This is a genomic window from Ureibacillus thermosphaericus (genome assembly GCF_012396605.1).
Lineage (GTDB): Bacteria > Bacillota > Bacilli > Bacillales_A > Planococcaceae > Ureibacillus > Ureibacillus thermosphaericus.
The window spans coordinates 1-51,031 of the sequence record NZ_JAAXPW010000024.1 but is presented as its reverse complement, the minus strand read 5'-3'; the positions used below and the strand labels follow the sequence as shown (position 1 = coordinate 51,031).

Genomic DNA, 51,031 nt, shown 5'->3' with positions numbered 1-51,031 from the left:
TGCCGCTCGCTTCCTTCAGATTCCGCGTCACCACGGACACCCTTGCGTTAAGCTAACTGTTACTTCTGCCTTCACAGTTCGGGACTTACACCCTATAGATTACACCCATGCCAGGCGCACTAAAAAACCCGAGCCTCCGCTTTTCGGAAGCTCGGTTCAGTTCAATTCATGTTATTTTTTCAAATTATAGAATGACTTAATGCCAAGATATTGAGCAGTTGAGCCAAGTTGATCTTCAATACGTAATAATTGGTTGTATTTTGCTACGCGATCTGTACGAGAAGGAGCACCTGTTTTAATTTGACCAGCGTTTGTCGCTACTGCAATGTCAGCAATTGTGTTATCTTCTGATTCACCAGAGCGGTGAGAGATAATTGCTGTGTAACCTGCGCGTTTTGCCATTTCAATTGCATCTAAAGTTTCTGTTAATGTACCGATTTGGTTTACTTTAATTAGAATTGCGTTACCCACGCCTTGTTCAATTCCTTGCGCTAACTTCTTCGTATTAGTTACGAATAAATCATCACCTACAAGTTGAACGCGATGGCCAATACGCTCAGTTAATAGTTTGTGGCCTTCCCAGTCGTTTTCATCTAAGCCGTCTTCAATGGAAATGATTGGGTATTTAGAAGTTAATTCTTCGTACCAATCCACCATTTCTTCAGAAGTTTTAACAACGCCTTCACCAGCTAAATGATATTTTCCATCTTCTTTGTTGTATAGCTCAGATGAAGCTACGTCTAATGCAATGCGAACTTCTTCTCCTGGTTTATAGCCAGCGCGTTCGATTGCTTCTAAAATCACTTGAATCGCTTCTTCGTTGCTATTTAAGTTTGGTGCGAAACCACCTTCGTCACCTACAGCTGTGTTGTAACCTTTTTCTTTTAATACAGCTTTTAAATTGTGGAAGATTTCTGCTCCCATGCGTAATGCGTGACGGAAAGATTCTGCTCCAACAGGCATAATCATGAATTCTTGAATATCTACGTTGTTATCTGCATGTGCCCCACCATTTAAAATGTTCATCATAGGCACTGGTAATTGTTTTGCATTCACGCCACCAAGATATTGATATAAAGGAATATCAAGATAATTTGCCGCTGCATGTGCGCAAGCAAGAGAAACACCTAAAATGGCATTGGCGCCAAGTTTTCCTTTATTTTCAGTACCGTCAAGTTCGATTAAAGCATTGTCAATTTCTACTTGATCTAATACAGAATAGTTGTTTTCTAAAGCTTCTGCAATGATTGTGTTAACATTTTCTACAGCTTTTAATACGCCTTTTCCTAGATAACGAGATTTATCGCCATCACGTAATTCAACAGCTTCATATTCACCAGTTGATGCACCAGATGGAACGATAGCACGTCCAAATGCACCTGATTCCGTAAATACTTCTACTTCAACTGTTGGGTTACCGCGAGAGTCTAAAACTTCACGAGCATATACTTGTGTAATAAATGGCATATCAATTCTCCTCTATATAAAAAATTTTAATTTAGCTGAGATTGGGTATATTTATAACAATTAAGCGAAAATCATAATCAATATTCTTACTTTTCCACTACCTCAAAAAGTGGTTGTCCTGTCATTTCTTCAGGTTGTGGTATATTTAATAATTTTAACATAGTTGGTGCTAAATCGGCTAAAATTCCATTTTCTCTCATCTCAATACCATGTTTTGTGATAATGACTGGTACTGGATTTGTTGTATGAGCCGTCATTGGTTTGCCGTCTAATGTAACCACTTCATCAGAATTTCCATGGTCTGCCGTAATGATGGCAGTGCCGCCAAGTTCTAAAATTTTATCAACAACTCGGCCTAAGCATTCATCTACTGCTTCGATTGCTTTAATTGTCGGCTCTAACATACCGCTGTGTCCTACCATGTCAGGATTTGCGTAATTTAAAATAATGGCATCGAATTTATCTGCTTCTAATTCATTAAGCAGTGCCTCTGTTACTTCATAAGCACTCATTTCAGGTTTTAAATCATATGTAGCTACTTTTGGGGATGCAATTAAGATTCTTTCCTCACCAGGAAACTTCTCTTCTCTGCCGCCGCTCATGAAATATGTAACATGAGGGTATTTTTCTGTTTCAGCAATACGTAATTGCGTTAAACCGTGTCTTGAGATTACTTCCCCTACAGTATTAATTAAATCTTCATTTTCAAACACTACATCTGCATATACTTCGTCGCTATATTCAGTAAATGTGACGAATTTTAAATTTTCAGGATGCTTATCTGATAGCTTAAATGCGATAAATTTGTCATTCGTAAATATAGTCGATAGCTGAATAGCGCGGTCAGGTCGGAAATTAAAATGAATGACTGCATCGTTTGCGTCAATGGTTGCTACTGGTTTTCCTTCTTCAGTAATGACAAATGGAATGACAAATTCATCAGTTACATCACGATTATAGGAGTTTTCTACACCTAATTTTGCACTAGCAGCAGTATGACCAATACCATCAACTAGAGCTTTGTAAGATAATTCCACTCGTTCCCAGCGTTTATCACGGTCCATTGCGTAATAACGACCATGAATCGTAGCGAATTTTCCGATTCCGATTTCATCCATTTGTCTTTCTGTTTCTTCAATATAACCAATTGCTGTTTTCGGACCTACATCGCGTCCATCTAAGAATCCGTGAACATACACTTCGTCAAGGCCATGACGTTTTGCCAATTTCAATAATGCAAATAAATGCTCATAATGGCTATGTACCCCACCATCTGACAATAGCCCCATAACGTGGAGTTTGGAATTATTGTTCTTTACATGTTCGATTGCTCCAAGCAATTTTTCGTTCTCGAAAAATTGACCTTCACGAATGGATTTATGAATTCGAGTTAAGCTTTGGTATACGATTCGGCCAGCACCAATATTTAAATGTCCGACTTCCGAATTACCCATTTGGCCTTCTGGAAGTCCAACTGCTTCTCCACATGCTGTTAGAGTTGCATGTGGATACGTTGACCAGTAACGATCAAAATTTGGTTTCTTACTTTGAGCCACTGCATTACCAAATACTTCATCGCGTAATGCAAAGCCGTCTAAAATAATTAATGCGACTGGCTTTCTAGGCATTTGCCCCCGCCTCCAATAATTTTAAATATGATTCAACTTGTAAGCTGGCACCACCAACGAGTGCGCCATCGATATGTTCTTTTGATAATAATTCTTCAATATTTTCAGGCTTGACACTTCCACCGTATTGAATGCGAATGTTTTCAGCCACATCTTTTCCAAACAATTCCTCAATTCCCTGGCGAATATGGCCACATACCGCATTTGCATCATCTGCCGTAGCCGTTTTACCTGTTCCGATTGCCCAAATTGGTTCGTAGGCGATAACTATATGCTGTACTTCTTCTGGGGATAAGTCAGCTAAAGCCTTTTTCACTTGGTTCGTTACTTTCTTTTCTGTTAGGCCAGCTTCACGTTCTTCCAATGTTTCCCCGCAGCATACGATTGGAACAATACCGTGAGCTAAAGCAGCTTTTACTTTTTTATTTACCGCTTCATCTGTTTCATTGAAATATTCACGGCGCTCAGAATGACCTAAAATAACATAGTCAACTTGAATAGCCTCTAACTGTTTTGGACTAATTTCGCCTGTAAAAGCACCTTCTTCCTCATAGTGCATGTTTTGAGCTCCAATAGCCAAGTCTGTTTCCTTAGCAATTTCCACAAGGGTTGGCAAATACAAGGCTGGGGCGCAAACAACTGCATCCACTTTATTCTCAGAAGGAATTCTGTCTTTAATTGCCTCTACAAACTCCACTGCCTCATCAAAGGTTTTATACATTTTCCAGTTAGCAGCAATAATCGGTTTACGCATTAAATTTCTCTCCTTATTTGTCGTTCAACGCGGCAATACCAGGTAAAATTTTACCTTCCATCAATTCTAGAGAAGCTCCTCCACCCGTTGAAATGTGATCCATCTTTTCAGCTAAGTTGAATTTTTCAACTGCAGCGGCAGAATCTCCACCACCAATAATAGTATACCCTTTTGTTTCGGCCATCGCTTCTGCAACTTTTTTCGTTCCGTTAGCGAATTTGTCCATTTCAAATACGCCCATAGGTCCATTCCAAATAATTAGATTGGAATTGTTAATCACTTCTGCATATTTTTCAGCTGTTTTTGGTCCAATATCTAAGCCCATGTAGTCTTCTGGAATTTGATCGATATCTACCACTTTCGCTTCTGCATCTGGTGAAAATTCTTTTGCTACAACTGCATCGATTGGCATGTAGAAGTTAACGCCTTTTTCTTTCGCTTTTTCAATGAAGCCGCGAGCTAATTCTATTTTATCTTCTTCTAATAAAGATTTTCCAATTTCATAACCTTGCGCTTTGATAAATGTAAAGGAAAGTCCGCCGCCGATAATTAAGTTGTCCACTTTATCAAGCAAGTTTTCGATGACACCGATTTTATCCTTTACTTTTGCTCCACCAATGATGGCAGTAAATGGTCTTTCAGGATTGGATAAAGCTTTTCCTAATACTTCTAATTCTTTTTCCATTAACAATCCAGAAACTGCTGGAATGTATTTTGCAATTCCTTCAGTGGAAGCATGAGCACGATGAGCAGCACCAAATGCATCATTTACGTAGATATCCGCTAACTTAGCAAATTGTTTAGCTAGCTCTTCGTCATTTTTTTCTTCACCTTTATGGAAACGGACATTTTCAAGTAACACAATGTCCCCATTTTGCATTTCATTTACCGTTTTCTCTACAAGCTCTCCAATGGATTCATCCAATTTTTTAACTGGTTTATTCATTAGTTGAGAAAGGCGCTCTCCAACAGCTGTTAAACGCATATCTTCTTTTACTTCACCTTTAGGACGACCTAAGTGGGAAGCTAAAATCACCTTTGCACCTTTTTCTGATAATTGTTGAATAGTTGGAATAGCTGCACGAATTCTTGTATCGTCAACTACTGCTTCATTTTCCATTGGCACGTTAAAGTCTACACGTACAAATACTCTTTTTCCTTGTACGTCAATATCATTCATCGTCTTTTTCGAAAACATGAAGTAACCTCCTAAGTGTTTACCGTCATTCCACATTAATATAAGACAACAGTTATTGAATTATTGTTCCAATTTGATTAGCAAAAAATAAGAAGCGATGGGTTATTCCACCACTCCTTTTACCCTCCATTATTATAAATCGTTCTTTATATTTAGGCTATACTTTTTCATTAGAAATTCACTAATATGCTACACTTTTTCAATAATGCAAAATGAATATGACACATTGATTAATAAGAGAGCCCTTGATTTGCAATGTATAGCGCTAAATCGATTAATCGTGCAGAATACCCTGCTTCATTATCATACCAAGCAACAACTTTTACCATATTATCATCCAATACCATCGTCGAAAGCCCGTCTACCGTTGCTGAATGAGGATTGCCATTGTAATCAATTGATACAAGCGGCAAATCACTATAATCTAAAATGCCCTTTAGTTCTCCAGTCGCTGCTTCTCGAAAGGCTGCATTGACTTCATCAATTGTGACATTCGAATTTAACTCTGCTACTAAATCCACACAAGAAACATTAGGCGTTGGTACGCGAATGGAAAAGCCATCTAGTTTTCCTTTCAACTGTGGCAACACTTTTGCAACAGCAATCGCTGCGCCTGTCGTTGTTGGAATCATAGATAAATTTGCTGCACGAGAACGGCGTGCATCTTTGTGAGGTAAATCAAGAAGCCGCTGATCGTTTGTGTACGAATGAATGGTTGTCATCAAACCTCGTTTCATGCCGAACTTTTCATCAAGAATTTTCGCTACTGGTGCTAAACAATTCGTTGTACATGATGCGTTGGATATAACATGATGTTGATTCGGATCATACTGTTGGTGATTAACCCCCATCACAAATGTTGGCATATCTCCTTTTCCAGGGGCGGATAAAATGACTTTTTTTGCACCAGCCGTTAAATGTTTAGAGGCATCTTCTTCCGAACGAAAAAGTCCCGTACATTCCAAAACAATATCAACATTCATTTCCTCCCATGGCAAATTTTCAGGTTCTTTTTCTGAAAATACTTGAATTCGTTTATGATTGACGATTAACGCATCTTCTTCATGTTGAACTTCCGCATCATAAATGCCATGAACGGAATCGTATTTTAACAAATGAGCTAATTGCTTTGCATCCGCTAAATCATTTACTGCAACGACTTCAAATTGTTCTTTTTTCATTGCTTCTCGAAATACTAGACGTCCAATTCGACCAAACCCATTAATCGCCAATTTTATTGACATATAGCATCCTCCATTTTGCTATTTTCCTTCATTCCATTTTTCCTCAAAACATGTATTCATAAACCTCCAAAGGAATAATCACAGCAAAGGGTTTTATATCAATATAATGATTTAATGTTCTATTTATTCAAAAAAGCTTCGTATAACGTCACATAATCTAATTGGCCATATTGAATGATTTCACCATCTTTTACAACGACCGGAATCATCAACATGTACTTTTCATGAATGTCATCATCATCTTCAATATTGATGATTTCTATTTCAAAATGAATATCGTCTTGGACTAGCTTTAAAATACTTAATCCTTCATCACATAAATGACAGTTTGGTCTGCTAAAAAATTGAACTTTCATTGACATTCCCTCTTTTCTTCAATTCCTACTTTCACTATCCCAAATCTTCAATGAATAATCAAATGATGAAGAAGCCAAAATAGTTATGTACGAGTGTACAGAAACATAAATTAAGGAGGATACATGCAATGGAAAATCAATTTACAAACCAACAACAAACTTCAGAAAATATCCCTATGTCGATGAATCACGGTGCTCACGAGGTGATGGATGTTCATGAAGTATTAAGTGCTTCCATTGGCGCATTAAACATGTTTGTCATGTTACGTCCACATGTTCAAGACCCTGAATTATTAAATATTTTAGATAGACAATATGCGTTTATGCTCGATGAATACAATATTACTGCTGAATGTTTTAAAACGGGTCAAGATCCAAGCCATCCAACTCGTAAGTACTGCATGCAAATCGGAAATGATTCAAAATACGGCTTAACACCATCTGAACCGAAAAAACCAATTACTTCAGCAAATGAAATTGATGACAGCATCATTTCAGGTTTCATGTTAAGTCAGCATAAAGCGTTGGCGACTGGTAAAACAGCCGCTGCATTAGAAGCTACAAACCCAGTAGTACGCCGCGTATTGCAAGACTCTGTTCCAAACTGCATTGAAATGGCATACGAACTTTCTCTTTACCAAAACAAAAAAGGATATTATCAAGTTCCACAACTTTCACCACAAGATATGCAAACTATGTTAAACATGTATGGTCAAGCAGATAGAGCAAAAGATATGCCTAACTAATGAAAAATCAAAAAGGACATCTCTTGATATGTGGAGATGTCCTTTTTGATTTATAAAACTTTACTTAAAAATGCTTTTGTTCGTTCGTGTTTTGGATTTCCAAAAATGTCTTCTGGTTTTCCTTCTTCCACAATAACGCCGCCATCCATAAAGATGACCCGATCCGCAACTTCACGAGCAAATCCCATTTCATGTGTAACAACGACCATCGTCATTCCTTCAAAAGCCAATTGTTTCATTACATCCAACACTTCATTTACCATTTCTGGGTCAAGAGCAGAAGTTGGTTCATCAAACAACATGACTTTCGGTTTCATCGCTAGTGCTCTTGCGATGGCTACTCGTTGTTGCTGACCTCCAGATAACTGTTGAGGATAATTGTATGCCTTTTCACGAAGACCTACTTTAGAAAGCAATTCAAGCGCCAGTTCCTCAGCTTCATGTTTATTCATTTTTCGAATGAGCATAGGAGCCATCGTAATATTATCTATCACCGTCATATGTGGGAATAGATTAAATTGTTGAAACACCATTCCTACTTCTGTACGGATTTTATTAATGTCTGTATTTCGATCATTGACTTTCGTACCGTCAATATAAATGGCGCCATCTGAAATTTCTTCTAATAAATTGATACAACGTAAAAATGTACTTTTTCCAGAACCAGAAGGACCAATCACACAAACAACTTCTTTTTCTTGAATCTCATAATCGATTCCATTTAACACATGTAACTCGCCAAAACTTTTATGAAGATTTTCGATCTTAATCATGCACCAACCCGCCCTTCATTTTTATTTTTGCGCGGATTGTATTCAATGCTGAAGCGTCTCTCAATGAGTGATACGACTTTCGAAACGATAAACGTTAGTGTTAAATAAAGCGCTGCCGCAGCAAGATATGGTTCCCAGAAACGGAAATATGCTCCTGAAACGACTTTTGCTGCATATAGAATATCGTTGGCAGCAATTACTGTTACTAAGGACGAATCTTTTAATAGAGTAATAAATTCGTTTCCAAGAGGGGGAATCATGCGGCGGAAAGCTTGCGGTAAAATAACTTTCCGCATCGCTTGGAATTGATTTAAACCAAGTGATCTTGCCGCTTCCATTTGCCCCTTATCGATGGATTGAATCCCTGCTCGGATAATTTCAGCTGTATATGCAGCACAATTTAATACAAGTGCTGTAATCCCTGAAACCATAAACCCTAGCGAATGTCCAAACAACGTTGGAATTAAAGCTAAGTGAATAATAAATATTTGAACTAGGAGAGGCGTTCCTCGGAATAAATCGATATATAATTTACAAGGGAAATAAAGCCATTTCTTTTTCGAATTTTTCCCTAATCCGAGTAAAACTCCTAATATGAATCCGCCTATAAATCCACAAATTGTTAAGATTAACGTTACCCAAATACCACGTATGAAGCTTTCACGGTAGTTCCAGATTATATCCCAGCGAAAATCCAGGAATTCCATCTGAAACACCCCCTACTCTGTTATTCAATTTCTTGTCCAGTAATTTCTGCTAATTTGCCGTTTTCTTTAATTTTTTGTAATCCTTCATTTAATAAATTTAAAAGCTCAGTGTTTCCTTTTTTCACCATAAAGCCGTAATATTCTTTATCGAATGCATCGTCTTCAATAACTTTTAATTTTACATTTGGATTATTTTTAATATATTCATACACTACCGCGTTATCACCAATTGCCGCTGCTGTTGTTCCATTGATTACTTCTTGAATCGCTAACGGAAGGTTTTCATACGCTAAAATATCTGGGCTTGTTTCTCCTAAAAGTTTTTTCGCTGCTTGGTGTCCAGTTGAGTTGATTTGTACAGATACTTTTTTCCCTTTCAAATCTTCAGCTGATTCAATTTCTGAATCTTCAGTAACTACAATCACTTGTGTAGCCTCGAAATATGGGTTAGTGAAGTCGAAAGTTTGTTTACGCTCATCAGTGATTGTGATACCAGAAGCCCCCATGTCCAATTCGCCGTTTTGCACTTGTTGGAACACTGGATCCCAACCAACATGGCGAATTTCATATTCCATGCCTAATTCTTCGAAAATTGCATCTAAAATATCTACGTCGATTCCAATGATATTTCCTTTATCGTCCATATATTCAAATGGAGCGAATGTCGCTTCTGTTCCGACTAAGATTTTTTTGTCTTTTAATCCTGAATTTTCACCTGTGGCATCTCCTGTATTCTCGCCAGCATCTCCTGTTGTGTTCTTTTCACCACCCGCTCCACAAGCAGTTAACATTAATAGTAGTGTTAAAAGTAACATCATAAATAAACTGCGATTTTTTTTCACCACTTGCAATATCCTCCTTTAGTCATTAACTTGTTCATCAGCAATAGATAAAAATTTGTGACACTGATATGTTTAATTATATAAATCAAGAAATATTTATACAACATTTAATTTTTCATATTATTAAAAAAGTTATATTTTATTACATTATTTTTGTGAAATATCTTAGTTTTCGATGTTATTGATATAACATTTCGAAAAGATAGATTTTTCAATCTCTTGTATAAAAATACCCTACACACCCAAAAAACCCCTCCATACCTAAGCGAAATCGCTAGATGATGAAGGGGGAATCTTATTGAATGAATATTAAATTTTATGAAAAAAGTTATTTAAAAAAATTGATTAAAAAAATGAATAAGGGATAAAATGAAATGTTCACTTTCGATTTTATTCCACACATCTGTCTTTAGGCTGTTAAACTAAAGAGTACAACTTATTTACTTGCTAGTAAGTAAAATGGCACCCTCGAAGGAATAATAACCATGCACCTAAACGTATCGATATTTCAATGTTTTTCAGTTGTTAAATTTATGTCTGTACATAATTATTTTCAGTGCGTAAATCCATGAAGGCGGAGGTCTCTCCGCCTTCTTTTTGCACAATAAGCTTACTTAAAAAGTAGGCTTATTGTCCTGTTCGTTTGGAACAACATCTATATTTATGTTTTATCAAATGTAATGTCATGCCCAATTTCATCCTCAAAATTGTTTTAACTTTTTCATCATCAGTAGTATTTTCTGTTGAATCTACCATAGTTTTTAATCTGGCCGCTTTTGTTGTTCAACATCGCCAACTACACATTCCATATAATATAAAGTTAAAAGAATCAAAGTCTTCAGAAGTAAGAGCATCTCCACTAATGGAAAATAAAGAAATCTCCTTAAAAAGTTTCATTTTATTTTGTTGCAGTTTCACTTGTCTTAAATCGCTTAATCATATCTTGAAGGTTGTCAGCCAATAGTTTTAGATCTGAATTTTGTTGTTTTAAGTAATCAATTGTGTTGTTTTGTTGAACAGCAGAAGCAGAAATTTCTTGAGTTGCAGCCACTCCCTGTTCTGAAATTGCAGAAATTTCTTGAACGGACGTTAAGATTTTATCGGATGCTTGATCCAGATCTTCCGTGCTTTTAACAATCGTTTCAATTCCATCTGCCAATTGCTCTACTGACTCAAAAATAGAATTGAATAATCGCCCATTATCCTCGACAATCTCAACACCTTTTACAATGTCTTCATAATCTTGTTGGTTCAGATTTAGCACGATATTAGCCTGTTCATTGATTTCATCTATCGCTTCAGAAATTGTTTTGATTGATCCATCTGTTTGATTTGCAAGTTTCTGAACTTCTTGGGCAACAACCGAAAATCCTTTACCCGCCTCTCCAGCACGTGCTGCTTCAATGGATGCGTTTAAAGACAGAAGATGAATTTGGGATGAAATTTCTTGGATAATCTTAATGATTTCATTAATATGTTCTAATTTTTTACCTAGATTAGACAAGTTCTCTTTACTTACCATGCCATTTTGTTTTATTTTGTTCATTTGTTCAGTAATCATTTGAACTTGAACATTTCCTTGTTCAGCTTGCTGACTTGTTTGATCAGTAAGGTCTTTTATTAATTTAGTTTGCTCATCCACATTGGATATCGAAGTTGATATTTCAGATACCATATTTGAAATTCGTTCAATATGGTTGGCTCTTTCTTCGGCACCTTTTGCCTCTTCATCTGTACTCGTCGCAATCTGTTTAGAAGCCTGAGCTAATTCTTCAAAGGATTCGAAAAGAGTTTGGCTAGTATGATGAATTCCTACCGATTTCTCTTTTACATTATCAATGATGTGACTTAAATTTTTTCTCATATCTTCAAAGCTGTTTGCTAAGATTCCGATCTCATCTTTCCGCTCAATATTTACCGATTTGCTAAGATCTCCAGTAGAAAAGATTTGCGCATATTGTACCAAACTATTAAGAGGTTTAGAAATTCTATTTCCAATAAATAAAGCCAACAAGATTCCAATAACAATCATAACAACTGTTACAATAAGCGAAACAATCAATATCCGATTCTCTAAATCGTCTATAAATTTAGCGCTCATATCAATTCCAAAAATGGCTTCCACACCATCTTCTTCTAAAGGAAGGAAAAACGATTTATGTACACCCCAATTATCTCTATAAATAGGACTCAGAACAGTCTGTTTTTGTTCATATGATAATTTTTGATTATCTGTAAACGGAGACTCAACCATAAATTCGTCACTACCATTTAAAGCGACAATAACATCTTTTCCATTTTGTCTGGACAATACATATACATATTCGATTCCTTTTTTTCCTTCAAAAAATGAATCTAATTTCTGCTTCAGTTCCGTCCCATATATCTCTGGGGAATCCATTGTATTCTTAATTAAATCTGTATCAATCGACTTTGCTAGTAATTGCCCATTTTCTTTTAACCGTTCGTCAAACTGTGGGATTACATGTTCATGAATAATGTAATCTGATACATATCGAACAAATCCAAAAAGAATTAGTGAAAATATAAGAAAAGGAAATAAAAAACTAACAATTAATTGGGTTTTTATCGATTTTTTCAGAGTTATTTCTCTCATTCCTTATCTCTCCCTCGAATGTTCCATTTCCTTTAATGCAATAAATGGCCGTATATCCATTTGCAGTAATTGATAAAGTTCTTCCATTGTTTCGTTTTTGAAAAACACAACAGCAAACGTTCTATCATTTGTTGCTTGTATTTCTCGATATTCCAAAATTTGGTTAAACTGTTCTTTGAATGATTGATGATCAATGTGCTTTATAAGATTTTGTGAAATGTCCATAGGGATTTCCGCGCAGAAGAAACCGTAAATACCTTGGTCCATCTGGCGAAGAACTTCTTCCCAGTTAGGGCTAGTTCCTTCAAAATAATGCTTATACACATTACAGCCATAAGCATGAAATCCGAGATCTGTCGTTCCCGCCCCAGCAAATCTGAGCGGATTCATTTCAATTGGAATAATGCCGTGATTATTTTTTCTCACTTCAAAGTGAACTGGAAAATTTTTCAACGGAACAACTTCTCTAAACTTATGCATAAAAGCCAATATGTCATCGTAGATTTCATGAATCACTTGTTTTGATGTATAGTAGATTCGATCTGATGTATCATATTCGTCTTTAAACAAATGTTTAAAAATATTTAAAATCACAGGATTACCATTATGATCGTAATAACAGTCAACAGCATATTCTTCTCCAAATACCCATTGCTCGATTAAAATGCTCTCTCCGTTAATCACTTCATTGTCGTACATGTTTTTTATAACAAGTAAATCTACACTTAACTTATGTATTGCATCTTGCCATTCATCTGCACTTTTTACTTTATACACTCCAACGCTTGAATATCCTTTGCTTGGCTTAATTACAACGGGAAAAGGAATATCCTCCACCGGAATTTTAAAAAGCTCATCCAGGTTTACTACCTTATAAAAATAATCAGGGTACATTTTAGAAAGGATTTGACGGAACATTCCTTTATCTTTTAATTGTTTTGACCAACGATTTTGAACACTATTAGGAGCATAAGATTCAAGCAATGCTAAGCAGCTTTCAGAGTTTGTCAATATCTTTTGATGTTCGTTAATAATAGAAAAAAAATCTCCATCTGGCATTTCCGAACTGTTACCTTGTTTAATAACAGGTACATTAAGTTGTTGCAACGATTTGACCAGAATTGGAGAAATAATTTGATCATTTATGAGAATCATTTTGAATCCCCTTTCTTAAAACAGAGTTTCTGTTTCTTTCCATAAAGTTAAAATGTTTCAAACGCAAAAATAAGATAAACTAGACAGATGGCTCTTTTACCTCTCGTTCTGCATACATTAATATGGCATCTAATCAATCCAATTGCTGAACAAAATAAAACGAATTGAGACCTACTTCCTATGATGGAAAAGTTGCGATGAATGGGCCATTTTTCTTATCGTCAAAATAATAAGAAGTTTTAACTTTTTAGGTAAATTTATTATTCATTGTTAAATAAATGAGCTTATTAAGTTTCACAGCATAATTTTTTACTATAATATACTCCGACTCTTATTGCTAAGTAAGTAGCGAATTATATACCAAATTTCATAAATGAAATCAGTAAAAATTACTCAACTGGAACGCATTGAGGACGGAATCATTACTTGAGATCATATAAAGTGATAATCAAGGGGGGAGGTGGATACAAAATAGAAGGAATTAAAGCACCTAAACGTTGATGGGGTTAAGAAATTGGTAATTCTATCGGATATTTTCAGATATCCAAAAAATAAAAAAGACTGCAAACGCAGTCGTATCATCGGATGTTTGTAGCGCCCTCGGAGGGAATCGAACCCCCAGTGCAAGAACCGGAATCTTGAGTGTTATCCATTACACCACGAGGGCACATATCAAATAAAAGGTCTTCCCAAAATTTGCATATTTTATTACTATTTTTCATATAATAATAAATATGCATTGTGTTGTAAATAATCTGTTTCGTCTATGAATATTAACGACTTTATCATTATACACAGGTCTTCATAACAATTCAACCATTTAGCAAGAAGAAAGTTATTCTATTATAGATGATTAGGAATTTGTGTATATTCAATAAATTGCCCTTACTTTATATTTGACCATTCTTGACTAATATGTGTATGATAAACATACAAGCTGAAACAATTTCCGTTTCGGTACGTAGAAATATAAAGAAAATCAATTATTGGTTTAAGGAGGACGTAATAATGAATTTAGTTCCTACAGTTATTGAGCAAACAAGTCGTGGTGAGCGTGCTTACGATATTTATTCTCGCCTATTAAAAGACCGAATTATATTACTTGGAAGCCCAATTGATGATAATGTAGCAAACTCTATTGTAGCACAATTGTTATTCTTAGCTGCAGAAGATCCAGAAAAAGATATTTCGTTATACATTAACTCACCAGGTGGTTCAATTACTGCAGGTATGGCAATCTACGATACAATGCAATATATTAAACCAGATGTACAAACAATTTGTATCGGTATGGCAGCTTCCATGGGTGCTTTCCTCCTATCTGCAGGTGCAAAAGGAAAACGTTATGCATTGCCTAACGCAGAAGTGATGATTCACCAACCACTTGGCGGTGCTCAAGGGCAAGCTACTGAAATTGAAATTGCAGCTAAGCGCATTCTATTCTTACGTGATAAATTAAATAGACTATTGGCTGATCATACTGGTCAACCAATTGAAAAAATTGCGCAAGATACAGACCGTGATAACTTCATGACAGCTGAACAAGCTAAAGAATACGGTTTAATTGACCACATTATTTCTTCAAGTGAGGAAAAATAATCACGTAAATAAAAATTGTCACCCAATTATTATTGGGTGATAATTTTTTATTTTATCGATTTTCTTTCGCTGGATTCCAAGGCCAAACTCGAGGCCCTCGCCCTTTTTCAACCCTAGGTTTTGTCATTAATAAATTGCGACAAAGCGTATGCGACAAGTTTACTTGCCGTCTTTACTCAAATCGACATATCAAATATTCATCATAATTTATACTAATATATCGTTTCGTTCAAACCCTATTCTTTGTTATATTCCCCACTTGAAAATTTGTTTGAATATTTAAAAATAAAAAAACTCACAATTCTCGAAATGATTCGAAAAATTGCGAGCGTTTTCAATTTTTTCATAAATCAAACTTCTTTTTGGATGAAGGAAGATAATCCTTCAATTGCCTCATTTTCATCATTACCCTCAGCGATTAATTTTACTGTTGTACCTCTTGCAATGGCTAAGCTCATAATTCCCATTATAGATTTTGCATTTACTTTTTTATCATCTTTTTGCAGAAAAATATCTGCCTTATAACGATTCGCCTCTTGAACAAACAACGCCGCTTGTCGAGCTTGCAAGCCGGTCTTCAGTTTAACCTCCACTGTGGTTTCAACCATTTTCATTTTCACACCCTTTCTAAAACCGTTCATCTCATTTTATATCTATCTTAACGAAATTATTTAAAAAGAACAATGTGAATTCAATTTTATTATTTTATTACTTTTTCGCCACGGCGCAGCTTTTCGGCAATTTCATCAATCTTTCTTAAACGATGATTGATTCCTGACTTGCTGACTGTTCCCGTCGACACCATTTCTCCTAATTCTTTTAACGTGACATCTTGATGTTCGATGCGTAGCCTAGCGACTTCTCGCAATTTTTCTGGCAAATTATCGATACCAATTGTTTGATCAATAAATTTTATGTTTTCTACTTGCCTTAATGCTGCACCAATGGTTTTATTTAAGTTTGCTGTTTCGCAATTCACGATTCGATTCACGCTATTACGCATATCTCGTAAAATACGAACATCTTCAAACTTTAACATCGCTTGAAATGCGCCAGTTAAGCCAAGAAAATCTGAAATTTTTTCCGCTTCTTTTAAATAAGTAATGTGCCCTTTTTTACGATCAATGGTTTTCGCATTTAATTGAAATTCATTCATCAAATTGGCTAAAGCTTCACTATGCTCTTTATACATTGAATAAATTTCTAAATGATACGATGACGTCTCTGGATTATTAACAGATCCACCAGCTAAAAAAGCTCCTCTTAAGTAGGCTCTTTTTTGCTCATCTGTTTTCAATAACGATTGGGAAATAGAATGATTTAATTGAAACTCTCCTTGTAAAATATCAAGATCTTTTAATATTTCTTGCGCACCTTCACGAATGCGACAAATGTAAACGTTATTTTTCTTTAATCTCATTTTTTTGCGAACCAGCAATTCTACATTATATGGATAAAGCTTTTTAATAATCGTATAAATTCTTCTAGCTATTGCAGCGTTTTCTGTTTGCACATCTAAACTAAGTTGTTTATTTGAAAAAGAGAGCGTCCCATTCATGCGGATAATTGCAGAGACTTCTGCTTTTAAACATTGATCGCTCTCTTCAATTTGAGTCAATTCTTTTTTCGTTTCTGAAGCAAATGACATCGAAGCCCCCCCTCTCTTATGTAAATCGTTCATACTAATTTTTTATTTTTAATGAGTAATCGAGTAACCATTCTGCAATCGCTTCACCTTCATGTCGCACAACGCCGTTTTTAATTGTAGCGATATCTTTTTTAATTATTTCTAATCCGAGCTTTTCTAATTCTTCCACATCAACTTTAACGGGTTCAGCGTTTTGTTCTTTATAATTTGCTTTTATGGGGGATGGCAAATCATTGCTGTTCACTAAAATGGCATCTAAGAACGGTTTCCCGACATGCTCATATATTGCTTTGACATGATCAGCCGCTTTATATTGATTCGTTTCCCCTTGTTGCGTCATTAAATTGCAAATGTAAATTTTTCTAGCCTTCGATTGTACAACAGTTTCACCGATTTCTTTCACTATCAAATTCGGTATGATGCTTGTATAAAGACTACCAGGACCGATTAGTATCAAATCTGCATTTTTGATTGCACTTATTGCTTCTGGAAGGGGCTTTACATCTTCTGGCACTAAAAAAACGCGCTTTATGCGTTTGTTGGATAAAGGAATTTTCGATTCACCCTTTATGATTTCTCCGTCCCACAATTCTGCATGTAAATTCACTTGTCTATTTGCTGATGGAATAACTTTTCCGTGAACTTTCAACACTTTACTCATCTCGGCAATGGCACTGGAAAAATCGCCAATGATGTCAGTCAATGCAGTAATCATTAAATTCCCTAATGAATGACCCCCAAGATCTTTTGAATTGGAAAAGCGATATTGAAACATCTGTTCCACTAAAGGCTCCGTATCAGATAAAGCGGCAATGACATTCCGAATGTCTCCAGGAGGCGGAATATCATAATCATCCCGAAGTCTTCCGGAAGAACCGCCATCATCCGTTACCGTGACAATGGCAGTAATATGAAATGGATAGAGTTTTAACCCGCGTAATACTGTTGATAAACCGGTCCCTCCTCCAATGACAACGATATTGATTTTTTCCATTAAAACAATCCTCTCTAAGATCGAATATCACGGTGTGTTATTTCCGTTTGATATTTTTCACTTAAATATTTTCCAAAATATTCAGTTAATGTTACAGAGCGATGTTGACCGCCTGTACATCCAAAGGCAATCACCAATTGCGATTTTCCTTCTTTAACATATTGAGGAATAATAAAATCAAATAAGTTTTCTAATTTTTGAATTAATAATCGTGTTTCATTTGTGCTATAAACGTAATCATAGACTTCTTTATCCAACCCTGTTTTATTGCGCAATTCCTCAACATAATAAGGGTTTTTTAAGAATCTTACATCGAATACTAAGTCCGCATCAATAGGAATTCCATTTTTATAGCCAAAAGACATCACATTGATTGAAAACTTTGGACTCGTTGATACGGCGAATTCCTCTCCAATTCGCTCACGAAGCTCTCGTGGTTTCATATTGGAGGTATTGTAAATATAATGAGCCCTGCCTTTTAGCTCTGATAGCATTTCTCTTTCTTTTTTTATTCCATCTAATGGTAATCCACCCTGTGCTAACGGATGTTGGCGTCTCGTTTCTTTATATCGACGAACGAGCGTTTCATCATCTGCGTCTAAAAATAAAACTCGCATCTTTACATTTTTCTCTTTTTCTAAAATATCAAGTGCATCAATGAGAGAGTTGAAAAATTCTCCCCCTCGCATATCCATTACTGCTGCAACTTTTGAAATTCTTTTTTTCGACTGTTTCATCAATCTTAAAAAAGTTGTTAACAATTCTGGAGGTAAATTATCTATACAATAATACCCTAGATCTTCAAAACTTTGAACAGCTACTGTTTTGCCTGCACCGGACATGCCAGTAATGATGACTAATTCATGTTCGTGATCGATTTCACCCATTTTTTTCATCCCCTTCGATTAGCTCCATCGAAGTTTGATATTTCGCCTCGATTAATTCATAATCTTTTGTATAAACACACGTACCGTATTGAATCCCTTGTTTTAGCGCTGCAAATAATAAATTTTTTCGATCTCCTTCCGCCATTGGAAGGTGGTAAAGATCTTCAATTGGACGCCACTCTAAAATTCCCTCTCGATTTTCTTTATCTGGAATTCCTTCAACACCAGTCGCTACAAATGTAAATAGCATCCATTCATCAATTACTTCATCATTTTCTTTAATAACAATTGTATTGACACCTTTTAAATGGGCATTTTTAGGAGTAACATTCGTCTCCTCTCGAAATTCCCTTACTGCTGCTTCAACAATGGATTCACCGCTTTCCATTTTCCCGCCTGGTGCGACATACCAACCTCTTCTCGGTTTTTTAAGAAGCAGAACTTGTCCATCTTGTATTGCTAATAAATTTGCAATTCTTTGCATAAACGACACCTCGAATCTTTGTTACTCCTACTACTGTTATTATACCGCGACTCTTTTCGTTCGGTACAAAAAATGCTATGGAAACAATCTATTATTTTAATTTATGATTGGAAGGCGTTCCGTAGAATATTCAAAAAAAAAGTTGTTCCCAAAATGGAAACAACAAAATATATAAATCTAAAAGGGGGGTTAAATTCTAATTTTATTATACCCCTTATCAATGGTAATAAAAGTTACAATATAGTTAATTTCTCATTACCTTTTGTTCACTAATTTTTCTTTTAGTTCTTCAACATAATGTTGCGCAGACTGGGCTGCAATACTTCCGTCTCCCGTTGCTGTAACAATTTGTCGCAACATTTTATCACGTACGTCTCCTGCTGCAAAAATACCTTTTACAGATGTTTCCATTTTTTCATTTGTCATAATATAACCATCATCGTTTAAAATACCTAAATTTTTAAACGGAGCAGTTAATGGTACCATACCGATATAAACAAAGACACCATCACATGGAACTTCCTTTTCAGAACCATCTACTGTTGAAACAAGCGTTACACTGCCGACTTTTCCGTCTTTCTCGTTAATTTCTTTCACTGTGTGGTTCCAAATGAAGTCAACTTTTTCATTAGCGAAAGCGCGGTCTTGTAAAATTTTCTGTGCACGTAATTTATCGCGGCGGTGCACGATTGTAACTTTTTCAGCAAATCGAGTTAAATATACTCCTTCTTCAACTGCTGAGTCTCCACCACCGACAACAATTAAATTCTTTCCTTTAAAGAAAGCTCCGTCACATACTGCACAATAACTAACACCACGGCCTCCTAGTTCGCTTTCACCAGGAACTCCTAATTTTTTATATTCAGCACCAGTTGCGATGATGATGGAACGAGCTTTATACTCTTTTGAACCTGCTTTGATGATTTTATATTCCTCTCCATCAATGATTTCTGTTACATCGCCATAAGCATACTCCGCACCGAATTTTTTCGCATGTTCAAACATTTTTGTTGATAATTCTGGTCCTAAAATGGATTCAAATCCTGGATAGTTTTCCACTTCTTCCGTATTTGCCATTTGCCCGCCAGGAATTCCACGTTCTAACATTAAAGTTGAAAGGTTTGCACGTGAAGTATATACCGCTGCAGTCATCCCTGCTGGACCTGCCCCGATAATAATGCAATCATAAATTTTTTCTTCAGCCATTTTTAATTCCTCCTAATTACTTCTAATGTAGTCTAACGAATTAGGAACTTCAAATAGTTTGCTTATTCCTCGTCAAAAGGTAGAAATTTTAGTAATTGGTCAACATACTTCGTTAATGTAGAAACAGTAATTTCGTGTTTTTCCGCAAATTGTTTTTTCGTCACTCGATTTGACTTAACCGTTGAAAAATACATATATTCCACTGCAGCGGCAAGAGCTTTTACATTTTTAAATTCATAGCCATTCAAAAAGGCTTTTTCAGATAGGACAAACCACATTTGATATAAGTATTGTAATTCAAGTGTTAATGCTTCCGTTTTATTATAAAGTTCTTCCGCCACTCCAATTAAACGAGTGAAATTTCTTTCCATTTTGTTTTTAAGATTAAATTGATGATTAAGTGCATAAGCTAAACAAAGTTTTTCTAAGCCGTTGTATTTTGAAAGATCTATTAATTTTGGATGAGAAATAATTTCCTGTTTAAATGCCGATTTACTGAGCAGGAAAAAGCCAAACATTCGATGTGCCGGATAATCGCTATTAATTTTCTTAATAATGTATTCTCGATTTTGATCAAGCGTTGGAATTTCTGTGATTTCTTTATTTTTAATGTGTTTCCATGGCTCCATTCCCTTTTTCGAAGGATCAATACGAATTAACATTTCCCAAGCTTTTTCAGCTTCCTTCACATGATTGGAAAAGTAAGCCGCTTGACTTAACCAAAAATAAAAACCTGAATCACTTGGTGCCATTCGTTTCGACATGCTGTGAAGCCATTTGTAGGCTAAATCATATTCTCCAATCAATGCTAATGTTGCACCAAGTTTATATCGATTATCAAAATCAAATGGATGTACTTTTTTTAATATGTCCACTAATTGTTTCAGATTTGACTCGTCTTTTTCATAATATGCAATGATGGTTAAATTACATAATGCATGCAAATTTCCAACATTTTCTCGAAGAACATGATGTAAAACTGCTTTTGATTGTTCCAAATCTCCTACATAAAAGTATGCAAGAGATAAATTGTTATAAGCAGCCCAAAGCTCAGGATATTGATCAACAAGCTCTTCTAACACTTCAATCGCTTCATTAAATTGGCTATTTTCCATTAATCGACGAGCTTTTTCTTGCTGAATGAATTGATCGTATGAATCCTCTTCCAAATCTTCCAATTCATTTTGTTCAAAATAAGCGAAATCGATTATTTCCTTAGCTTCCAATGCATAATAACCATCAGGATCAAGTTCTAAATATTTTTCTGCATATTTTTTTGCATCATTCATTAAACCTAAATAACCGGACACTTCCGCTAAATAATAAATATGTTCCGGTTCATCTGGTTCAATGCAATATGCAGTATGAATCAATTCATAAGCCTTTTCAAAATTTTGGGCGCTTAATTCTAATAGGCCATAATGCATTAATACATGAGCATCATCCGGACTCAATTCTGCAGCTCTTTTCATATATTTATACGCTCGATCCATTTGGTCCTTTTCCAACGCTTTTATTGCTTTATTGAAATAATATTCACCATCTGGAATAAACGAGACAATGTTGTTTTTACCTTTCTGTTGCTTCTTTTCCAAAATGAACCTCCGAGACAATAAATAAGGAACGTTTTAAAAACGTTCCTTTTCTAATCCATTTTATTATATCACATTTCCAACCTACGTCATGGCAAATGCTTTAAAAGAATGATGAAATTATTTTGTATTTTTTGTGCTCGCTCTCTTTTGTTGATGGCGTTCTACCAACACTTCTAGCACATCGTACACGCTAATTTTTTGTTCCTGTAATAATACAAGTAGATGATAAATCAAATCAGCTGCTTCCCATTTTACTTCTTCCGGATTTCTATTTTTCGCACCAATCACTACTTCTGTTGCTTCTTCGCCAACTTTTTTACAGATTTTATCAATGCCTTCATTGAATAAATAAGTAGTATAAGCTCCTTCTGGCATCTCTTTTTCGCGTTTCTCAATGATTTCTACTAATTCTGGGATAATACCAACGCTTCCAACTTTCCCTTTCTCCACAACTGTTTCTGTGAAGCAGGAAGTTGTTCCATTATGACAAGCAGGGCCAGCAGGGATGACTTCAACAACTAGCGCATCTTGGTCGCAATCAGTTGTTATTGAAACAACCTTTTGCGTATTTCCGCTCGTTTCTCCTTTATGCCAAAGTTCATTACGAGAACGTGAAAAAAACCACGTTTCTCCAGTTTCCACCGTTTTATGTAGCGATTCTAAATTCATATAAGCGACTGTTAATATTTCTTTCGTACGTGCATCTTGTACAACAGCAGGGATTAAACCCTTTTCATCAAATTTTAAATTTTCAATTTTCATCATCTGACACAAACTCCTTTTTCGCGCAAATAGGCTTTTACTTCTGCCACGCTTGTTTCTTTATAGTGGAAAATCGATGCTGCAAGGGCTGCGTCAGCATCAACATCTTGTAATACTTCTCGGAAATGCTCCTTATTGCCTGCACCACCGCTTGCGATAACCGGCACAGTCACCGCATCACGAATTGCTTTCGTTAACGCTAAATCAAATCCTGTTTTTTCGCCATCTCTATTCATACTTGTTAATAAAATTTCTCCTGCTCCAAGTTCCACCGCTTTTTTTGCCCATTCAACAGCAGTCCAATTCGTTTTATTTCGCCCACCATGGGTATAAACCATCCAAGTACCGTCTTCTTCAGAATAACGTGCATCAATAGCGACAACAATGCATTGCGAGCCAAAATAATCTGCACCTTCTCTAATTAATTCTGGTCTTTCGATTGCTGATGTGTTGACTGATACCTTATCCGCTCCAGCTCGTAAAATTCGTTTCATATCCTCTAACGTGCGAATTCCGCCTCCCACCGTAAATGGAATCGCAAGTTCTGTAGCCGTTTTTTTCACAACTTCAACCATCGTTTGTCTGCCTTCGAAAGAGGCTGATATATCTAAAAACACAAGTTCATCTGCACCTTGTTCATCATAATACTTTGCCAATTCTACCGGATCTCCTGCATCCCGCAGACCTACAAATTGTATACCCTTTACGACTCTTCCATCTTTTACATCTAAACAAGGTATGATCCGTTTTGTTAACATCTAATTCACCCCTTGCAGCCACTTTTTCAGTAAATAAACGCCGAATTCTCCTGATTTTTCAGGATGGAACTGCATACCGCAAACATTGCCGCTTTGAACAATGCCGGGAACATTCACACCAAAATAGTCGGCAGATGCCACCACTTGAGAGGAGGTAGTATTTGCATAATAAGAGTGAACAAAATAGACATGTTTGTCCTCTGGCATTCCTTCCCCCTCTAACCATTTTGGAATTGAGTGAAATATCAATGAGTTCCAGCCCATATGAGGAACTCGGTATTTTTCTCCCTGCTCAGAAATTCCAGAAAAACGAACGATTTTTCCTTCAAAAAATCCGAAACCTTTTGTCGGAGCAACTTCTTCACTTTCTTCAAATAACAGCTGCATTCCTAAACAAATGCCAAGAAGTGGTTTACTGTTCTTTACTTCATTTCGAATAAACTGATCAAGCCCAGTTTCTTTTAGCTTCTTCATTGCATCAGGAAAAGCGCCGACTCCGGGCAATATGAGAGCATCAGCTTCACTTAACACCTCTGTTTTGGATGAAAGAATTACTTCTGCATCTAATTTTTTTAACGCTTGTACAACGCTAAATAAATTTCCCATGCCATAATCGATTACACCAATTTTCATGTAAGTAGTCCTTTCGTTGAAGGTACTCCTTTAACTCGTGGATCGATTTGAACAGCGTCATCAATCGCGCGAGCAAGGGCTTTAAAAATCGCTTCTATAATATGATGTGTGTTATGTCCATAAGGAACGATTACATGGACATTCATTCTTGCTTCTAAAGCAAACTTCCATAAAAATTCATGTACTAATTCCGTATCGAATGTTCCTACTTTTTCCTTCAATTCAGGCGCAACACGATATTCTAAGTGAGGACGATTAGAGCAGTCTACAACCACTTGTGCCAATGCATCATCCATTGGTACAAAAGCATTTCCGTATCGACGAATGCCTCGTTTATCACCTAACGCTTCTCGAACTGCTTGTCCTAAAACGATTCCGAGATCTTCTGTTGTATGATGATCATCAATATGAGTATCACCGTTTGCAACAATCTTCCCATCAAACAATCCATGCTTCATAAACAAATCGAGCATGTGATCCATAAAAGGAACACCTGTATCAACTTCTGCTTTTCCTTCTCCATCTAAATAAAATTCTATTTTGATTTGCGTTTCTTTCGTTGTTCGTTCGATTTGAGCAAATCGTTTCTTTGTTTGTGTCATTTAGTTTTCACCTTTCTTCCAACCTCTCGATTCTACAGCTCTTGCGTGAGCTTCTAAGCCTTCCATGCGGGCAAGTCTTGCAATTTTTTGCACATTCTCTTTCCATGTTTGTTCTGTATAATAAACAATGTTTGTCTTTTTAATAAAATCATCTACATTTAATCCGCTAGCAAAGCGCGCTGTGCTATTTGTCGGCAATACGTGGTTCGGACCAGCAAAGTAATCCCCGACCGGCTCAGAGCTGTAACGGCCGATAAAGATTGCACCCGCATGGCGGATACCCTCACTCACTTTTTCCGCATTTTCAGTCACAATTTCTAAGTGTTCAGGTGCAAGCGTATTTACTGCTTCCACTGCCTGATCCATATTTTCTGCAATATAAATATGTCCAAAGTTTTCAATAGAAGCTCTTGCAATTTCTTCTCTCGGAAGTTGTTTTAATTGATTTTCCACCTGTTCGCTCACAGCTTGTGCCAACTTTTCGCTCGTTGTAATTAGAATGGCGCATGCCTGTTTGTCATGTTCCGCTTGGCTTAATAAATCTGCTGCGATTTCATCTGGATAAGCCGAATCATCTGCGATTATACAAATTTCACTTGGTCCAGCAATCATATCAATCGCTACTTCACCAAATACTTCTCTTTTTGCTAATGCAACAAAAATGTTCCCTGGACCTGTAATTTTATCGACAGGAGCAATTGATTCCGTTCCATAGGCCAACGCTGCAATCGCTTGGGCACCGCCAATTTTATAAATTTCATTCACGCCCAGAATGTTAGCTGAAACAAGAACTGCAGGGGGAAGTTTACCATCCTTTCCACAAGGAGAAGTAATGACGATGCGTTTTACCCCTGCAACTTGAGCAGGAATAACATTCATCAATACAGAGGAAGGATAAGCGGCAGACCCACCCGGCACGTATAATCCTACCGAATCTAGTGGAACAATCCGTTGAGCAAGGTACGATCCGTCAGTTAACGGCAATGTATACCCATTTCTTTTTTGCGCTTCGTGATAATTGCGAATATTGTTTGCCGCTTCTTCTAAGTCCTGCTTTAATTGAGGGTCAAAGTGTTGAAGCGCTTCATTGATTTCTTCTTCTGTCACACGTAAATCAGAAAGAACAATTCCATCCCACATTTCCGTATATTTACGAACAGCTTGATCGCCGTTTTCACGAACATCTGCCAACACTTGACGTACCGTTTTTAGCTGCTCTTCATTTCCGCTCTCAAGTTCTCTTTTTAACGAAATGTTTTTAGATAACTTAGAAATTTTCATGTTGTTTGACCTTCCCTCTATTTCACAATTTTCTTCAATCGGGATACAATTTCTTGAATTCGTGCATTTTTCATTCTGTAGCTTACTGGGTTTGCAATTAAACGAGAAGACACATCGGCAATGTGTTCATATTCCACTAGTCCATTTTCCTTTAATGTTCTTCCCGTTGAAACAATATCCACAATGCGATCAGCAAGACCAATCATCGGCGCAAGTTCAATAGACCCGTTCAATTCAATGATTTCCACTTGCTCACCAATGCCCTTATAATAATTCATTGCAATATTTGGATATTTCGTAGCTATGCGAGGTGCAATTTCATCCATTTCTGTATTTGGCAAGCCTGCTGATGCGATATGACATTTACTAATTTTTAAATCCAATAGCTCATGCACAATTCTTTGCTGTTCTAATAATACGTCCTTCCCTGCAATTCCAATATCTGCAACGCCATGCTCTACATAAACGGGAACATCCATTGGTTTCGCTAAAATAAATCGAATGTTCTCTTCTGGAATTTCAATCATTAGCTTCCGTGACATTTCCACTTCTTCCGGCAATTGAAATCCAGCATCTATTAACATTTGAAACGCTTCTTCAAAAATGCGTCCTTTCGGCATAGCAATCGTTAATTCACTATTCATTGTTCTTCCCCCTGGCTCAATTCAACGACCCGACTAAACAATTTTGTAAATGCATCTTTATTAATCAATCCTTCTTTCGCTTGTACCGTTACACGAGCACCCTGTTGTCTTAACTTATTTGCAAGTTCTAACGCCCTATTAAATTCCTCATCTTCAAATAGGATGCAAACAGTCTCTTCAACCATTTCTTCTTTAGGCAATGCCTCAAGAAGTCGATCGATGCGAATGCCAAAACCTGTTGCTCCTACATCACTACCGAATAAATTTAATAAACCATCATAACGTCCACCATTTCCTAGTGGGAAACCACTTCCTGATGCGAAAATCTCAAATAACATGCCAGTATAATAATTCATGTGGCTAGATAGTGTAAAATCGAAAGAAACATATTGTGAAAGATTGCATGCTTCAATTAATTTAGCAAGTTGTTTCATATATTCTACACCATCGTTTTTTCGTACATATTTTTCCATATCTTCGATGGCAGCTAAGTTTGTTGCTTCATTAATAAATTCGAGCAATGCATTTGCTTTTGTTACAGGCAAATCAAATTCATGCACCGCTTCTTCAAATCCCACATAGTTACGCTCAACAAGCAATCTTTGTAAAGTTTCCCGTTGATAATCGTGGTCTGTATAATCATTTAAAATATCATGCAGTACACCTGCATGCCCAATGGTTAATTTGAATGATTCAATTCCAAACTCTTTCATCAATTCGATTACTATTATCAGTACTTCCGCATCAGCGTAAACCGATTTATCTCCAATAATTTCAATGCCCATCTGACCAAATTCGGCTGGTCTTCCACCTTCCATTTGTTGCGCACGGAAAACATTTGCCGAATAAGCTAGTCGGAGTGGGATTTTTTCTTTTAATAATTTAGATGTCGCAACCCTTGTGATGGGTGTCGTCATATCAGGACGCAAGACAAGGGTATTTCCTTGGCTATCCACCAATTTAAAAAGGGATGCGTCAGAAATAGCTGATGCTTTTCCAACAGTATCGTAATATTCTAAAGTTGGTGTCTCAATAAAATCAAACCCACGAGAACGTAAAAATTGTCGACCTATTTGCCTTGTTCTTTCGATCTTTTCATATATAGGCGGGAATGTATCTCTCATTCCTAGAGGTTTTTCAAACTTTTTGATTGATGACATATTCACACATCCTGTTATTTATACTTTAACATATTAGAGTGTTAGATAATTAGAGAATTAGTATATGAAAGCATTTTATCGAACTTTCAAAGATTCGTCAATTCAAAATTGGAGGTAATAGGAAATTATATATTTTCTAAACTGTTTCTACTATTCTGATAATTTGAGTGATTATGTTATATCCTTTGAATAGAACTTTTAATTACTCCTATTTTATAAAAAAAGATGCCTAGAAAGATTCATCTTTCTAAACATCCTCTTTCCCACTCACCTGTTTTTTTCTTCTCCGCTCCGCCATTTCTTCAGCTGTGAAAATGATGCGCATGGGATTTCCACCGACCATCGCCCCAGCTGGAACATCTTTATTCACTAATGTAGCAGCCGAAACGATTGCTCCATCGCCAATTTCGACACCAGGCAAGATGGTGGAATTCGCTCCCACCATCACTTCATTTCCTATTTTCACATCGCCTAATCGATATTCATCAATTAAATATTCATGAGCTAAAATCGTTGTATTATATCCAATAATCGTGTTATCACCAATTGAAATACGCTCTGGAAACATCGTGTCAGGCATTACCATTAGTGCAAGAGAAGTTCTCTTCCCGATTTTCATTTTCAAAAAGGTGCGATAAATCCAATTTTTTAATCCCATAAACGGAGTAATTCGACCAATTTGAATAAAAATAAAACATTTTACAACCTTCCATAAAGAAACGGTTTTATATACATGCCATAAAGAGTTGGCGCCTCCTTGAACTTTGTATGTTTCAGTTCTCCGCATATTACAACCCCTTCACGATTGTTAGTAAATCGGAAATATGATGCAACATATAATCCGGTTGGAATTGTCTTAAATATTCTTCTCCTTTAATTGACCAAGCAACTCCAGCTGTTTTAATACCTGCATTTTTTCCTGCTAAAATATCGTGATAATTATCCCCAATCATCAAAGCTTTCTCTTTTGGCATTTTCAAACGCTCTAATGCTAATAAAACTGGTTCCGGATCTGGTTTTACTTTCGTAACATCTTCTAAACCTATCCAGAAATCAAAGTAATGTTCTGCTTTCATGAATTGAAGTCCTCGTTCGATCGTATCCCTTTTTTTCGTTGAGACAATTGCTAATTTATGCCCTTGCTTTTTTAATTCTTCTAAAGTTTCATTGACACCATCGAACTCTTTCACATAATGATCATGATAAGCATGATTCCATTGGCGATATTTTGCAATCATTTCATCGACTTCATTTGGCGCAATTTGTTCAAAAGTCTCTTTTAATGACGGACCAATGAAGTTGATGCAATCTTGTGGCGAATATTGCCCAGGAAATTTGTCGTTTAATACATGCATAAATGTTTGGATAATTAATTCATTTGTATTTAATAACGTTCCATCAAAGTCAAATAATAAGGCTTTCATTCTTACTGGACCACTTCCCTATTTAATGCCTTTAGTTCTGTTCTATTCCAAATAAATGCAACAATAATCGTCAGTACAAATGCTGTAATTACTCGTATAATTAATAAAGGTAAAATCGGAATTCCTAAAGGCGCAAAAATAAGCGTATCCTCAATCACCGCGTGACATGCAACTAAAAAGATAAAGCATAATGTAGCATCTTTTTTACTCACACCATCTTCTTGTACTGATTGAATCATCACACCTGCTCCATAGGCTAAACCAATTACTAATCCAGCAACTAATGTCATCGCTGCATTTGGTTTTACTCCAATTACTTTCGTCAATGGAGCCAGTAAATTTGATAATTTATCTAAGAAATGATAGTCACGTAAATATTGCACGACAATCATTAAAGGAATGACAATAATTAATAATTGCAAAATCCCTAAACTCGCTTTTTGGAGTCCAAGTAATAATATTTCTCCCCAACCGTCCGGATTAGGATTTTGTGCAGGAACTAAGCCATACTTTGCAATTTCTCCTCCACCGTTCCAAAGAAATCGAATCACTAAAGCAGATAAAATCGCTAAACCAAATCTAACAGTAAGAATTACCCATAGTTTTACTCCTACCTTTAATGCAACACCTGTTTCAATGAAAATGTTGTGGGAGAAAGATAGCATAACTGCAAGAATAAACACTTCTTTGACAGTCAACTCAACTGAAAGTATTCCAGCAATCCCTGCATATAAATTTAAAAAGTTCCCTAGCACAAGGGGAATAGCGGCTTCACCACTTAATCCTAGAATTCCCATGAATGGTTCAATCAAGTCAATGAGCCAAGGTAATATTGGTGTAAATTGTAAAATTGTCACAATAAACGTAATTGGAAAAATAACTTTACTTAAAGACCAGGCTGTTTTACCGCCTGCAATGAACCCCTTTTTCAACGTTGACATTCTCATTTTTCCTTTCTATCTATTCATCAAGATATCGAACAACAGGACGAACTTTCCATCTGCGATAAAAAATGCTGGCAAATCCGACGATGATTAACGTCACTGAAACGACTTGGGCTGAACGTAAATCTCCAATTAAATACAAGCTATCTGTTCTCATCGCTTCAATAAAGAATCGTCCTATTGAATACCAAATTAAATAAGAGAAGAAAATTTCCCCTCGTTGTAAATTGGCTTTTCTAAATAGCAATAAAATAATTAAGCCCACTAAATTCCATAATGATTCATATAAAAAAGTTGGATGAACATATGTCCCTAAATCATGAATGTACATTTGCTCAATAATCCAATCTGGCAAAAATAAACTTTCTAAAAATTCACGGGAAACGGGGCCGCCATATGCTTCTTGATTCATGAAATTTCCCCAACGACCTAAGATTTGGCCAATTAATATACTTGGAGCAGCAATATCCGCAACTTTTAAAAAGCTTACTTTTTTCACACGACAGAAAACATATGCAGTCGTAATTGCCCCAATCAATGCTCCGTGTATAGCAATACCACCGTTCCAAATCTCAATAATTTTCTCTGGATTAGCACCATAATAATCCCATTTCATGATGACATAATATAGGCGGGCACAAAGTATGGAAATCGGCACTGCCCAAAGCAACAAATCTCCAAAGAAATCTTCAGGCAATCCACGTTTTTTTCCTTCCGCTTGTGCGACAAAATAAGCAATGATGATACCAGTAACGATGATAATACCATACCATCGCACAGATAATGGACCTATGCTAAAGGCAACCGGATCGATTGCTAACAAAATATTATCCATATGAACTCCTTTCAAATTTAAAATCATCTTTCAATAATTAATATTCATCAATCTCATCATGCATTGCAATAACTTCGTCTAATCTTCTTGAGAATTCCAATGCAGGATTGATGCCAATCCTTTTTAAACGATAATTCATTGCTGCTACTTCAATAATAACGGAAACATTTCGTCCAGGGCGAACCGGAATCGTTAATTTTGTAATTTCCGTATCAATGATTTTCATTTTTTCTTCATCTAGCCCTAATCGATCGTAAGTTTTATTTGGATCCCAAGTTTCCAACTCCACGATTAATGTAATGCGTTTATATGGTCGAACTGCACTTGCACCAAATAAAGTCATAATATTGATAATGCCGATTCCGCGAATTTCTAATAAATGCTCTAGTAAAGGTGGGGGACTCCCAATCAATATATCTTCGGCTTCTTGTCGAATTTCTACACAATCATCCGCTACGAGTCGATGTCCTTTCTTAATTAATTCTAAAGCTGTCTCACTTTTCCCTACTCCACTTTTTCCAATAATTAAGACACCTATTCCATACACATCGACTAATACACCATGGATGGCTGTAGAAGGTGCTAATTTACTTTCCAAATAATTGGTAAGTCTACTTGAAAACCTTGTTGTTTTCATAGACGTAACTAATACTGGTACATTGTTTTCATTAGAAGCATCAATTAATTCTTGAGGAACATCCATATTTCTCGAAATAATAATTGCTGGTGTTTCCTGCGAACATAGTTTCATCATCCGCTCTTGCCTTAATTCCGGAGGGAGCATTTCAAAGAATGATAATTCCGTTCTTCCAATAAGTTGCACACGATTCGCAGGATAATGGGTAAAATAACCTGCCATTTCTAAGCCTGGTCTAGAAATATCGCTCGTTGTGATATGGCGACCAATCCCTTCATGACCACTTACAAGGGTTAATTTAAATTTCTCCATTACATCTTTTGTTGTTACTTGTGCCATTCTTCTCTCCCACCTTTTTTCACATATGTATTTATTTTAGCATTATAGTATACTTATCCAAAATAAAAAAGGAGACGTGCTCATAACGTCTCCCAAGACTCACTAATGTAAACGCTTTTATTTTTTAAACAAAATTATTTTTGTTGTGCCAACCATGCAGCAGCGGCTTCAGCATCTTCACCTTTCAGTAATCCGCCAGGCATTGCACCTCTACCGTTTAGAATGACATCTAAAATTTCTTCTTCAGACAATCTTGAACCAACATCTGAAAGTGCTGGAGTATTCCCCATACCTTGCAAGTTACCGCCATGGCAAGTTGTACAACTGCTCATTACAAGTTCTTCACCTTTGTTAGCTTCTGAACCGCCATCTGTTGTTTGTTCATCTGTAGTATTGTCGTTAGTTGAACCTCCGTCAGTAGCTTCGTCTCCGCCGTCACCACAAGCACCAAGAACAAGGGCGGATCCGAATAATAATGCCAACCATGCTTTTTTCATCTGAACCCCTCCAAAAAAATAATAAAAAATGTGCAATACATGTTCATTATATCAAAATTGTTGAACAAAGAAACATTTGGACAAATATCCAAAGTTTAGATAATACCGCAAAAAGCAATAATATCAACACTTCTAACATTTGTTTCAGGTTTGTGAATTATTTGTGAAAGAGTGTTCACATTCAAATAAAAAAGGAATAAATTATTTTAGTATAATTTTGAAATCCATTTACGAAGGTTCATGTAAGAATATTGTGCGCAAATAAAAAAATCCTATTCAACAATCATTGAATAGGATTTTTTCGCCATAATTTATATGGAGCTTTTCGTATATTCTAAAGCCATTCTGTATATATATCCTAAATCAGCCGTAGAAATGCCTAACTCTTTCGCTAATTGATTTGCTTTTTCCAAATCCATTTTTGTCAATGCAATGCTCAGTTGTAAATAAATAGTCATCTCCGTTTCCCTGCCACAAATCGTTTCGATGACTACTTCCGAAAACGGTAATTGTTGAACAATTAATTGAATGGGTCTTTGTAAAATTGTATCGATTAATGAAAACATCCCTACTAAATAATACTCGGAATAATTTTGTTTATTCTTTTTTCTTGCAAGCAATTCACAAATTTTGGCACGGAAAATGGATGTTCTCATTAATTCAATGTAAACATCTGATGGTTCATCCGCTAGCCCTTCATCAACTGCTAGTAAATAAAGAAATTTACGCAGTTCGATTAACCCTAACATCACGATCGCTTGTTTTACCGATCGCACTTTCGATTTTTTTCTGGAAATATTATTAATTAACTGAAGTAACTTGTAAGTTATAGATATGTTCTGTTCTATTTTTTCAGCAATTTCTTGAACGTTGGAATTTTCTTCTTTTAATAAGCTCATTACTTCAAAATACTGCAACATATTCATGGGTATATCCACTGATTTAATAATTTGAGGCTGTTCAAAAAAATATCCTTGAAATAGTGAATAATTTGCCGCTTTTGCTTCTTCAAATTGAGTACGATTTTCTACTTTTTCTGCCAACAGTTGAATGTGGGGAAAGAAATTTTTCACACGCTCTTCAATAATAGCTCTTCCGGATTTAGGAGTGCTTAAAAAATCGACTTTAATAATATCTACATTTGCAAATAACGTGTTGTAATATTCTATATTTTGTCTTAAAACAAAATCATCTAACGCAATTGTAAAACCTCGATTTCTCAATTCTACAATCCGCATAATCAATTGATCCGTAATCGGCACATCCTCTAATATTTCGATTACAAATGTAGAAGGATCAATTAAATCAATGATATTATTCGTCATTAACAAATTTTCCGTAAAATTTACGAACCCTGGTAATCCATTTGTTAATTCATTCATTCCTATAGTAAATACGGAGTTTTTCAACACTTGAATTGTTGCATTATCTGAATCAACTTGTTCAAATTGATTTGATTCATTTCTTCTGTATAAAAGTTCATAAGCAACCACTTCCTCATGTGTATTAAAGATTGGTTGCCTACCTACAAGCACTTCCATACCAATATCCCCACTTTTTCATTATGTATAATTCCAATAATATACAAATTTTACGATAAAATACAACGAAAAATAAAACGTAGAACAAAAATACGACATATGAAAATTATACAAAAAAGTATCATCCTTAAAAGATGATACTGCATAAAATTTATTCTCCTTTAAAAACAATCGACCATTCACTACGTTTTTCCAACATTTCTTTCGCCAATTGTTTGGCCCCTTCTAAACTATGATTTGCTGCCCAGCCACATTGCACTTCATTGCAAGCAGGTACTTCTGTCGCTTCCAATACATCGCGAAGCGTTTTTTCTAAAATATTCAAGACTTCTTCATAGTCATCATGGTTAATCATTGTAAGGTAAAATCCTGTTTGACATCCCATCGGACTCAAATCCACCACTTGATTTGTATGATTACGAATATGTTCAGCCATTAAATGCTCAATTGAATGAAGTGCTGCCATTTCCATATGTTCTTTATTTGGCTGTTTAAAACGAATATCATATTTTCGAACCACATCACCATTTTTTCCTGTGATTACACCAGCTAGGCGTACATATGGTGCACTAACTTTTGTATGGTCTAAATTAAAACTTTCCACATTCATTTTTTCCATTTTTCTTCCCTCTTTCTTCCATATTTCGCTATCTTTAAGGTTACACTTCATCTATTGTACTGCTTCCCCATTATTCTGTCACTTTTCGCTCAATCCGTTCTTTTAAATGGCGTTTTAAAATTTTCCCAGTAGAATTTTTCGGCAATGATTGTATAATATGAAAAGCCTCTGGAATTTTATAAGTTGCCAAATGTTTTTCACAATGTTGAAGTAACTCATCATAATAGGCTTCTTCCTTTAAAACAATAAAGGCATGTACTTCTTCTCCATAATCTTCATTAGAAAAACCTACTACAGCTGCTTCCAATACTTTAGGGTGGGTATATAATACTTCTTCCACTTCACGCGGATATACATTATATCCCCCAACAATAATTAAATCTTTTTTGCGATCAACGATATAAATATATCCTTCTTCATCTTGTCTTGCCAAATCGCCAGTATATAACCAACCATCACGAATGGCTTTATCTGTTTCCTCAGGAGACTTATAATATCCTTTCATGACATTCGGTCCTTTACATATCAATTCTCCAACTTCTCCAATCGCTACATCATTCCCCTGGTCATCTACCACTTTATTTATTACGTTCGGAATGGAGGTACCAATTGAACCGGGTTTTGGCTTTTGTGTCGGAGAATTAAAACATGTAACTGGCGCTGCTTCCGATAATCCGTACCCTTCAAAAATTGGGATGTTAAACCTTGCTTCAAAATTTTCGAGTACTTTGATTGGGAGCGGAGCACCTCCGGAAATGGCTAATCGTAAACTAGAGAAACTTGAAGGCTCTCCTTCTTTGTATTGATGAAGAAAACTATACATCGTAGGAACCCCAGCAAACACGGTCGCATGATATTCCTTTGCAAGCTGAAAAATATATTTTGGAGAAAACCTTGGGGCAATTAATATCGTTGCACCAGTGCTTAATGGAACATTCAACACGACTGTTAAAGCAAATACATGATAAAAAGGCAAGGTGGCAATCACTCGATCTTCTTCCGAAAACAAAAAATAATCTCCAACGTCTCGTGCATTAGCATATAGATTTCCGTGAGTCAACATCACACCTTTAGGATGGCCAGTCGTTCCAGATGTATATAAAATGATCGCGATATCGTCCGCTTCCAACGATACCGGCTTCATAGAATATGAATGCTTTATTAAATCAGAGTAAAAATGGTACTTGCCTTCTTGCCGATCATGAAAAAGATGTGATGAATCTTTATCACAAAGAATTGAACCTTTTATTTGTGAAAATTTATTGGACAATTGATTAATTCGCCCTATCGAATCTTCTCCAGCAATAATCCACTTTACATCTCCATTGTCAACAATGTAAGACATTTCATCCAGCGTATACATCGGATTGATGGGAATTGAAACTGCTCCAATACGCATCAATGCATAATAAGCAATTAAAAAATGGGGACAATTTTGAAAAATTAGTGCTACATGGTCCCCTTTTTGAATGCCCAGTTGATTCATCGAAAAAGCAAGACTGCTTACTTTATCTTCAAATTCACCGTAAGTTGTTGAACGACCTTCAAAAATATAAGCAATTTTTTCTGGGTGGTTTAAAGACTGTTCGCGAACTTTTTTTACTAAATTCATACTAGCATCCCCAACTTAATTTTTTACGTGAGCAATATATCTCCATCGAATTAAATAGAAATAAATCACTTGCAATAAAATGATGAAAGAAAAAGCAAAGATGATTTCTTTTACAATTGATATATTGGCAATATCCTTTAATATATTTTGCAAAGCTAAAAAGGCAAATAAACTATGAACCATCGCCACACCCCAAGGCAAGAAAAACTGAGGAAATAATTGTGTTGTCACAAGGCGTTTTATTTCACTATCTGCAATGCCCATTCGCTTTAACACATCAAACTTTCGCTTTTCTGAATCTAAATTGGTATGAATTTTAAAGTAAATAAAGCTTCCAGCAGCTAGTAAAAATACTGCTGCAACTAATAACCCTACCAGTGTAAATAATGCGTAAGTTGATAAAACAAAAGAATAATTTAAACCAGCATTTTCAAAATAAAAAGGCAATCCATACCGCTCTTTTTCATATTCTTTTTGTACCTCTTTGTAAATGGACAATCCAACATCTTGTGCTTCTAACCATTGGGGAATATCAAATGCAAACAAATGATATCCAGGTTCCACATGTGGATATCCACTATAAGGCTTTTTTAAACGTAAAAAATCTTCATCGCTAATAATAATGGCGTTTGGACTGACAATGGAACTTGGAAAAATCAACTCCGGATATACTTGATTAATCGAAATCGGTACATTATTTTCTTTCAATACCGTATGCACAGTTCTTTTCGATAGTTTTTTAATTGCCTCTTCGGAGTACGGAATAAACATTCCTTCACCAGAATCTAATCGCACCATCGGATAACCATAAGAGAACAACAGACTGTTTATATCCGATTCTCGAAATACTTCCACTTCGTAATTCGTATAAGAGGACGTCTGTTTTTTTACTTCAAATCTTGTTAAATGGTATGAAAGACCTTTCAATTCCAACTCATTCAAAATAGATCGAATATGAGCCCTTTCATAAGGGTTATCAATATGTCCCTTATATATCAAACCTAATGGATTTAGTTGATCGTATTTTGAAGTGTACGAAGACAGGGCCGCTAGCAACCCTACACATAAAAAAGCAGCAGCTGAGACCATTGTCACAACAAAAAACATTTTTCCATTGTTTTTCATGATCAATGTTTGCTCTGCAATGGATAACATTCTTGATTTTTTCCACGAAAAACTCTTCCGCTCTTTCATGTAATGAACGAAATATGAAGTAGAATCTGTAAAGAAAAAATACGTCCCAATGGTAATGAGAATTGGTATTAAAACAACGAACGGATAAAAATTCACTCGATTTGTTAATAACGCTAATACATATCCAATTGCTAAAAGAATGACTGCTAAAATTGCTCTCTTTTTTGAAAAATGATCGTTAATATTAACAAAATGATACCATTTCAATAAATCAATTATTTTTCTTTCTGGAGAAAAGTTAATGCTAATAATGGAAATGATGACGAATGCGCTAAAATAAACGGCTGCTGTTAAGACAAACGGCTCCCATTTAAAATATAAAGGCAGTTGGTCCAACATTAAAATTTCCCGAACAATCATAAAGAAAAATTTTGTGAAAGCATATCCAAAAAGGATGCCACACGCAATCGAAAGAGTTCCAATCAACGTTGTTTCCAAAAAGATAAGTCTGCTGAGCTGACGCTTTTCCATTCCTAAATGAAGCAGAATGGCAAATTCTTTAGCACGCGCTTCTAAAAATGCTTTCATCGAATAAAAAATAAAAAACCATGAAAACACGACTAAAATAATTTCAGCAAATACTAAACCGCCAATCGGCACATTCCCTAAATAACCTTCATCAATTTCGGGATGGAACATAATCATCGAGTAAATAAAAAACACAAATACGGAGAAGAAACTTGCCATAAAGAATGCTGCATATATTCGAAAATTACGGATGACGTTACGGTAAGCGAATTGATGAAAGGTCACCGACTCTTCCCCCTAACAAGCTCAACACATTCAATATTCGTTGGAAAAATGTTTGCCTACGATCATCTCGATAGATTTCGTTAAAATATTCTCCATCTTTGATAAAAAGCACTCGATCACAGAAACTAGCTGCAATCGGGTCATGAGTTACCATGATAATGGTTGCATTTCGTTCTTTATTTATTTTACTTAACAGTTCGAGCACTTCTCTTGAATTGTGGGAATCTAAATTTCCAGTTGGTTCATCTGCCAAAATAATCGCTGGCTCATGAATGAGAGCTCTTGCAATCGCTACTCTTTGTGCTTGACCACCCGATAACTCATCTGGCCTTTTCGTTAGTACTCCCATTAATCCCAACTTTTCTGCAAGCGTGTTTACTCGCTCTTCCATTAAAGAAACTGGCTGATTGTCAAGGGTAAGAGGCAGTACAATATTTTCTTCCACCGTCAACATTGGAAGCAAGTTAAAGTCTTGAAATATAAAACCAAGTTCTCGTCTTCGAAAATAAGCAAGTTCCGTTTTATTAAATAAATGAGGTTTCGTCCCATTAAAAATTATTTCGCCTGAAGTGGGTTTATCAATTGTGGAAATTAAATTTAATAACGTCGTTTTGCCGCTTCCACTAGGCCCCATGACCGCTAAAAATTCGCCTTTCTCCACTTCAAAACTCAACTGATTTAATGCTCGATTCGTTACCTTCCCTTCATACACTTTTGTTACATCGATGACTTGTAAAATTGCCATATAAGCTCCCTCTTTAAGCAAATTCTGTTTAAGATTCATTATTATTGGGAAATGTTTTAGAAATTCACCGAAATGATTGTTCCCTTACCGACTTCGGATTCAATCTTTAATTCGTGACCCAACTTCTCACAAATTTCCTTCGCCAAATATAACCCCATACCTGTAGACTCTCCCGTTTTTCGACCATTTTCTCCTGTAAAAAAGGGGTTAGTCACTCGCGATAAATCAGATTTTGGAATTCCAATTCCTTCATCTTGAACATACAACGTAACATTTGAATCGTTTTTTTTCACAAAAATTTTTACCTTTTTATTTTGCTCGAAAGTATATTTTACTGCGTTCGTAATAAACTGGTTAAGCATAAATTTTAACCATTTGGAATCTGTTGTAACTGTTATATCTTCATCAATATCAATGACCGGAAAGACATGTTTCGTAATAAATAAACGCTTATTGTCATTAATTGTTGCAGTGACAACACCTTTTAAGTTCACTTGTTCAATTTGCATATCCTCTTCAAACTTCTCAAGCCTTGCATTCATTAATACCATTTCCATGCCTCTTTTTAGTCGATCCACTTCCTCTTGGAGACTCGTTTTATCTAGGTTATTTTCCTCTTCCTGTAATAATAATTCTAAAACAGAGATAGGCGTTTTCATTTGGTGAATCCATTGATTTAAAAACTTTTCTTGTCTATTTTGGGTTGCATATAGATTTTGAACTTCATTTTGATACAGTCGATACAGTTCTTGGAAATAGGCTTCTGTTTGTAGATGCTCTGGTGTTTTTGCATTTTTTTGAAGCGCATCATCCATCGAGTTCGGCATATTGGAGATTCGTTCTAGAAAGTTTTTTCGAAACACATAACGAATGGCAAGATAGGAAAATGTAAGTAATAGGCTAATGATGACAGAATAAATTGCTGTATCTAAATTCCGAAAACCATCTAGCCAATATAGCGATAAAATGAATAAAACGACAATTAGCTCAAAGAGGATGAACGAAATATTTTCCTTTACAAATAATTTCAATCCCATGCTTACATTTCCTCCGAACTTAAAACAAATCGATAACCAGCCCCACGAACTGTTTCAATCACAGATTGAACTTCATATTCTGTTAGTTTCTTTCGTACTCGGGTCATATTGACATTCAATGTATTTTCATCGACAAAGGCTTGGTCATCCCAAAGCTCTTCCAATAATTTTTCTCGCGATACGACCTTTGGCGACTCTCTCATTAAAATATTTAAAATGGCACATTCTTTTTTCTGTAGCGGTATCTCCGTATTCTTCACATGCAATTCCATTCGTTCTAAATAAAGAGTCAATTGACCTAATTGAACAGTTCTCTCTTCTTGTCGTGAAGAATATTCACCATAAGTCCGTCTTAAATGACTTTTAATTTTTGCTAACACTATTTCATAATTGAATGGTTTTGTAATAAAATCATCCCCGCCATTCTCTAAAGCAAATATTTGATCCATCTCCCCAGAACGTGCGGAAATAAATATTATTGGGCATTTCGTATATTGTCTTAACTGTCTGCACCAATAATAGCCATCATAAGAAGGCAAGTTTATATCAAGCAAAATTAAATGTGGTGAAAATGCCATACATTCTTCCACAATTTCCTCAAAGTTTTTCACAATCTCAACTTCATATTGGTATCTTTTTAACGTATCAGCCAATAGTGAAGCAATTTTATAATCATCCTCTATTATAAAAATCCTCGAATTTTCCAAAATCATTCCCCCTTTTCTGGAATGTCTAACTCTATTTTATCAAAAAAATTATAACGTTCATTTCATAGCACATTTTGATTTTCGATTTTGGCAATTTTTTCTTACCGATTCACAAAATATTCACAAAACAGTTTTGTAAAATGGGCATTTTCCTTATTGACGAATCCAAACTGTTATAATACAATTACAAATACAAACACCTATTATAAAACAGTTAATCATAAGGAGGTCCCCCTATGTTAGAAAATATTGTTGAATTCTTCAAAAGTTTGCCAGATAAAATCTGTGTAAAATGCGGTGAAAAAATTGAAGAACAAAGTGAATGCTACACTAACACATGTGACAAATGCAGTTCACTATAATGATTGTTTATAAATAGTTGCTTACCTAATTGAATGAACTTACTATTAAATCGCTTAACAACATTGAAAATCGCTTATAAATTCGCTTATTTATTTTCAAACGTGAAGAGGCTTGAACAAATTCGCCTCTATCAATAGATAAAGATTAAATTCGCTGTTTCCTGTTATCATATATGTTTGTCGGCTTAAGTTTTCAATCAGGAGAACTTAAGCCATTTTTTTCATTTGAAAAGTCTGTCATGATGGATGTTTATTTCAAAAAAAGTAGCAGCACATCCCTTGTAAGGTCTGTACTGCTTTAAATTTCGTTTCCAGCATTGACGATTACTTGTTCTGACAATATTTCCTGACTACCTATAAGCGGTTTTGTTACATATCTAGAAGTAATGGATAGTGGTGCGATCCCTTTACCTACAATATAAGATCGAACATCTAAAACTATGATACCTGCTGTTAACACATAATTTTTCCCATCAATTCTTTTCCTCGAATCAAAATCCGTATAGAATCCATCAAGAAAATTTACAGGCTCTAGTTCAGCCATTTTATAAACAATATCATTTTGATCTTTTGAATCGACATATTTTAACGCCGTATAAATATTTTTCATTATAAAATTGTTATATGTCACGTTAATTGCATGTCTGTTACTACTAGGTTTATTATTCCATTCGAATTCAATGATGATTCTGGCTGCATCTCTCTCTTCATCTCTTGCTAAATCCATGACAATTGTATTAAACATTAAATGATTATGCTGTTTAGTAAAATCATTTTTCTCATAAATAATTTTTCGATGTTCCTCAATTATTCTATTATTATATCCATAGTGTTTAACTGTATTATTTTCAATCATGTTTACTAAAGATAAATGGTTTTGATAGTTTTTATCAAACTCTTTAATTTTCTCAATATCTACTTTCGAATATCCTTCGTTTTCTAATTGAGATTTACTTTTTGTTGAAAGCAATTCCATATTTTCATAATCATCGTAATCTAATTCTTTCTCTAGATTTAACCAAAACAATAAAATAATGAAACTAATGCCAAACAAAATAATGAAAATTTTTCTCATCATTAATAAACTAATACCTCTTTCAAAAGTGAATTATTTTTTTCACTATATATCAATAACCAAAAATTAGGAATAGACTGAAAATACTATTTTTATCAAAAATCGGAAAATATATATTTAACGAAAAAATTCTCCTTTTACTCATGTTATAAGATTTAATCATAAAAGTATCTGTTAATTCTAAAAAATATCATAGCCTGTGAAATTTTTACGAAACGTAAAATTTCACAGGCTTTCATTTCTGAAGTGTATATTATTTTTCATTATTTGAAACTAGTGATTACTTCCATGAGAATCTCCATGTCCATGCTGACTATGATCGTGTTGCATTTGTTCAGTATCCTCTTTTGAAGTATCTTCTTCTGGGATTACTTTATCCATATCCGGCTCTCCTGCCACGATTTGTTGTTTCGGCATGACATGTAAGCCGCGAGCTGTCGTATGTGCATACATATAATAAACGCCATCATGATCAAAAGTATATTCTGCTTTATAAACACCATCACCGACATGTTCCCCTGTAATCATTGTTCCATGATCGCGCAATCCTGATTCCCAAACTTCAAATTTTACTTCATCTGCATCCTCCACATTTTCATTGTTTTGTGTTACATGAGCAGCTAGTTCCACCGGTTCTCCGACTTTCACTTCTGTAGGCGTTAAAATTTCTACTTTTACTTCCAAATCGGATACATCAATTGGTTCTTCATTTGTATCAACTTCCGGTTCATTTGATGAACACCCCATCATCAACATTGGTACAGCTAATAATGTAATCAACATTTTTTTCATATTAATCTTCCTCCATTATTGGTAATGATATTTTCACAAGCGTTCCTTTTCCGAGAACACTATCTATATGCAATTTTCCATCATGTAACTTCACCAATTGCTCTACTATTGATAATCCTAATCCTGCCCCACCGTCAAATCGACTTCGCGCCTTATTGACCCGGTAGAATCTTTCGGTCACATGAGGGAGATCTTCTGCTGGAATGCCGATTCCTTCATCTTGAAACTCGATGATTGCATGATGATTAGATTGATAACAATTGATGGCGACTTTGCCATTTTCATTTGAGTAGCGTATTGCATTTTCAATCACGTTAATGAAAATTCGTTTTAATTTTTCTTCATCCCCTTGGACAATTATATTGTCGTCTAGGTTTGTTGCAATGATAATGTTCTTTTCATGAGCTTGTCCTTCCAATAGCTTAATTGACTCCCGAATGGTCTCGGATAAAACAATCGGAAACAGTTCGATTTCTTCACTATCTTTTCTAACAAGCTGAAGCAATTCGTTTGTCATGCGTTCCATGCGATTCGCTTCACGATGAATTAGCTCCATTGCCTCATCTCGTTCTTTTCCTACTAATAGTTGTTGCTGAATAGCCTCACTATAACCTTTAATATAACTAATTGGTGTACGTAATTCATGAGAAACGGTTGCTAAGAAGGATTTTTGTTTTTCGTCTTCTCGTTGAATCGCTTCTGCCATATGGTTAAATGCTTCTGACAGCATTCCGACTTCATCTTTTGAAGTCACCTTTACCCTTGCACTGTAATCCCCTTCTGACATTTGTTCTACTGCTCGTTGCAATTCATTGAGCGGACGCATGATTCGCTGTAAACTTTTATAAACAAAAATGGCAATGACGAGAGTAAAAAGCAATCCTCCCACCATCAATATAGCCACTTCATTTTTAGCTAATTCAGTAATTTTTGCCAAAGGATAATAAATATAAATAATTCCTTCCAATCTTTTTTGATCCGTGAGTGGCAATATCACCGAAACCACTTCTCGCTTGAATCGCTCTTCGTATCCGATTTTTGTAACAGTCTCTCCATTTAATAAAATCCGCCGTTCGTTCGGACCAATCAACGTATTATAATCGATTTCAAAAGGGACGCAAGCACTTAGTTCACGAGGGTTCCGGACTGCAAATATATGATAGTTCGAATGCATATTAAACGCTTCAACCATCTCCACATATTCATCGGTTACTTTACCACCTGTATACATGGATTGGATGTTTTCACCAATCTCCATCATCTCGCTTTTTGTATCTTCCACATAAAATTGTTCATAGAGAAAATCTGCAAATAGATACATAAATACGATGGTCACCATTAAGTAAGCAATGATTAATACCCAAATTTTTGTTGATAACTTTCTCATACTAGTTCGAAGCGATAGCCAATCCCCCACACTGTTTGGATGTAGTCGCTTGCCTCCTTTGAAATTTTCCCTAATTTTAATCTTAATGTTTTAATATGGGTATCGACCGTCCTCGTCCCACCATCATAATCAATCTCCCAAATCTTCTCTAATAATTGTTCGCGGGAAAAAACTGTACTTGGATTTTTCATAAATAATTGAAGCAAATCGAATTCTTTTAATGTTAATGTTACTTTTTGATTGTTGACATACACTTTTCGAGAGACTTCATCTAACTTAATAACCCCTCTTTCAAGAATCGGTTGTCTATTTAAGCCCGTCCTTCTTAAAACTGCCTGTATTCTGGCAACTAATTCGCTAGCAGTGAAAGGTTTCACGATGTAATCATCCCCACCGATTGTCAAACCTTTCACTTTGTCTTCATTGCCATCTCTTGCTGTTAAAAAGATTATTGGTACGGAAGAAATATTACGGATTTTTTGGCAGACAAGAAATCCGTCTTCATTGGGCATCATGACATCCAGAAGGACGATATCCGCTTCATTTGATTCGATTATTGGATAAGCATCTTTTCCACTTTCAACGGCGATTGTATGAAAAAAGGATTTAGAAAGCATCACTTCTATTAAATTTCTCATATCTTGTTCATCATCTATGATTAGTACTGTCGGCATCTTCAAACCTCCCTCACTAGCAGCTGGAACGGTCCATGTTCGGTGGAAACCGATTTCTGTATCTCCCCATTTTGTATAAAATAAATTTGATTGTCGTCAAAGCCAGCAACGATAATTTGATCTTTAAAAGAAGCTACAGCAAATGGGTTTGCACCTACTTCTTTTCTCCATAACACATTACCCTTCACATCACAAGCAAACAATTCATTTGAGCCATGATTCGTGATGTAGATAATATCTTCATTTCTAGTAAATCCAACAGGCATATGGGAAACTTGAATTTCTTGAATGAACTGCCCCGTTTTTAAATCATGTACTTTTACAACTTGATTTGGACGACTTCCAGCGCCGTGTCCACCTATCCAAAGGGTGTTTGTTTCTTCCACAATCATTAAACCACTAGATGATTTATCTATACTCCATTCATCAACCAATGTCATTGATTTTATATCTACAACTGAAAGTACAGGTGCCTTGTAGTTGATAATATATAATTTCCCTTGATGACTATCCATTGACATTGGATAATCCGTTAAACGAAGTTCTCCTTGTTTTTTTCCATGTTCATTAAAGGAAGTGACTGTATTATGTTTACTATTGGTAATGAACAGTAAATGTTCTTCTTGATCGTAATAGGCATTTGTTGTTCCTATCCCCGTTTCAATCGACTGAATTAATTTTCCTGTGGATAGCTCATAAATATCGATTTCATTTAGTTGATGCCCGTATAGCACAAGTCGATCGTAAGGAATTAGCGTTGCACCAGTATATGATTTATCGAATTTCCATGTTGCAATTCGTTCACCTTTCGAATCAAAAAAATCAAGGGAAGGATCTATTATATTTAGAGAAGCAACAAAGGATTGATGTTGATTTATCGATTGAAAACGCTCATCTTCACATCCTTGTAATATCCAAAAACAGAAAATGATTATGAAGGTTATCCATCTTTTCAAACAATCACCCCAAGTTCTATAGTAATGAAAAATTGTGAAGTTTGAATGAAATAAATTTGACAATCAATTCAATTTTTTTATTTATTATAGCTAAAATTTGTGTCGATACTATTTCGGCTTGTGCAGATGCAACTTCGGCTTGTGCAAATAATCCTCGCGTTTGTGTTTATGATACCCGTTCTCGTGTACTTATCCTTCAAACTTGTGCATATAACTCCTCCGCTCGTGCATTTAACCCCACACTTGTGCACTTAACCCCCAAGCTCGTGCACTTATCCTACGCACTTGTGCACTTAAACTCAAGCTCGTGCACTTATCCTACGCACTTGTGCACTTAAACTCAAGCTCGTGCACTTATCCTACGCACTCGTGCACTTAAACTCAAGCTCGTGCACTTAACCAACGCACTTGTGTATTTAACACTCAAGCTCGTGCACTTAACCAACGCACTTGTGCACATAACTTCTCCGCTCGTGCACTTAACCAACGCACTTGTGCACTTAACCCCCAAGCTCGTGCACTTATCCTACGCACTTGCACTTGACCTTTTTTCCCGTGTATTTACCTCATTTGCACGTGCATTTCATATGCATTATTAGCTTTTCCAGTTCCTACTAAAAATACGAAAAGTGCTGTTCCGAAAGTCAATGAATATTGACATTCCGGAGCAGCACTTTAACTAGTGAATGATGAGATACCATAAAACTGTTCAGCAATTTTTTTACTCTGCTACCATCACATTATTACGCTAAAATACTAGACTCTTCATGAAATAATTCCGACATGATTTCACGTGCAGCCTGTTTTCCTTGCGATACACAATCTGGAACACTGATTCCTTCATAAGAACTTCCGGCTAATTTAACATGAGGGAATTCTTTCTTCAGGATTTCTCTCATTTTCTGCAAACGTTTCTCATGGCCAACCGTATATTGTGGCATTGATTGCTTCCAGCGAGAAACTACCGTAAATTGAGGTTGTTGCTTAATGCCAAGAGATTTCTCTAAATCATGAAGAACCGTTTTTTCTATATCTGCATCCGACAATTCAACGATTGCTTCATCCCCTACACGACCAATATACGTTCGGAGTAAATCATATCCAGCTGGAGCTACATTGTCCCATTTATGATTACACCATGTACAAGTCGTAATTGAAATATCACTATTTCTCGAGAAATAAAAATTAATTGCATCTTCATAAAGCTGATTTTCTAATTTTTGAAAAGCCATCGTTACCGTTGCAATCGTTGCATAGTTCATATCGGGTATTTCATGAAAAAATCCGTAATGCTCAAACATTTTTTTCGCTTCATTTAAAGGCGTTGTCACAATCACTGCATGGCATTTTAATGGAGCAATATTATTAAAGTAGATTTGTAGTGTCCCATCTTGCAATTTATCAATCGATTCAACTTTGACTCCTTTTAAAATCGATTTAGGCGGTAAATGTTCCTCTATTTTTTCCACTAAAGTTTCCAAGCCATTTTTGAAAGTTTGAAACCCTTTCACCTGACTATGAAGTAATGAAAATTGCGTTTTTTTCATTCCATAAATTAAGCTACGATATTGTTTTTCCATTTCATATATTTCAGGAAACATTGATTGGATACTCAACCGATCAATGTCTCCTGCAAAAGTACCTGCTAGCAGCGGCTCCACTAAATTTTCAACTACTTCTTTCCCAAAACGGCGCCGGAAAAAGTCCCCAATCGGTTCATCCTTATCTTCTTTAGTTTTAGGCAATAATAAATCTCCTGCAGCACGAAATTTTCCACTTAATGAAACAATCCCAGAAGTTAATAATGAGGGGACAATAGGTGCTCCACCAAACAAAATGCTTTTCGGAATTGGATATAGGTGTTTACCTACAGCCACATAAGTTTGACCTTCTCTATTGCATACAACTTCATCTTGAATGCCTAAATGTTTGGTTATTTCAATCATGCTCTCATCATGATCAATAAAAGATTCCGGACCCCGTTCAATAATGAATCCATCTTTCCTTAACGTTTGGATTTTACCACCTAATCGTAATGAAGATTCGATTAACACCACATCTAATGGTAAGTGATTTTCCCGTGCACACTTATCTAAATAGAACGCTGCTGTTAATCCCGTTATACCGCCGCCAATTACAGCAATTTTCTTTCTAATCGTCACCCTCATCATCACTTTCTATTATTTCTCTAACTTTTTAAAAATGGCATCTACCATCGCATCGATAAATAAAGGATGGGTACTTGGCATTGGTGGGCGATAGTAATGCGCCCCCAGCTCATCACATACATCTTTACATTCAATATCGTTGTCATATAAAACTTCCAAATGCTCTGTTACGAAACCGACTGGTGCATATACGAACGAACGGTATCCTTTTTTCTCATAAAGTTCTCGAGTCAAATCTTGAACATCTGGACCAAGCCACGGTTCAGGAGTTTGTCCTGCAGATTGCCATCCAATTTCAATATTTTGAATCCCCGTTTTTTCTTGAATCAAACGAGCCGTTTCAATGAGCTGTTCCTCATATGGGTCGCCCAAATTTTTAATTTTTTCTGGCAGTGAATGGTTGGAAACAATTACACAAGCTTTTTCTCTTTCTTCCTCCGTCATTTTATCAAATTCTGCTAGGATCGCTTGTGACCAATATTCAATAAATTTCGGTTCATCATACCATGCTTCTACTGAAGTGATGTTTAGTGTACCGCCTAATTTTTCAGCAGCTTCTTTCGCTCGACCATTATATGATTTAATAGAAAACGTTGAAAAATGAGGCGCCAATACAATCGAAACGGCTTCTCGAATTCCATCTTTCACCATTTCTTCGACTGCATCTTCAATAAATGGTTCAATATGTTTTAATCCAATATAAAGTTTATATTCCACTTCGTCTTGTACTTCATTTAATCGATTGACAAGTGCTTCTGCTTGTTTTTTAGTCATTTCTGCAAGAGGAGAAATTCCGCCAATCGCCTTATAACGAGCTTTTAAATCCTCTAAATGTTCATCAGAAGGCTTTCGTCCATGACGAATATGTGTGTAATATCTTTCAATATCTTCTTCTTTATATGGCGTTCCATAAGCCATTACTAGTAGACCGTGTACTGGTTTCAATGTTTTCACCTCAAAAAAATTTTTTTCATCATTCATTATTTAGTTTTGCAATCCGTTCACGACTATAATCATGAATCAATGCTGTTAATCGTTTTAATACTTCCGGATTTACTTCTGGGAATATACCATGTCCTAAATTAAAGATATGTCCTGGCACTTCAATTCCTTGATCAATAATGTCTTTTGTTCTGCGTTCAATTACGGACCAGTCCGCTAATAAAATGGAAGGGTCTAAGTTTCCTTGAACAGCTTTCTCTACTCCTAGTTCACGAGCTTTTCGAATTGGCATGCGCCAGTCAAGTCCAATTACATCAATCGGTAAATCATTCCATTCGTTGATTAAATGACTTGCGCCCACACCAAATAAAATTAATGGTACATTTTGATTTCGTAATTCTGCAAAAATGCGAGTCATAACTGGTTTAATGAATACTCGGTAATCTTCAACGTTCAATGCGCCAACCCAAGAGTCAAACACTTGAATTGCACTAGCTCCAGCTTCCACTTGAGCTGTGATATCAGCAATAATCATATCTGCTAATTTATCCATCAATTTAAACCAAGCTTTTGGATCGGATACCATGAACGATTTTGTCTTGCTGTAATTTCGAGATGGACCGCCTTCAATCATGTAGCTAGCTAAAGTAAAAGGAGCACCTGTAAATCCAATTAACGGCACATCCAATTGCTCTTCCGTTAAAATTTTAATCGTCTCAAGCACGTATGGAGTATGTTCTTTCGGATAAAATTCCCCTAACTTTTCAACATCTTCCGCACTTCTAATAGGGTTTGAAATCACTGGTCCAACACCGGCTTGAATTTTTACATCAACCCCGATACCAGGCAAAGGCGTCACGATATCTTTATAAAGTATTGCGGCATCAACGTTATATTGTTCCACAGGTAATCTTGTTACATATGCACAAAGTTCTGGTTGTTGAGTAATTTCCTCCAGTGAATATTTTTCTTTTAATTTTCGATACTCTGGTTGAGAGCGCCCTGCTTGACGCATATACCAAACAGGAGTATATTCCGTTCGTTCTCCTCTCGCTGCTCTAATCAGTGTGTCGTTTATTTGCCTCATTTTTTCTTTACCTTCCCCTCAAAAATAATCAATTTGACGAAAAGTGCAATGAAATCGATTTCAATCTTTCACTTTTCTACAAATTTCATCGCTATATAATGCTACAATTCATAATAATAACTTTATACTTACAAATAATCTACTAATCATTGATACCCTTCAATATATACTGTTCCTTTACCATTGTATAGCTTTCTCTGACAAATGTCATAAAATTGTTCTTTAAATAGCACATTTTTCTCACTTAAATTATGACAAATTTTAGACAATAAATCGCATTTATTATTTAAGGAGGAATAAAATATGAATATTTACATGACGACAGGAACTCCACAATTTATGGAAAAATTGTATCATAAGTATGAAAACGAAAATATGTATATCTTGTATGGCATAAACGAAACGCTTTTACTACATGAAACTGAAAGAAAAACCGTCTTTCAAACACCGCGAAAATATGAAGTGGTAGATGGATTAAATGAACTACAACAAGCAGGTTTCTTTACTTTTTACCATATCCCAGTTTCTGATGAAGGACGACCTGTCTTTGAAAAAAACATTTTACAGCGATTGGGCGGAATGAAAGATCAAACTGGATTAATGGCTTATCGAATACTACGCCCAAAAAAATCTGAGACATATATAATTCTCTTCCAATGGACAAATAAACGTGCTTATGACATATGGAAAAAATACGATCCATTCGCTTATGAACTCGAACATTTTTCCGTAGGAGTAAAAAAAGACAATATTTTTAATGCTGCAACATACATTACAACTTATTCTGGCGCAAAACAAAAAAATAATGAAGAAAGCTGACTCAAGTATTGAGTCAGCTCAGCTTGTAGACAAAGTCCCTAACTAGGGGCCAAATCTACAGGCTTTTTTGTATAATAGGGATAGAATTCTTGGTTAACGGGGGAAATTTAGGATGTTATCGAAGCGTACTGACAATAATCGAAAT

50 protein-coding genes and 1 tRNA gene are annotated in these 51,031 nt (G+C 35.7%); 4 read left to right on the top strand and 47 right to left on the bottom strand.

From position 1 onward, the window contains the following. Positions 1 to 171: 171 nt before the first annotated feature. From eno to HF990_RS10230, 6 genes are all read right to left on the bottom strand, one after another. Positions 172 to 1,467 (bottom strand): phosphopyruvate hydratase, encoded by a 1,296-nt coding sequence (eno, locus tag HF990_RS10255; RefSeq protein WP_168412543.1) that lies wholly within the window; start codon positions 1,465 to 1,467, stop codon positions 172 to 174. 86 nt (positions 1,468 to 1,553) lie between these two features. Beyond that, positions 1,554 to 3,095, bottom strand: coding sequence for a 2,3-bisphosphoglycerate-independent phosphoglycerate mutase (gene gpmI / locus HF990_RS10250; protein ID WP_168412542.1), 1,542 nt, complete (start codon positions 3,093 to 3,095; stop codon positions 1,554 to 1,556). After that, a complete protein-coding gene (gene tpiA / locus HF990_RS10245; RefSeq protein WP_168412541.1) occupies positions 3,088 to 3,849 on the bottom strand; it encodes a triose-phosphate isomerase in 762 nt (253 codons plus the stop codon). Before tpiA ends, gpmI begins: the two co-directional genes overlap by 8 nt. Positions 3,850 to 3,862: 13 nt before the next feature. Continuing rightward, on the bottom strand, positions 3,863 to 5,047 hold the full coding sequence (locus HF990_RS10240) for a phosphoglycerate kinase (protein WP_168412540.1): 1,185 nt from the start codon (positions 5,045 to 5,047) through the stop codon (positions 3,863 to 3,865). Positions 5,048 to 5,277: 230 nt separating this feature from the next. Beyond that, a complete protein-coding gene (gap, locus tag HF990_RS10235) occupies positions 5,278 to 6,291 on the bottom strand; it encodes a type I glyceraldehyde-3-phosphate dehydrogenase (RefSeq protein ID WP_168412539.1) in 1,014 nt (337 codons plus the stop codon). Between the two features lie 119 nt (positions 6,292 to 6,410). Beyond that, complete coding sequence (locus HF990_RS10230) at positions 6,411 to 6,647, bottom strand: glutaredoxin family protein (RefSeq protein ID WP_016838685.1); 237 nt, start codon at positions 6,645 to 6,647, stop codon at positions 6,411 to 6,413. 128 nt (positions 6,648 to 6,775) lie between these two features. Between HF990_RS10230 and HF990_RS10225 the strand changes: the two genes are divergently transcribed. Next, a complete protein-coding gene (locus HF990_RS10225; RefSeq protein ID WP_016838686.1) occupies positions 6,776 to 7,393 on the top strand; it encodes a spore coat protein in 618 nt (205 codons plus the stop codon). A gap of 50 nt (positions 7,394 to 7,443) precedes the next feature. Here the strand turns inward: HF990_RS10225 and HF990_RS10220 are convergent, their stop codons facing one another. The 6 genes from HF990_RS10220 to HF990_RS10195 all read right to left on the bottom strand — a co-directional run bounded on the left by HF990_RS10220 (position 7,444) and on the right by HF990_RS10195 (position 14,154). Continuing rightward, positions 7,444 to 8,166, bottom strand: coding sequence for an amino acid ABC transporter ATP-binding protein (locus HF990_RS10220; protein WP_016838687.1), 723 nt, complete (start codon positions 8,164 to 8,166; stop codon positions 7,444 to 7,446). Continuing rightward, on the bottom strand, positions 8,163 to 8,873 hold the full coding sequence (locus HF990_RS10215) for an amino acid ABC transporter permease (RefSeq protein WP_016838688.1): 711 nt from the start codon (positions 8,871 to 8,873) through the stop codon (positions 8,163 to 8,165). Before HF990_RS10215 ends, HF990_RS10220 begins: the two co-directional genes overlap by 4 nt. 20 nt (positions 8,874 to 8,893) lie before the next feature. Next, a complete protein-coding gene (locus tag HF990_RS10210) occupies positions 8,894 to 9,715 on the bottom strand; it encodes a basic amino acid ABC transporter substrate-binding protein (protein WP_409373615.1) in 822 nt (273 codons plus the stop codon). 898 nt (positions 9,716 to 10,613) lie between these two features. Next, positions 10,614 to 12,332: a methyl-accepting chemotaxis protein gene (locus HF990_RS10205; RefSeq protein ID WP_168412538.1), complete on the bottom strand. Its 1,719-nt coding sequence runs from the start codon at positions 12,330 to 12,332 to the stop codon at positions 10,614 to 10,616. Between the two features lie 3 nt (positions 12,333 to 12,335). Next, positions 12,336 to 13,487 (bottom strand): ATP-grasp domain-containing protein, encoded by a 1,152-nt coding sequence (locus HF990_RS10200; RefSeq protein ID WP_168412537.1) that lies wholly within the window; start codon positions 13,485 to 13,487, stop codon positions 12,336 to 12,338. Between the two features lie 595 nt (positions 13,488 to 14,082). Then, positions 14,083 to 14,154 (bottom strand) — tRNA-Arg (locus HF990_RS10195). Between the two features lie 341 nt (positions 14,155 to 14,495). On the opposite strand from HF990_RS10195, the gene clpP reads away from it, so the two are divergent. Continuing rightward, the gene (gene clpP / locus HF990_RS10190; RefSeq protein WP_016838692.1) at positions 14,496 to 15,086 is read left to right on the top strand and encodes an ATP-dependent Clp endopeptidase proteolytic subunit ClpP; all 591 of its coding nucleotides are present in this window, start codon (positions 14,496 to 14,498) and stop codon (positions 15,084 to 15,086) included. Between the two features lie 350 nt (positions 15,087 to 15,436). Here clpP and HF990_RS10185 read toward each other — a convergent pair whose 3' ends face one another. From HF990_RS10185 to HF990_RS10055, 27 genes are all read right to left on the bottom strand, one after another. Further along, the gene (locus HF990_RS10185; protein ID WP_026019099.1) at positions 15,437 to 15,694 is read right to left on the bottom strand and encodes an HPr family phosphocarrier protein; all 258 of its coding nucleotides are present in this window, start codon (positions 15,692 to 15,694) and stop codon (positions 15,437 to 15,439) included. Between the two features lie 92 nt (positions 15,695 to 15,786). Further along, on the bottom strand, positions 15,787 to 16,734 hold the full coding sequence (gene whiA, locus HF990_RS10180) for a DNA-binding protein WhiA (RefSeq protein ID WP_016838695.1): 948 nt from the start codon (positions 16,732 to 16,734) through the stop codon (positions 15,787 to 15,789). 34 nt (positions 16,735 to 16,768) lie between these two features. Further along, positions 16,769 to 17,728 carry a gluconeogenesis factor YvcK family protein gene (locus HF990_RS10175; protein ID WP_016838696.1) on the bottom strand — a complete coding sequence of 320 codons (960 nt, stop codon included), beginning with the start codon at positions 17,726 to 17,728 and terminating at the stop codon, positions 16,769 to 16,771. Between the two features lie 14 nt (positions 17,729 to 17,742). Continuing rightward, on the bottom strand, positions 17,743 to 18,615 hold the full coding sequence (gene rapZ / locus HF990_RS10170) for an RNase adapter RapZ (RefSeq protein ID WP_168412536.1): 873 nt from the start codon (positions 18,613 to 18,615) through the stop codon (positions 17,743 to 17,745). After that, a complete protein-coding gene (locus HF990_RS10165; RefSeq protein ID WP_016838699.1) occupies positions 18,608 to 19,099 on the bottom strand; it encodes an NUDIX hydrolase in 492 nt (163 codons plus the stop codon). Before HF990_RS10165 ends, rapZ begins: the two co-directional genes overlap by 8 nt. 255 nt (positions 19,100 to 19,354) lie before the next feature. Then, positions 19,355 to 20,305 carry a thioredoxin-disulfide reductase gene (trxB, locus tag HF990_RS10160; RefSeq protein WP_016838700.1) on the bottom strand — a complete coding sequence of 317 codons (951 nt, stop codon included), beginning with the start codon at positions 20,303 to 20,305 and terminating at the stop codon, positions 19,355 to 19,357. Between the two features lie 62 nt (positions 20,306 to 20,367). Continuing rightward, positions 20,368 to 21,900: a tetratricopeptide repeat protein gene (locus HF990_RS10155; RefSeq protein ID WP_016838702.1), complete on the bottom strand. Its 1,533-nt coding sequence runs from the start codon at positions 21,898 to 21,900 to the stop codon at positions 20,368 to 20,370. A gap of 117 nt (positions 21,901 to 22,017) precedes the next feature. Beyond that, positions 22,018 to 22,662 (bottom strand): bifunctional phosphoribosyl-AMP cyclohydrolase/phosphoribosyl-ATP diphosphatase HisIE, encoded by a 645-nt coding sequence (gene hisIE / locus HF990_RS10150; RefSeq protein ID WP_184656236.1) that lies wholly within the window; start codon positions 22,660 to 22,662, stop codon positions 22,018 to 22,020. Then, the gene (hisF, locus tag HF990_RS10145; protein ID WP_016838705.1) at positions 22,662 to 23,420 is read right to left on the bottom strand and encodes an imidazole glycerol phosphate synthase subunit HisF; all 759 of its coding nucleotides are present in this window, start codon (positions 23,418 to 23,420) and stop codon (positions 22,662 to 22,664) included. Before hisF ends, hisIE begins: the two co-directional genes overlap by 1 nt. Beyond that, a complete protein-coding gene (gene hisH / locus HF990_RS10140) occupies positions 23,421 to 24,053 on the bottom strand; it encodes an imidazole glycerol phosphate synthase subunit HisH (RefSeq protein WP_016838706.1) in 633 nt (210 codons plus the stop codon). Next, entirely contained in the window at positions 24,050 to 24,655 is a 606-nt protein-coding gene (gene hisB, locus HF990_RS10135) for an imidazoleglycerol-phosphate dehydratase HisB (RefSeq protein WP_016838707.1), read from the bottom strand. Before hisB ends, hisH begins: the two co-directional genes overlap by 4 nt. Further along, on the bottom strand, positions 24,656 to 25,936 hold the full coding sequence (hisD, locus tag HF990_RS10130; RefSeq protein ID WP_016838708.1) for a histidinol dehydrogenase: 1,281 nt from the start codon (positions 25,934 to 25,936) through the stop codon (positions 24,656 to 24,658). Positions 25,937 to 25,953: 17 nt separating this feature from the next. Then, positions 25,954 to 26,580, bottom strand: coding sequence for an ATP phosphoribosyltransferase (gene hisG, locus HF990_RS10125; protein WP_016838709.1), 627 nt, complete (start codon positions 26,578 to 26,580; stop codon positions 25,954 to 25,956). After that, a complete protein-coding gene (locus HF990_RS10120) occupies positions 26,577 to 27,740 on the bottom strand; it encodes an ATP phosphoribosyltransferase regulatory subunit (protein ID WP_016838710.1) in 1,164 nt (387 codons plus the stop codon). The genes hisG and HF990_RS10120 overlap by 4 nt, the downstream gene beginning before the upstream one ends. Before the next feature lie 247 nt (positions 27,741 to 27,987). After that, positions 27,988 to 28,527, bottom strand: a complete 540-nt coding sequence (locus HF990_RS10115; RefSeq protein WP_168412535.1) for an acyltransferase — start codon at positions 28,525 to 28,527, stop codon at positions 27,988 to 27,990. A 1-nt stretch (position 28,528) separates the two neighbouring features. Then, positions 28,529 to 29,164 carry a pyrophosphatase PpaX gene (gene ppaX, locus HF990_RS10110; RefSeq protein ID WP_016838712.1) on the bottom strand — a complete coding sequence of 212 codons (636 nt, stop codon included), beginning with the start codon at positions 29,162 to 29,164 and terminating at the stop codon, positions 28,529 to 28,531. Positions 29,165 to 29,166: 2 nt separating this feature from the next. Beyond that, the gene (locus tag HF990_RS10105) at positions 29,167 to 30,105 is read right to left on the bottom strand and encodes a nucleoside recognition domain-containing protein (RefSeq protein WP_016838713.1); all 939 of its coding nucleotides are present in this window, start codon (positions 30,103 to 30,105) and stop codon (positions 29,167 to 29,169) included. Positions 30,106 to 30,124: 19 nt separating this feature from the next. After that, a complete protein-coding gene (lgt, locus tag HF990_RS10100) occupies positions 30,125 to 30,943 on the bottom strand; it encodes a prolipoprotein diacylglyceryl transferase (protein WP_016838714.1) in 819 nt (272 codons plus the stop codon). A 37-nt stretch (positions 30,944 to 30,980) separates the two neighbouring features. Next, positions 30,981 to 31,919 (bottom strand): HPr(Ser) kinase/phosphatase, encoded by a 939-nt coding sequence (gene hprK / locus HF990_RS10095; protein ID WP_016838715.1) that lies wholly within the window; start codon positions 31,917 to 31,919, stop codon positions 30,981 to 30,983. Between the two features lie 134 nt (positions 31,920 to 32,053). Beyond that, a complete protein-coding gene (gene cccB / locus HF990_RS10090) occupies positions 32,054 to 32,416 on the bottom strand; it encodes a cytochrome c551 (RefSeq protein ID WP_168412534.1) in 363 nt (120 codons plus the stop codon). A gap of 311 nt (positions 32,417 to 32,727) precedes the next feature. Further along, the gene (locus tag HF990_RS10085; protein ID WP_168412533.1) at positions 32,728 to 33,957 is read right to left on the bottom strand and encodes an EAL and HDOD domain-containing protein; all 1,230 of its coding nucleotides are present in this window, start codon (positions 33,955 to 33,957) and stop codon (positions 32,728 to 32,730) included. Positions 33,958 to 34,108: 151 nt separating this feature from the next. Further along, entirely contained in the window at positions 34,109 to 34,576 is a 468-nt protein-coding gene (locus HF990_RS10080) for an S-ribosylhomocysteine lyase (RefSeq protein ID WP_016838718.1), read from the bottom strand. A gap of 70 nt (positions 34,577 to 34,646) precedes the next feature. Then, positions 34,647 to 36,188, bottom strand: coding sequence for a long-chain-fatty-acid--CoA ligase (locus HF990_RS10075; RefSeq protein WP_168412532.1), 1,542 nt, complete (start codon positions 36,186 to 36,188; stop codon positions 34,647 to 34,649). Between the two features lie 15 nt (positions 36,189 to 36,203). Beyond that, a complete protein-coding gene (locus tag HF990_RS10070; RefSeq protein ID WP_168412531.1) occupies positions 36,204 to 38,135 on the bottom strand; it encodes an FtsX-like permease family protein in 1,932 nt (643 codons plus the stop codon). After that, positions 38,107 to 38,880, bottom strand: coding sequence for an ABC transporter ATP-binding protein (locus HF990_RS10065; RefSeq protein ID WP_168412530.1), 774 nt, complete (start codon positions 38,878 to 38,880; stop codon positions 38,107 to 38,109). The genes HF990_RS10070 and HF990_RS10065 overlap by 29 nt, the downstream gene beginning before the upstream one ends. 56 nt (positions 38,881 to 38,936) lie before the next feature. After that, positions 38,937 to 39,917, bottom strand: a complete 981-nt coding sequence (locus HF990_RS10060) for a sensor histidine kinase (RefSeq protein WP_168412529.1) — start codon at positions 39,915 to 39,917, stop codon at positions 38,937 to 38,939. 2 nt (positions 39,918 to 39,919) lie between these two features. Continuing rightward, the gene (locus HF990_RS10055) at positions 39,920 to 40,624 is read right to left on the bottom strand and encodes a response regulator transcription factor (RefSeq protein ID WP_016838723.1); all 705 of its coding nucleotides are present in this window, start codon (positions 40,622 to 40,624) and stop codon (positions 39,920 to 39,922) included. Positions 40,625 to 40,860: 236 nt separating this feature from the next. On the opposite strand from HF990_RS10055, the gene yhfH reads away from it, so the two are divergent. Further along, positions 40,861 to 40,986: a protein YhfH gene (gene yhfH, locus HF990_RS10050; protein WP_168412528.1), complete on the top strand. Its 126-nt coding sequence runs from the start codon at positions 40,861 to 40,863 to the stop codon at positions 40,984 to 40,986. Between the two features lie 298 nt (positions 40,987 to 41,284). On the opposite strand, the gene HF990_RS10045 is transcribed toward yhfH, so the two are convergent. The 8 genes from HF990_RS10045 to hemE all read right to left on the bottom strand — a co-directional run bounded on the left by HF990_RS10045 (position 41,285) and on the right by hemE (position 50,067). After that, positions 41,285 to 42,064, bottom strand: a complete 780-nt coding sequence (locus HF990_RS10045) for a hypothetical protein (RefSeq protein WP_096551918.1) — start codon at positions 42,062 to 42,064, stop codon at positions 41,285 to 41,287. A 270-nt stretch (positions 42,065 to 42,334) separates the two neighbouring features. Beyond that, positions 42,335 to 42,853: a FixH family protein gene (locus HF990_RS10040; protein ID WP_096551920.1), complete on the bottom strand. Its 519-nt coding sequence runs from the start codon at positions 42,851 to 42,853 to the stop codon at positions 42,335 to 42,337. A gap of 1 nt (position 42,854) precedes the next feature. Next, positions 42,855 to 44,240: a sensor histidine kinase gene (locus HF990_RS10035; protein ID WP_168412527.1), complete on the bottom strand. Its 1,386-nt coding sequence runs from the start codon at positions 44,238 to 44,240 to the stop codon at positions 42,855 to 42,857. Then, positions 44,237 to 44,914, bottom strand: a complete 678-nt coding sequence (locus HF990_RS10030; RefSeq protein ID WP_016838123.1) for a response regulator transcription factor — start codon at positions 44,912 to 44,914, stop codon at positions 44,237 to 44,239. Before HF990_RS10030 ends, HF990_RS10035 begins: the two co-directional genes overlap by 4 nt. Positions 44,915 to 44,916: 2 nt before the next feature. After that, positions 44,917 to 45,870: a YncE family protein gene (locus HF990_RS10025; RefSeq protein WP_168412526.1), complete on the bottom strand. Its 954-nt coding sequence runs from the start codon at positions 45,868 to 45,870 to the stop codon at positions 44,917 to 44,919. 743 nt (positions 45,871 to 46,613) lie between these two features. Further along, the gene (gene hemY / locus HF990_RS10020) at positions 46,614 to 48,038 is read right to left on the bottom strand and encodes a protoporphyrinogen oxidase (RefSeq protein ID WP_311733642.1); all 1,425 of its coding nucleotides are present in this window, start codon (positions 48,036 to 48,038) and stop codon (positions 46,614 to 46,616) included. A gap of 12 nt (positions 48,039 to 48,050) precedes the next feature. Beyond that, entirely contained in the window at positions 48,051 to 48,983 is a 933-nt protein-coding gene (gene hemH / locus HF990_RS10015) for a ferrochelatase (protein ID WP_026019058.1), read from the bottom strand. Positions 48,984 to 49,011: 28 nt separating this feature from the next. Beyond that, the gene (hemE, locus tag HF990_RS10010) at positions 49,012 to 50,067 is read right to left on the bottom strand and encodes a uroporphyrinogen decarboxylase (RefSeq protein ID WP_016838127.1); all 1,056 of its coding nucleotides are present in this window, start codon (positions 50,065 to 50,067) and stop codon (positions 49,012 to 49,014) included. Positions 50,068 to 50,370: 303 nt separating this feature from the next. Here hemE and HF990_RS10005 point away from each other — a divergent pair, with 303 nt between their 5' ends. After that, a complete protein-coding gene (locus tag HF990_RS10005; protein ID WP_168412525.1) occupies positions 50,371 to 50,886 on the top strand; it encodes an antibiotic biosynthesis monooxygenase family protein in 516 nt (171 codons plus the stop codon). Positions 50,887 to 51,031 lie beyond the last annotated feature (145 nt).

Excerpts from the sequence above, each read along its gene's own strand:
- HF990_RS10115 (WP_168412535.1), bottom strand. The coding sequence starts at position 28,527 with ATGCGGAGAACTGAAACATACAAAGTTCAAGGAGGCGCCAACTCTTTA.
- HF990_RS10230 (WP_016838685.1), bottom strand. The coding sequence starts at position 6,647 with ATGAAAGTTCAATTTTTTAGCAGACCAAACTGTCATTTATGTGATGAA.
- clpP (WP_016838692.1), top strand. The coding sequence starts at position 14,496 with ATGAATTTAGTTCCTACAGTTATTGAGCAAACAAGTCGTGGTGAGCGT.
- HF990_RS10215 (WP_016838688.1), bottom strand. The coding sequence starts at position 8,873 with ATGGAATTCCTGGATTTTCGCTGGGATATAATCTGGAACTACCGTGAA.
- yhfH (WP_168412528.1), top strand. The coding sequence starts at position 40,861 with ATGTTAGAAAATATTGTTGAATTCTTCAAAAGTTTGCCAGATAAAATC.
- HF990_RS10185 (WP_026019099.1), bottom strand. The coding sequence starts at position 15,694 with ATGGTTGAAACCACAGTGGAGGTTAAACTGAAGACCGGCTTGCAAGCT.
- HF990_RS10040 (WP_096551920.1), bottom strand. The coding sequence starts at position 42,853 with ATGAAAAAAATGTTGATTACATTATTAGCTGTACCAATGTTGATGATG.
- HF990_RS10105 (WP_016838713.1), bottom strand. The coding sequence starts at position 30,105 with ATGTCAACGTTGAAAAAGGGGTTCATTGCAGGCGGTAAAACAGCCTGG.
- HF990_RS10165 (WP_016838699.1), bottom strand. The coding sequence starts at position 19,099 with ATGCAAAGAATTGCAAATTTATTAGCAATACAAGATGGACAAGTTCTG.
- hisIE (WP_184656236.1), bottom strand. The coding sequence starts at position 22,662 with ATGAAAATTGAAAATTTAAAATTTGATGAAAAGGGTTTAATCCCTGCT.
- hemE (WP_016838127.1), bottom strand. The coding sequence starts at position 50,067 with ATGAGGCAAATAAACGACACACTGATTAGAGCAGCGAGAGGAGAACGA.
- rapZ (WP_168412536.1), bottom strand. The coding sequence starts at position 18,615 with ATGGGTGAAATCGATCACGAACATGAATTAGTCATCATTACTGGCATG.
- HF990_RS10080 (WP_016838718.1), bottom strand. The coding sequence starts at position 34,576 with ATGGAAAAAATGAATGTGGAAAGTTTTAATTTAGACCATACAAAAGTT.
- HF990_RS10060 (WP_168412529.1), bottom strand. The coding sequence starts at position 39,917 with ATGGGATTGAAATTATTTGTAAAGGAAAATATTTCGTTCATCCTCTTT.
- HF990_RS10005 (WP_168412525.1), top strand. The coding sequence starts at position 50,371 with ATGAATATTTACATGACGACAGGAACTCCACAATTTATGGAAAAATTG.
- ppaX (WP_016838712.1), bottom strand. The coding sequence starts at position 29,164 with ATGAAAGCCTTATTATTTGACTTTGATGGAACGTTATTAAATACAAAT.
- HF990_RS10065 (WP_168412530.1), bottom strand. The coding sequence starts at position 38,880 with ATGGCAATTTTACAAGTCATCGATGTAACAAAAGTGTATGAAGGGAAG.
- hisF (WP_016838705.1), bottom strand. The coding sequence starts at position 23,420 with ATGTTAACAAAACGGATCATACCTTGTTTAGATGTAAAAGATGGAAGA.
- hisD (WP_016838708.1), bottom strand. The coding sequence starts at position 25,936 with ATGAAAATTTCTAAGTTATCTAAAAACATTTCGTTAAAAAGAGAACTT.
- HF990_RS10045 (WP_096551918.1), bottom strand. The coding sequence starts at position 42,064 with ATGATGAGAAAAATTTTCATTATTTTGTTTGGCATTAGTTTCATTATT.
- trxB (WP_016838700.1), bottom strand. The coding sequence starts at position 20,305 with ATGGCTGAAGAAAAAATTTATGATTGCATTATTATCGGGGCAGGTCCA.
- eno (WP_168412543.1), bottom strand. The coding sequence starts at position 1,467 with ATGCCATTTATTACACAAGTATATGCTCGTGAAGTTTTAGACTCTCGC.
- hisB (WP_016838707.1), bottom strand. The coding sequence starts at position 24,655 with ATGACACAAACAAAGAAACGATTTGCTCAAATCGAACGAACAACGAAA.
- HF990_RS10240 (WP_168412540.1), bottom strand. The coding sequence starts at position 5,047 with ATGTTTTCGAAAAAGACGATGAATGATATTGACGTACAAGGAAAAAGA.
- gpmI (WP_168412542.1), bottom strand. The coding sequence starts at position 3,095 with ATGCCTAGAAAGCCAGTCGCATTAATTATTTTAGACGGCTTTGCATTA.
- lgt (WP_016838714.1), bottom strand. The coding sequence starts at position 30,943 with ATGGATAATATTTTGTTAGCAATCGATCCGGTTGCCTTTAGCATAGGT.
- HF990_RS10035 (WP_168412527.1), bottom strand. The coding sequence starts at position 44,240 with ATGAGAAAGTTATCAACAAAAATTTGGGTATTAATCATTGCTTACTTA.
- hisH (WP_016838706.1), bottom strand. The coding sequence starts at position 24,053 with ATGAAAATTGGTGTAATCGATTATGGCATGGGAAATTTATTTAGCGTT.
- HF990_RS10175 (WP_016838696.1), bottom strand. The coding sequence starts at position 17,728 with ATGGAAAAAATCAATATCGTTGTCATTGGAGGAGGGACCGGTTTATCA.
- hisG (WP_016838709.1), bottom strand. The coding sequence starts at position 26,580 with ATGAATAGTGAATTAACGATTGCTATGCCGAAAGGACGCATTTTTGAA.
- whiA (WP_016838695.1), bottom strand. The coding sequence starts at position 16,734 with ATGTCATTTGCTTCAGAAACGAAAAAAGAATTGACTCAAATTGAAGAG.
- tpiA (WP_168412541.1), bottom strand. The coding sequence starts at position 3,849 with ATGCGTAAACCGATTATTGCTGCTAACTGGAAAATGTATAAAACCTTT.
- HF990_RS10075 (WP_168412532.1), bottom strand. The coding sequence starts at position 36,188 with ATGAATTTAGTAAAAAAAGTTCGCGAACAGTCTTTAAACCACCCAGAA.
- HF990_RS10030 (WP_016838123.1), bottom strand. The coding sequence starts at position 44,914 with ATGCCGACAGTACTAATCATAGATGATGAACAAGATATGAGAAATTTA.
- hprK (WP_016838715.1), bottom strand. The coding sequence starts at position 31,919 with ATGGCACAAGTAACAACAAAAGATGTAATGGAGAAATTTAAATTAACC.
- hemY (WP_311733642.1), bottom strand. The coding sequence starts at position 48,038 with ATGAGGGTGACGATTAGAAAGAAAATTGCTGTAATTGGCGGCGGTATA.
- HF990_RS10220 (WP_016838687.1), bottom strand. The coding sequence starts at position 8,166 with ATGATTAAGATCGAAAATCTTCATAAAAGTTTTGGCGAGTTACATGTG.
- HF990_RS10120 (WP_016838710.1), bottom strand. The coding sequence starts at position 27,740 with ATGTCATCAATCAAAAAGTTTGAAAAACCTCTAGGAATGAGAGATACA.
- HF990_RS10205 (WP_168412538.1), bottom strand. The coding sequence starts at position 12,332 with ATGAGAGAAATAACTCTGAAAAAATCGATAAAAACCCAATTAATTGTT.
- cccB (WP_168412534.1), bottom strand. The coding sequence starts at position 32,416 with ATGAAAAAAGCATGGTTGGCATTATTATTCGGATCCGCCCTTGTTCTT.
- HF990_RS10200 (WP_168412537.1), bottom strand. The coding sequence starts at position 13,487 with ATGATTCTCATAAATGATCAAATTATTTCTCCAATTCTGGTCAAATCG.
- HF990_RS10085 (WP_168412533.1), bottom strand. The coding sequence starts at position 33,957 with ATGGAAGTGCTTGTAGGTAGGCAACCAATCTTTAATACACATGAGGAA.
- gap (WP_168412539.1), bottom strand. The coding sequence starts at position 6,291 with ATGTCAATAAAATTGGCGATTAATGGGTTTGGTCGAATTGGACGTCTA.
- HF990_RS10225 (WP_016838686.1), top strand. The coding sequence starts at position 6,776 with ATGGAAAATCAATTTACAAACCAACAACAAACTTCAGAAAATATCCCT.